Origin of the sequence: Pseudohaliea rubra DSM 19751 (assembly GCF_000764025.1) — a bacterium.
Taxonomy (GTDB): domain Bacteria; phylum Pseudomonadota; class Gammaproteobacteria; order Pseudomonadales; family Halieaceae; genus Pseudohaliea; species Pseudohaliea rubra.
Genome location: NZ_KN234762.1, coordinates 1 through 55,868, shown reverse-complemented (window position 1 = coordinate 55,868; position 55,868 = coordinate 1). Strand labels below are relative to the sequence as shown.

The window sequence follows — 55,868 nt, the reverse complement described above, 5'->3', positions numbered from 1 at the left end:
TCTGCTGGTTGCCCCCGGACAGTTCCCGCACCGGCTGACCGGTACCCGCGCAGCGCACAGCCAGCGCATCGCAGTAGCGCGCCGCGAGGGCGGTCTCCGCGGAGCGCTTGACCAGCCCCAGGGGCCCCTGCAGCGACCGGTAGCTGGCCAGGCTGATGTTTCGATCGATGCCCAGGGGAAGGAGGAGGCCCTGGTCCCGCCGGTCCTCGACCACCAGGCCGATGCCTGCCGCCATGGCGTCTGCGGGGCGCCGGAAACGCCGCGCCGTGGCGAAGCCGTCCGTGGCCAGGCGCAGCGACCCGCGGTCCGCCGGGTCGGCGCCGAAGATCGCGCGCAGCAGCTCCGTGCGGCCCGCGCCGATGAGCCCGGCGATACCCAGCACCTCCCCCGCATGCAGCGTGAAGCTCACGTCTGCGAAGGCCCCGTCCCGGCCCAGGCCCTCCACCCGGAGGAGCGGCGCGCCGGCCCGGCCGCTCGCGCCCCGCGCAGGCCGCTCGAGGGGCGCGCCGGCCATGAGTTCGACGATCCGGTCGCTGTCGAGGTCCGCTGCTGCTGCCGTGGCCACCAGCTCGCCGTCGCGGAGCACAGAGACCCGGTCGGCGATCTGGCAGATCTCGTCCATACGGTGAGAAATGTAGATGATGCCCGCGCCGGCCTCCCGCAGGCGCCGCAGCTCGCCGAAGAGCCGGTGAATCTGCGGATCCGTGAGGGAGGCCGTGGGCTCATCGAGGATCAGCAGTGCGGGCTCATCGGCGAGGGCGCGGGCGATCTCCAGCAGCTGCCGCTGACCGACCCCCAGGCGCGCTACCGGCAGGGACGGGTTGAGGCCGGCGAGGCCAACGCGGGCCAGTGCCTTTTCTGCCCGGGCCGCCAGGCGGCGCCGCGACAGCAGGCCCAGGCCGTTGCCCAGGCGCTGGAAACAGAGATTTTCCGCGATGCTCAGGGTAGGGAAGAGGTTGAGCTCCTGCATGACCATTCGCACCCCGAGGGCTTCCGCTTCGCGCAGGGAGCGCGGCCGGTGCGGTCGGCCGCCGAGGGTCAGGGCACCGGCATCGGCAGCCAGAAGCCCCGCGATGATGTTGCAAAGCGTGCTCTTGCCCGCACCGTTGCTGCCCATGAGGGCGTGGATCTCCCCCCGGCGTACCGTGAAGTCAATGCCGCGCAGCACCGGTGCGGCAAAGGCCTTGTGCAGGCCGCGCACCGAGAGCAGGGTCTCCATGGCGCGCCCGCTCAGAGCTGTGCCGCGGTGATCACATCGACGGGGGTTTTACGGTCCGCCGGGTCCGTGCCCTCCTCGAGTACCTGCAGGGCGTACTCGATACCGAAGACCGCGAGCTGGTGGCCATACTGCTCGGCGGTAGCAAACATGTCGCCGCCGGCAATGAGGCCCCGGGCGGCAGAGATATTGTCGAAGCCGACCACCGAGACCCCGCCCCGCCGGCCAGCCTGGCGCACGGCGGCCACAGCGCCCAGGGCCATGCTGTCGTTGGCGCAGAGCAGGGCGTCCAGCGCCGGGTTCTCGTTGAGGATGGCGGCGGCGACGGTGGCCGCCTTCGCCTGCTCCCAGTCCGCCGCCTGCTCCGTTACGACGGCTATGCCGGCCTCGGCCATGGCGTCGCGGAAACCCGCGGCGCGCTGCCGGGCGTTGAAGGCGCTGGGAATGCCGCCGATGATGGCGACTTCGTCCCCGGGCTCCAGCGTTTCCGCAAGGGCGAGGCCCACGCGGTAGGCCCCCTCACGGTTGTCCGGGCCTACGAAAGGGATGCGCAGGTCCATGGTGGCGAGGGCTTTCTCGTCGAAGCGGTTGTCGATGTTCACCACCACGATGCCCTGCTCCACGGCGCGCCGGGCGACCGGGAGCAGACCCTGCGAATCAGCCGGCGCGATAACGATCACATCCACCTGCGAGGCCATCATCTGCTCCACCAGTGCCACCTGCTGGGCGAGGTCGCTCTCGTTCTTGATGCCGTTGACGATGAGTTCGTAGCGGTCTGCGTGCTCGGCCTGGTGGGCCCGGGCGCCGGCCGCCATATTGATGAAGAATTCGTTGGCCAGGGACTTCATGATCAGGGCGACCCGGGGCTTCCCGGAGGACTCCGGCTGCGGTTCGCCCCCGTCCCCGCAGGCGATGAGGAACAGGGCACTCAGGCAGGCAGCGCCGGCGGCGCGCAGGCGGCGGGGCAGCGTCATGGTGTTCTCCCGGCTGTCGCAGTGGTGTGTTCTGGCGGAGCCGTGAGTAAAGCAAGTTCCCTCCGCCGGCGCAATCGGCAGTGGGTTCTGCTCTGCTATCCTTGCGCCCTTTTCCCGGTCGCCCTTTTCGGTTTGTCCCAGCTTTTTGAGGTTTGCTCATGCCGCCTGCGCCGCCCGTCGAAACACCGCCGTCGCAGCTTCGTGCCGTGGCGGCGACCGCGCTGCTCATTGCCTGCACGCTGCTGGGCCTGGCGGGTACAGACCTGGTGCTGCCCGCCGTGCCGGCGCTGCCGGCGGCGCTCGGCGGCAGCGCCGCGCAGGCGCAACTGGTGCTGGCGACCTTTGCCGCGGGCACCGGCGTGGGTCTGGTGCTCTTCGGTGAGATCGGCGCCCGCCACGATAACCGTCCGTTGCTTGTGCTGGCGCTGGTGCTCTACGGTGCCAGTTCCCTGGCCGCGGCGGCCGCGCCGACCCTGACCGCCCTCGTGCTGCTTCGTTTCCTGCAGGGGGTGGCGGCCGCCTGTGCCGCCGTAGTCGCGCCGGGCATGGTGCGCGCCCTTTTCAGCCCCCGCGGCGCTATGCGCGCAATCGGTTTTATCGGCAGCGTCGAGTCGCTGGCCCCGGCCCTTGCACCGATCATCGGCGTGTGGCTGCTGCAGTGGGGCGGCTGGCAGGCGTCGTTCCTGCTGACCGGCGTGCTCGCCCTCGCCCTGGCGGCGCTGGTGGCCCTGGCCGGACACATCCTGCCGGCGGTAGCGGCGCGGCGCAGCGGGCACAGCTACGTTGTGCTTCTCACCAACCCGGTCTTTCACCGCTACGCTCTCAGTCAGGGCTTCGCCCTTGGCAGCCTGCTGGTCTACGTCTTCGGTATGCCGGTGGTGCTTACCGGGTCCCTGGGCGGCACCCTGGCCGATTTCATCACCATGCAGCTCTTCGGCATTACCACGTTCATCATTGCCGCAAACGTGGCAAGCCGCCTGGTCGGGCGCTTCGGCGCCGAGCCGGTGATCCTGGGGGGTAGCCTGCTCTCCCTCGCCGGCCTCCTGGCGCTTCTCGCTTACGGCGTTGCCGGGGGCCGTGACATGGCCGTGGTGATCGGGCTCTTTCTACCTTTTAATGCAGGCTTCGGCCTGCGCGGACCGCCGGGCTTCTACTGCGCACTGCAGGCTTCGGGTGGGGACGACGCGCGGGCCTCCGCCCTGGTGCTGCTGTTTGTCATGGCGACCACCGCCGGCGGTACGGCCCTGGCCGCACCCCTCGTGACCAGGGGGCTGGCGCCCCTCGCGGCTGTCGCCTTTGCCCTGGGCGTGGTCGGCATCCTCTGTCTGGCGCTGCTGCCGCGGCTGCCGGGGGCGGGCACAGCGGAGGCCGGCGCCGGCGCGGGGGAGGGCGCTCGCTGAATGGCTGCCGCGCTGGCAAGTAATTTGCTAACGTTTATTGCTCAGGTAACGCGAGAGCATTGGACACAGTGCAGCTGACGGTTAACGGAGTACCCATCGACGCTACGGGCAGTGCGCCATCGCAGACCCTGCTGCGTTTTCTACGCACCCGCGCGGGCCTCCCGGGCACGAAGGAAGGCTGCGCTTCCGGCGACTGCGGCGCTTGCACGGTGCTGCTCGCCGGACCCGGCGAGGCGCCCCGGGCGGTCAACAGCTGCATCACGCTCCTCGGCAGCGTCGCCGGCGAGACGGTAGTGACCGTGGAGGGCCTCGCCGGCAGCGAGGGGCCGGGGCGGCACCCGGTGCAGGCCGCCATGGTCGACTGCCATGGCTCTCAGTGCGGGTTCTGCACGCCGGGCTTTGTCATGTCCCTGGCGGGGCTCTACGCCGCCGACGGTCGCGGCGATGACGCGATCCGTGAAGCCATTGCCGGCAACCTCTGCCGCTGCACCGGTTACCGCCCCATCCTCGAGGCTGGCCGGCGGATGTATGACTATCCCCCGGCCCCGGTCGTGCCCGAATGCGGTGCATTGGCCGCTGGGCTGAACCACAGTGGTGCACTGCCCGCCGGCTATCACCGGCCCCGGGATGAGGCGGCCCTGCAGAGGCTGCTTCGCGAGTACCCGAAGGCCTGGCTTGTGGCCGGCGGCACCGACGCTGTACTTGAGCTCACCCAGCGCTACGCAGCGCCGGATCCTGTGCTCGATCTGTCCGCCGTGGCAGAGCTCTGCACGATCGATGACGGGACCGACGCCCTGCGCCTCGGCGCCGCGGTACCCTACAGCAGGCTGGAGCAACTGTTCGCGACGCTGTCGCCGCCGCTGGTCGCCATGCTCGAGCGTCTCGGTTCGCGGCAGATCCGCAACCGCGGAACCCTGGGTGGCAACCTCGCCAATGGCTCGCCGATCGCCGATATGCCGCCGGTGCTCCTCGCCTGGGATGCCACCGTGGAGCTCGCCGGGGCCGACGGCGGCCGCCGCTCGATCCCGGTGGCTGCCTTCCATCGCGGCTACCGGGACACGGTGCTCGCGCCCGGCGAGTATGTGGCTGCAGTGACAATTCCCCGGGCCGCCCTGGCGCGGCCGCACCGAATCTTCAAGCTCAGCAAGCGCTTCGAGGACGACATTTCAACGGTACTGCTGGCCGTTTCCATGGAACGCGAGGGGGAGCGCCTGGGCGCGGCGCGCGTGGCCTACGGGGGCATGGCCGCCACGCCGCTGCGTGCGGCGGCCGTGGAGGAAATCCTGACCGGAGCGACCCTCGACGACGCCACTATCGAACGCGCCTGCGCTGCGGCGACAGCGGTCTTCACGCCCATCGACGACGTGCGCGCCAGCGCTGCTTACCGGCGCGCCATGGCGGCGGCGCTGCTGCGCCGTGCGCTGCGGGAATTGAGGGAGGGCGTTGATCTCGACATCGACGCTGTGGAGGCCCTTCATGCGTAAGCTGGCAGCGCAGGGACCGGTGCCGCCGGCGCGCGAGGGCGCGACGGATCCGGTTGGCCGGGGGCTGCCGCAGGACTCCGCCTGGCGCCATGTCGCCGGCACTGCAGTCTATGTGGATGACATGCCGACCTACCCGAACCAGCTCCACGTTGCTACCGGCCGCGCAACGGTAGCCCGGGGCCGGCTGACCCGCCTCGACCTGTCCCGGGTGCGTTCGGCGCCGGGCGTGGTGGATGTGGTCTGCGCGGCGGATATCCCCGGCAACGGCGATATCGCCCCGGTCTTCGACGGCGACCCGCTCCTCGCCGACGGCGAGTTGCTTTACCTCGGCCAGCCGGTCTTTGCCGTGGCGGCGACCAGCTTCGAGGCGGCGCAGCAGGCAGTGACGCTTGCGGAGATCGACTGCGAGCCTCTGGAAGCCATCGTGGCGCTCACCGCAGCCGTTGAGAGCGAATACTACGTGCTGCCACCTCACGAGTTCTGCCTGCGCGAGCCCGAGGCTGCGCTGCTGGCGGCGCCGCTGTCCCTGGGCGGTGAGTTGCACATGGCCGGGCAGGAACATTTCTATCTCGAGGGTCAGGTGGCGACCGCCGAACCCACGGAGGAGGGCGGGGTGCACGTGTACAGCTCCAGCCAGCATCCGAGCGAGGTGCAGAAGCTCGTGGCCGGTGTGCTCGGCCTGCCGATTCACGCGGTGCAGGCAGAAGTGCGGCGCATGGGCGGAGGCTTCGGCGGCAAGGAATCCCAGGCGGCGATGCCCGCGTGCCTCGCCGCGCTCTTCGCCGTGCGCACGCGTCGCCCGGTGCGCCACCGGCTGCCCCGGCGCGACGACATGGTGCAGACTGGCAAGCGCCATCCGTTCTGGAACCGCTACCGGGCCGGCTTCGATGAGCAGGGTCGGCTGCATGGCGTGACCATGCGTCTGGCCGGTGACTGCGGCTGCTCGCCGGATCTCTCCCAGGGCATCGTCGACCGCGCCATGTTCCACGCCGACAACGCCTACAACCTGCAGGCTGCACGTATCCAGGGGGTCTACTGCCGCACTGACAAGGTTTCGAATACCGCCTTTCGCGGCTTCGGTGGCCCCCAGGGGCTGATTACCGCCGAGGCCATGCTCGATGATGTGGCGCGCCGCGTCGGTCGCGATCCCCTCGACGTGCGCCTCGACAACCTCTACGCCGAGGGTGATCTCACCCCCTATGGCCAGCCCATCGAGGAGTCGGTGCTCCCTGACCTGATGCGGCAGCTGGCCGATGACTGTGACTACCGGGCCAGGCGGGAAGCCATTGCGCGCTTCAACGGGGAGAACAACGATGTGCGCCGGGGCCTGGCGCTGACGCCGGTGAAGTTCGGTATCTCCTTCACCGCGAAGCACCTGAACCAGGCCGGGGCGCTGGTGCACATCTATACGGACGGCAGCATCCACCTGAACCACGGCGGCACGGAGATGGGCCAGGGCCTGCACACGAAGGTGGCTCAGGTCGTTGCCCGGGCCCTGGGCGTGCGCTTCGAGCGTATCCTCGTGAGCGCTACACGCACTGACAAGGTGCCGAATACCTCGCCGACGGCGGCGTCCTCCGGGGCGGACATGAACGGCATGGCCGCCCTCAATGCCTGCAACCGCATCAAGCGCGGGCTCGTGGCCTTTGCTGCCGAGCATTTCGGCTGCGACGAGGGCGAGGTGGTGTTTGCCGACGACCGGGTGGGCGCCGGCGGTGATAGCCTGCCCTTCGAGGCGTTCATCAAGCTGGCTTACCTGGCGCGCGTGTCCCTGAGTGCCAACGGCTTCTACCGCACGCCGGTGATCGACTTCGACCGTGACGCCGCCTGGGGGCGCCCCTTCTACTACTTTGCCAACGGTGCCGCCTGCAGCCAGGTGCGCGTCAGCGCGCTTACCGGCGAGTACCGGGTGGAGCGGGTTGATATCCTCCACGACGTCGGCGACTCCCTGAACCCCGCCATCGACCTCGGGCAGATCGAGGGCGGTTTCGTGCAGGGGCTGGGCTGGCTGACCACCGAGGAACTGGCCTGGGACGACACGGGGCGCCTCGTCTCTGACAGCCCGGCAAACTACAAGATACCGACAGCCTTCGATCTGCCGGAGGCCTTCAACGTGCGTCTCTTCGATCGGGCCAACCACGCCGAGACCATCTACCGCTCGAAGGCCGTCGGGGAACCGCCGCTGATGCTCGCCGTCTCTAGCTGGTGCGCGCTGCGCGACGCCTGCGCGAGCTTCTGCGACTACCGCTTCAATCCGCGCCTGGATCCGCCGGCGACGCCCGAGCGGGTTTACTGGGCGATCGAGGAAGCGCGCGCCGGGGGCGATCGCTGATGGCCCTGCACGGCGGCAGCTGGGCGACGGCGGCGGCGGAGCGTGAGCGCTGCGGCGACGCCTACGTCCTGGCCACGGTGCTGAGCACCGCTGGCTCCACGCCGCGGGAAGCCGGCGCCAAGATGGTCATCACCGGTGAAGACACCTGGGCCAGCATCGGTGGCGGCCAGCTGGAATTTCTGGTGATTCAGCGGGCCCGGGCGCTGCTCAGCGCTGGCGCTACGGTGCAGCGGGTGGAGGGGATGCCCCTCGGGGCCGAGGCGCGCCAGTGCTGCGGCGGGAGCGTCAGCGTGCTTTTTGAGGTCATCCGGCCCGGCGTGGGAGATGTGGTCGTGTTCGGTGCCGGGCACGTGGCCCGCGCGCTGGTGCCCCTCCTGGCGGAGCTGGCCTTCCGGGTGCGCTGGGTCGACAACCGGCCCGAGCTGCTGGCCTCGCCCCCCGTGGGGGTGCACGGCGAGTGCCTGGCGGACCCCGTGGCGGCGGTGCCGACGCTGCCGGATGGCGCCGAGGTCCTCGTGCTCACCCACGATCATGAACTCGACTACCGCCTCGTTCACGCGCTCCTCAATGACTTCCGCTGGCGCAGGGTGGGGCTGATCGGCTCTCACACGAAGGCGGAGCGCTTCCGCACGCGCCTCGCCCGCGACGGTCTTGCGCCCGCACTGATCGAGCGCCTGGAATGTCCCGTGGGGTTGACGTCAATCCCCGGCAAGCGGCCCATGGCCGTCGCCATCGCCATCGCCGCCGGACTGCTCCAGCGCAGCGGGGAGGCCGACGAAGAAACGGGCGAGGCGCTGGACTGGCGCCAGCTGCGCCGCCTGCTGGAGCACGCGACCGAATGATGACCCTTCACGAGTTCAATGCGGCGCCGGTGGAAGACGCGCGCCGCCTCCTGGTACACGCCTGCCACTGCACGCCCTGGGTGGAGGCGATGCTCGCCGAGCGGCCCTTCGCCGACCGCGAGGCGCTGTACCGTGCGGCGGCCCGGCACTGGCAGCGTATGAACGAGGCGGCTATGCTCGAGGCCTTTCTGGGCCATGCGCGCATCGGCGATCTTGCGGCCCTGCGTGATCGCTTTGCCCCGGCGGCGAAGGAGCAGGGGCAGGTGGCGGAGGCTGAGGAGCCCGTGCTGGCGGAGCTCCTGTCCCTGAACCGCGCGTACGAGGCCCGGCACGGTTTCATGTTTATTGTCTGCGCCAGCGGCAAGTCGGCAGCGGCCATGCGCGACCTGCTGCGCGAGCGCCTGCCGAACGACCGCGCCACGGAGCTTGCCAACGCAGCCCGGGAGCAGGCGGCGATCACCCGCCTGCGCCTCGACGGCGCCCTTGCCAGCAAGGAGACACCCTGATGGCGGAAGCGGCCACCCTCAGCAGCCATGTGCTCGACCTCGGCCGGGGCCGGCCCGCGGCGGGCCTTGCTGTGCAGCTTTACGACGGCAGCGGCGCGGCGCTGGCCAGCGGCGTCACCGACGACGACGGCCGCGTGGCCCGCTGGAGCGCCGCGGCGACCCTGGCGCCGGGCGTCTACCGGCTGGTCTTTTCGACCGGTGCCTGGTTTGCCGCCCGGGGCGAAGACACGCTTTATCCGGAAGTGACCATCGCTTTCCGCATCGAGGGCGCCGAGCACTACCACATCCCGCTGCTGCTCTCGGCCTACGGTTACAGCACCTACCGTGGCAGCTGAGGCGGCGCGGCAGGCATTCCGCGGCCGCTTCCTGCATTGCCTGCCGGAGGGTGGTGGCGGCTATCGCGTGGAGTACCTGGAGGACGGCGTGCTCGTGGTTGAAGGTGCACGCATTGCTGCACTCGCCGCAGCTGGCGCAGCCGAGCTGCAGGGCCTGGACCTCGCGAGCTGTATCGATCTCGGGGGCGATCTTGTGGTGCCCGGCTTCGTCGACACGCACGTGCATGCGCCGCAGCTTGATGTCATGGGCTCCCATGGTGAGCAGCTTCTCGAATGGCTTGAGCGCTACACGTTTCCGGCGGAGGCGCGCTTTGCCGACGAGGCCTTCGCCCGCGTAGCCATGGCGGACTTTCTCGATGCGCTCCTTTGCCAGGGCACGACCAGCGCCATGGTCTATGCCACCAGCCATCACCACGCCACCGACGCGCTCTTTGCTGCCGCCGAGGCGCGCAGGCTCTGCCTGATCGCCGGCAAGGTACTGATGGATCGCAACGCCCCCGAGGCGCTGCGCGACAGCGCCGTGGGCGGCATCGCCGAGTCCCGGGAGCTGATCGAGCGCTGGCACGGCCGCGGGCGCCTTGCCTACGCCGTCACGCCGCGCTTTTCGATCACCTCATCGCCTGCCCAGCTGGCCGGTGCCGGGCAGCTCCTGCGCGACCACCCGGGCGTCTACCTGCAGACGCATCTGGCCGAGAACCCCCAGGAGGTGGCGGCGGTGCGCGAGCTGTTCCCCGAGGCGGCGCACTACCTCGACACCTACGATGCCCACGGCCTGTGCACGGAGCGCTCGGTGTTCGCTCACTGCCTGCACCTGGAGGCCGCCGAGATCCGCCGCCTGGCCGAGACCGGTGCCGCCGTTGCCTTCTGCCCCAGCTCGAACCTCTTCCTCGGCAGCGGCCTGTTCAACTGGCAGGCCTTCGCCGCTGCGGAGGTTCCGGTGACCATTGCGTCGGATGTCGGCGCCGGCACGGACCTGTCCATGCTCGGCACCCTCGTTGACGCCTACAAGGTTTGCCAGCTCGGGGGCCACGCGTTGCCGCCGCTGGAGGCTTTCTACGCGATCACCCTGGGTAACGCCCGCGCGCTGGGGCTGGAGGCTCGCATCGGCACCCTGGCCCCGGGCTCGGACGCCGATTTCCTGCGCCTGAACCCCCGGGACGTGCCGCTGCTGGCCGGGCGCGTAGCCGCCTGCCGGGACATCGCCGAGGAGTGGTTCGCCTACCAGATCCTCGGTGACGACCGCCTGGTGCGCGAAACCTGGGTTGCCGGGGAGTGTCGCAAGCGCGACGGTCGGCTGGCCGTGGGGAACTGACGTGGAAGCGACGCTGTGGGATTTCGCGGCGCTGCTGGTGCGCTGGGCACATCTGATCTTCGGCATTGCCTGGATCGGTGCCAGTTTCTACTTCATCTGGCTGGATAATTCCCTGCAGGCACCACCGGAGCACAAGGCTGAGGCCGGCGTTGCCGGCGACCTCTGGTCCTTCCACGGCGGCGGCATCTACGAAGTGAGCAAGTACCGGGGGGCGCCGCCGGCGATGCCCGAGCGGCTGCACTGGTTCTACTGGGAGGCCTACGCCACCTGGCTGTCCGGCTTCCTGCTGCTCTGCCTTGTCTACTACCTTCAGGCGCCCACACTGCTGGCGGGCGAGGGTACCTGGGTGTCCGGCCCGGGGGCGGCGGTGCTTGCAAGCCTGTTGTTTCTGGCAGCCGGCGCGGTGGTGTACGAGATGCTCCTGCGCAGCGCCCCCGGCGGGCGGCTGGCGCTCTTTGCGGGGCTCATGGTGGCCCTGACGGCCGGTGCCTGCTGGCTGGCCTTTGAACTCTTCGCCCCACGGGCCGCGGCCCTGCACGTGGGCATGCTCCTCGGGACCATTATGGCCGGCAATGTTTTTCTGGGGATCATCCCGGCGCAGCGTGCCTTCGTGCGCAGCCTGGAAAGTGGCGGCGAGCCGCCGCTGGCGGGGCTGGCGCAGGCCAAGCTGCGCTCGACGCACAACAACTATTTCACGCTGCCGGTGTTGCTGTGCATGATCAGCAATCACTATCCGGTGCTCTACGGCCACCGCGCCGCGCCGCTGGTGCTGTTTCTGCTGCTCGCGCTGGCGGCCTTCGCCCGCCACTTCTTCAACCTGCGACACCGGGGTATCGTGCGTCCGTCTATCCTCGTGCTTGCGTTCGCGGGTTTCCTGGCGGTGGCCGGCTGGCTGGCCTGGGACGGCAGCCGGGCGGTGGCGAGTGCCGGGCCTCGGCTCTCCGACGAGGAGGCGCTGGCGCTCGTGGAGACGCACTGCACGGTCTGCCACGCGCAGGCGCCCAGCTGGCCCGGTATGGCCGCCGCTCCGCTTGGGCTCGAGCTGGAGACCCTGGCCGCGATCGATGCGGCGGCAGCCCGTGCAGCGACCTCCCTTGGGACGAATTACATGCCGCTGGGTAACGTCACGGGTATGGCGGACGAGGAGCGTGCGGCGCTACTTGACTGGCTACGCGGACGTTAGCGTTCGCGCGGGGGAGAGGCGCTGTTCAGACGCCAGTCGTAGGTCAGGAAGCGCACCGGGAGGTCGCCGGCCTCGAGGGCCATGTGGTTAACGCGGCGCGGGCCGAGGGCGTCGGCGTAGAGCGCGAGGAAGGCGCCGAGGCTGTCGGCGCCGCGCCAGCCGGCGGTAAAGTCCTCCCGGTACCACTTGAATAGCGGCGAGACGGCCACGGCGTCGTCCGTGACCCGGTTGCGGCTCTCGTCGCCCAGGAAGCGCCGGGCCTGGTCTTCCAGCTGTTCCTCCAGCCGGTCGCCGAGGTAGGCCTCCCGGCGCAGCGCGGGGCAGCCGATGCTCGCGCAGTTCACCGCGAAGTGTATGCGCGGCTCGCCGTAGCGGCCGCTGCCGCGGATGAGCCCGTGCTCTACATCGTCCAGGGAGCGGCGCTCGCCGAGGAGGCGGAAGAAGCGCTTCTCCCAGGGTGTGCGCAGCCAGCCGCCGAGGTCCTTGATCGATTTGAGGTCCGGCCAGCCCGACAGCACCAGGACAATGGTGTAGCCGTTGTAGGCGTTGATCAGGAAGGCCAGCCGCTCGTCGGCGGACCAGCGGTCGAAGTCCGACCGCGTGACCGCCGAGAGACGGTCGAGGTAGCGGTTGAGAGCGAGCCGGTCCCGGGCGAAGCCGTCGTAATCCACGACGGTGCTCGCACCGTCGCCGGTCGGTCGCACGTGGGCCTCGAGGAGGGCCGTCCAGGGTGTGTGGTCCGGCGGGGCGGCCAGCACGGCGCCCGGTAGCGCGACGGCAAGGAGCAGGACGACAAGCAGCGAGCGCACCATGGCAGGCGTCTCAGCGGTCGTAGCAGTAGCGCATGTAGGTGATGCCCGGGCTCAGCACCAGGCGCCAGGCCAGGCCCACATCCTCGTCGTACGCCGGATCAAATTCCGCTACCGCCGCCGCCAGGGCGTTCACCCAGCGGGTGTAGAGGTCCGCGGGGATATCGTGCTGGGCGCGGCTGTGCACCGCCGCCAGGCGCCGCAGCTCCGGCGTGAGCACGCGATTGCGGTAGAAATCCACCAGTGTGAACAGGGAATCGTGCAGCATGGTTTTCTGCGCGCTCATGTCCGTATTGGAAAAGCGGTCGGCGATAGCCGGGTCCCGCCCCAGGAAAATCTCGTAAAAACGGGTGGTGAAAGCGGGGTTGAAGGCGCCGTCGCCAAGGATGCGGTGAAAGCTGGCGTCAAAAACGTCGCCGTAGTTGATGGTCGCGTTGCCCATGCCTGTATTCCCTGCCGCCGGCCGGGCGGGGAGGATATCACGGCGTCCGTTTCGGTGCTGTCACTTTCGGTCAATCGACCGGAGCGCTGGCGTCATTGTCCCGGCGCCGTCGCGGGGGGCAGAATGCAGGCTCTTGTATCGACCCCACGGGATGAGAACATGCCGAACGAAGCCTACATTTACGACGCCGTGCGTACCCCGCGGAGCAAGGGCAAGGCGAGTGGCACGCTGCACGAGGTCAAGCCCATCGACCTCGGCGCCGGCCTGCTCCGCGCCCTGCAGGCGCGTCACGAACTGGACACCGCCTACGTCGATGACGTGGTCATGGGCTGCGTCACGCCCATCGGCGAGCAGGGCAGCGACATCGCCAAGATGATCGCCATGAACGCCGACTGGGATGAGTCCGTGGCCGGCGTCCAGCTCGACCGTTTCTGTGCCTCGGGGCTTGAAGCCGTGAACATCGCGGCACAGAAGGTGGCCTCCGGCTGGGAGGACCTGGTGGTGGCCGGGGGCGTTGAGAGCATGTCCCGGGTGCCCATGGGCGCCAACGGCGGCCCCATGGGCGGTGATCCGGCTTTCGCCGCGAAGACCGGCTTTGTGCCCCAGGGTATCGGTGCCGATACCATCGCCACCCTCGAGGGCTGGCGCCGCGAAGATGTCGATGCTTTCGCCGTCGAGTCGCAGCGCCGCGCCGCCCACGCCCGGGACAGCGGCTGGTTCGATCGCTCCGTGGTGCCGGTGGTGGACGAAAACGGCCTCACCATCCTCGAGCGCGATGATTTTATCAAGCCGGGCACAACCCTGGAGGCCCTGGCCCAGCTCAACCCGTCCTTCGGGATGATGGGCGGCATGGGCTTCGACGACGTTATCCTGGCGAAGTACCCGACCCTGGATCGCGTTGACCACGTGCACACGCCGGGCAATTCCTCGGGCATTGTCGACGGTGCCAGTGCGGTGCTCATCGGCAGCGATAAGGCCGGTAAGGACCTGGGCCTTACGCCGCGGGCACGCATCGTCGCGACCGCTGTCCTCGCCACGGACCCCGTGATTATGCTCACGGGCCCCGGCCCGGCCGCGAAGAAGTGCCTGAAGAAAGCAGGCATGACCGCCGCCGACATCGACCTCTGGGAAATCAACGAGGCCTTCGCCTCTGTTGCGCTGCGCTACATGCGCGACCTCGATATCGACCACAGTGTCACCAATGTCAACGGCGGCGCCATCGCCATGGGTCACCCGCTGGGCGCCACCGGCGCCATGCTGGTGAGCATCATGCTCGATGAGCTGGAACGTCGCGACCTCAAGCGCGCCATGCTGTCCCTCTGCGTCGGCGGCGGCATGGGCATTTCCACCATCATCGAACGCGTCTGACACACCCCAGCCACCCGGGACAAGGATTCAAAGCATGAGCGTATTCCACTACGACAAGGACGCCGACGGTATCGTGACCGTCACCATGGATATGACCGGGCCGGTCAATGCCATGAACGATGAGTACCGCGAGGCCATGGGCGAGACCGTTGCCCGCCTCGAAGCGGAAGAGGGCCTGGCCGGCGTTGTCATTGCGTCGGCCAAAAAGGTCTTCTTCGCCGGCGGCGACCTCAACGAGCTGCTGGCGGTGACGCCGGCGGATGTCGAGCGGTTCAAGGGCGGTATCGACACGGTGAAGGACCAGCTGCGCCGCCTCGAGAGGCTGCCGGTGCCGGTAGTCGCGGCCATCAACGGCGCGGCCCTTGGCGGGGGCTTCGAACTTTGCCTCGCCTGCAATCATCGCATCGCCTGGGACGATAAGGGCGTGCAGCTCGGTCTGCCCGAAGTCACTCTGGGCCTGCTGCCCGGCGGCGGCGGCGTCGTTCGCCTGACCAAGCTCCTCGGTCTCGAGAAGGCGCTGCCCTACCTGCTGGAGGGCACCCGCATCGCCCCGGGCAAGGCCCTGGACGAGGGCATGATCCACGATCTGGTGCGCGAGAAGGATGAACTCGTGCCGGCGGCGAAGGCCTGGATCCTTGCCAATCGCGACAAGCCGGATACGGCGATGCAGCCCTGGGACCGCAAGGGCTTCCGTATTCCCGGCGGCGATGCGAACTCGCCGAAGGTCGCCCAGCTTATCCCGGTCGCGACCGCCATGTTGCGGCAGAAGACACGGGGCCTGCTCCCGGCACCGGAGAAGATCCTTGACGTGGCCGTGCAGTCGACCCGCCTCGACCTCGAAACCGCGCTGGTGGTGGAATCCCGTGGTCTGACTTACCTGGTCACCACACCCCAGGCCAAGAACATGATCAGTACGTTCTTTTTCGGGCTGAACAAGGTGAACGGCGGCGCCAGCCGCCCCGACGGTGTGCCGAAGACCAGCACCAGGAAGGTCGGCGTACTGGGCGCCGGCATGATGGGGCAGGGCATCGCCTACGTCTCCGCCATGGCCGGCATCGAGGTCGTGCTGAAGGACGTCTCTCGCGAGGCCGCCGAGAAGGGCAAGGCCTACGCCGAAAAGCTCCTCGACAAGCGCGTGGAGCGCGGCCGCATGACGCCGGAGAAGCGCAGCGAGGTGCTGGCGCTGATCACGCCCACGGCCGAGGACGCGGACCTCGCCGGCTGCGACCTCATCATCGAGGCGGTGTTCGAGAACATGGCCCTGAAGCACGAGATCACCCGCAGCAGCGAGCAGTACCTCGCCGAGGGCGGCGTCTGGGGCTCGAACACCTCCAGCCTGCCCATCACGCAGCTGGCCGAGGCCAGCGACAAGCCGGCGAACTTCATCGGCATCCACTTCTTCTCGCCGGTGGACAAGATGCCCCTGGTGGAAATCATCATGGGCGAGCAGACCTCCGACGAGGCGCTGGCAAAAGCCTTCGACTACACGCAGCAGATTCGCAAGACGCCGATCGTGGTCAACGACTCCCTCGGCTTCTTCACCTCGCGCACCTTCGGCACCTACCTGGACGAGGGCGTGCGGCTCCTCGCCGAGGGCATGCACCCGGTGCCCATCGACAACCTGGGCAAGGCCGTCGGCATGCCCGTCGGCCCGCTGCAGGTCTACGACGAGGTGAGCCTGGAGCTGACCCGGAAGGCTCAGCAGACCTGGGAGGAGATGGGTGTGCTCGACAAGTGGGGCGACGGCACCGTGACCCGCGGCGTGATCAATACGCTGGTGGAGGAGTACGGCCGCGGCGGCCGGCACCACGGCGGCGGCTTCTACGAGTACGCGGAGGACGGCAGCCGGGCCATCTGGCCGAAGCTTCTCGAGCTCTACTACAACCCGGAGGTCTGTGTGCCTGCTCAGGACGTCAAGGACCGGCTCCTGTTCCGCCAGGTGATCGAGTCGCTGAAGTGCCTCGAATCGGGCGTGCTGCGCTCCGAGGAGGACGGCAACATCGGCTCCATCATGGGTATCGGCGCGCCGCCCTGGACCGGTGGTTTCCTGCAGTTCGTGAAGACCTACGGTTACGGCCGCTTCGTCGCCCGCTGTGAGGAACTGGCGACTGCCTATGGCGAGCGCTTCGAGGCGCCGCAGATCGCCCGGGAGCGGGCTGCCGCGGAGACCCCGGCCGCCGCCTGAACGGACCCGGGCCGGTGGGGTCCGGACACTAAAGCGGCAGGGGAATGAACATCGACGACGCCGCGTGCACCGCCCGGGTGACGCGGCGGTCGCCGGCGTCCCCGGCGATGCGTGCCATCATGTCCTGCAGGGCGATGAGTTTGCCGAAGAGCCGCTCGAAGGAGAGGTTGTCCACGACGCCGCGGTATTCGCTGGTGACCAGGAAGGGGCGGCCGTCGGCATGGCGCGTGTGCCTCAGGCGCCAGAGCAGGATCTCGATGTTGCGTGCGCTGGCCCTCAGGGCCTCGGGCTCCAGCGGTTCGGAGAGGAGGTAAGTCTGCGTGTTGTAGCCGTAGGCCTGGCGCAGCATGCCGCCGAGGCCTGCGACCAGGGCGAAGACGCGGTCGCCGTCGAAAGCCGGGTTGAAGACCACCTCGAGGGCGACGATGCCCGTGCGCCCGCCCAGCTCCGGAAACACCAGCGCCCCCGGTGTGTCTCTGAGCAGCTGCAGGCGGCGCTCCACAGTCATGCCCGGTACCTTGCGCAGCTCCGCCGGATTGCGGGCGTAGAGCTTCTCTGCCAGCTCCTGCATCAGGCCCCGGGTTTCGTCAATGAACTCATCGGTGACCAGATCGATGTCGGACTTGGCGATGTTCCTGAATTCGTAGCCGCCGCAGCCCCCCAGAAGCAGCGCTACGAGCAGCAGAAGCGGGCTGATGCGGGGGCGCATGGCGTCCGGCGTCGCCAGCCGGCCTAGTCCGCTGCTTTGCTGCGGGCGTCGGCGGCCAGCTGCGCCAGTAGCTCAAAGGCCTGCTCGGGGTTTTCCCGTTTCAGCGTGAGGAGTCCCAGTTCCAGCTCGCCGCCCATGGCAATTTCCGGCGTCCCGGCCTCGAAGCCGGCGACGATCGCGCGCACACAGTCACCGACCGGCATGCCCCCGGCAATGTCCTCATCGTCCCTGCCCAGGGGTGTACCATCAGCTGTGAGGGCGTTGCGGGCGACCTTGGTCTGAATGAAGCCCGGCGTGATCGTGGTGACGGCGATGCCGTCGGCGGCCACCTCCGCGCGAAGGGCATCGAAGAAGCCCATCACCGCGTGCTTGGCGGCGCAGTAGCCCGTGCGCAGAGGCACGCCGGCCTTGCCGGCGACGCTCGAGGTAACCGCGATGTGGCCGCTGCCCTGGGCGAGCATGACCGGAAGCACCGCCTGGGTAAGGGCAATCTGGCCCAGCACGTTGATCTCCATCATCTGGCGGTAGACGGAAAAGTCCGTATCCACGCAGAAGGAACGCTGGGAGATACCGGCATTGTTCACCAGCAGGTCAATGCGACCGAAGTGTTCGACGGCCGCCCGGGTTTTCGCCGCCATGGTGTCGTAATCGATGATGTCGAGGGGAAGCACCAGGGCGTCGGGGGAGCCGTCGGCCAGGCAGGCATCGCGCACGCGCGCAAGCTCTGCCTCCTGGCGCGCCGACAGCACGAGCTTTGCGCCCTTCGCTGCGGCCTGTCGCGCGAGCTCCTCGCCGATTCCCGAGGAGGCGCCGGTGATCCATACCACTGCGCCGCTGAAGTTGAAACCCTTGTTCATACTTTTGTTCCCGGGCGGAATGAATGCAGGAAGCAAAGATAGCATGGTCGCGGGGTATCGGTGTGCCGCGCTGGACTCGGCGCTGCGGCGGCGGTAACTTCGCGATACTAACCGCGCTCAAGGAACCAGCCGATGCCGCAACCGACTCAGATTGCCGATTGCATGCGGCGCAAGCCGCTGACCATCCATCGCGACGCCAACCTCGTCCAGGCTATTGAAACCCTGGTGGAGTACAAGCTCACCGGGGTGACCGTGGTCGACGATCACGGCCGGCCGGTGGGTGTTCTCTCGGAACTCGACTGCATCGAGGCGGTGCTCGCCGCCATCTATAACGACGGTGATCCGGAAATGTCCTTCGTCCATGAGGCGATGACCGCTGACATCAATGACTGCCGGCCCGGAGACAACATTGTCGAAGTCGCTCAGGATATGCTGCGCACGAAGCAGCGCCGGCGCCCCGTGATCGAAGACGGCGAGCTGGTGGGGCAGGTCAGCTCCAGTAACATCCTCTGGGCGCTCATGGAGCACTCCCGCCGCAAGCTCATAAAGCGGCCGGCCTGAATAACCGGAAGGCGGAAAACGAAAAGAAACGCGGGGCCGCAAGGCCCCGAGGACCTCGGGCAGGAGCGCTAGCAAAAACTGCCCGACGGTTCCCGCTGTCCGAAGCACGTGCTCGCATGTCGGCGACCCATGTCGCCGCCGACACCCTGCGCGCGGACAGCCTTGAGAGGATGAGGAGCACGCCGCCCGCCCCGGGACGACCCTATGCTGAGCCTGTCCCGGACCCAATGGCTGGACGACGCTCCCTCATGGGGGTTTCACTCCACCCTTGCCTTGATGACGGATCGTCGCGGACTTTATTCCAGCAACCGCAGCTTTTCAGGTGAATCGCAGTTTTCCGCGGCGGATGCCGGCAGAGAGCTAGGGGGCGTCTTGCCAGTCGCTGGCGATAAGTGCCTGTTCCTCGCCGGCACCGAGGGCAATAGCGGCGGCGTTGCGGGCAATGAAGCCGGCGATCTTGTCGCTGTCGCTGTCGCCGGCGCCGGCGGGGCGATAGGCCTCGTCGCTGCCGAAGAAGGTGTCCCGGGCGACGACCTGCGTCTCCCAGCGTCCCGATGCCCGGCAGGCCACACCGCGCCAGTCCTGATCGTTGTCGCGGAGCAGGAACTCGCGACACCAGTTGCCGTTGCGATCGGGGAAGGTGAGTACCGGCTGCAGCGCGCGGCCGTCGGCCAGTGTGAGCCAGCTTTCGGCCCGGGACGGTTCCGAATCCAGTGCCTCGGCAAGGAGCGTATCGTCACCGGTGAGGGGCGACTGGCCGTCCTCCCCCGGCACCAGAAGCAGCGCCGCCGCCGCGATCAGCGAAGCGGCCAGCGCGGCCGGCCACGCCGCGCGGCGCGGGGGACGACGCAGCGCTACAACATTTGTGTCATCGCTGAGCAGGGCGGCGACATGCGCGGGAACGGTATCCGTGGCGGCTGAGCAAACGCTGGCCGCAATGCTGCTGTCGAGGCGACGGAGGCGTTCGAGGAGATCTGCGAGGTCCGGTTCCGCGGCAAGCCGCGCCTCCAGGGCCGTGAGCGCTCCTGTTTCCAGCTCGCCGTCGATGTACTGCGAGAGCAGTTCGTAGTCCCTGTCTGTCATGGTCGTTATCCCGTCGTGCCTGCCCTGGATTCAAAGGTCCCGGAGGGCGCTGTCCGTCAATAAGTTCTTTCGTGCCCGGGCGATGCGGCTCATGATCGTCCCCACGGGCACCTGCAGGATCTCCGCTGCCTCGGCGTAGCTCTTGCCGTCGATGGTTACCAGCATGAGGGCCAGGCGCTGATCCTCCGGTAGCCGGCCGAGGGCCTCGTTCACCGCCCGCAGATTGCGCTCGCCGCCGGCCTGGGCCTCCGCAGAGGGCGTCGTGTCATCTGTGCCTGCCTGTACCGCCGGCGTGTGGCGCTGGCGAACCTCCCGGGACCGCAGTTCGTCGATCCAGATATTCTTGCACACCCGGTAGACCCACTTGGCGGTGTGCGCGTCCTCGGGCATGCCTTTATCCAGCATGCGTTCCACCGTTGCCTGAAGAAGGTCATCGGCGTCGGCCACGGCCCCGGTCAGGGACAGGCAGAAGCGCCGAAGACCCTGAAGTTCGGCCATCAGGTCATTGCGCTGCCTGGCGTTGAGCGACGACATGCTTTCCCTGCTACACTCTGAGGACGGTTGGGTGCGCCAGTTTATTCCACCGGGTGGAATTTATCTGCCCCCCGGTCCGTCATCACAGCGCACCCCGGGCTCGACAGCCCCGCCGCAGGTACTAACCATGGATCGATGTCCGGAATTCTCTTTCTTCCCCGTACGCGCCCCGGCGTGCGCCAGTGCCCTGGCGCTTGCCTTCCTGCTCCTGCTGGCGCCGGCGCCGGTGCAGGCGCAGCTGCCCGTCGGCGGCTATCTCGGCGCCGAACCCGTCGAAGAGGACATCGAGGAACAGGTCGAGGAGCAAGTCGAGGAAGCCGTCGAGGAAGCTGTTGAGGACGAGGTGGCCACGGTGGTCGAGGACCAGGTCGAGCAGGTTACCGAGCAGAATATCCAGGAGAACATCGAGGAAGAGATTGAGGAGACCATCGAGCAGTCGGTGGACGACACGGTCGAGGAAAACATCGAGGAGAGCGTCGCCGAGGCCGTCGAGGAATCCGTTGAGGACGAGGTCGCCGCGACCGTCGAGGACTCGGTGCAGGATTCTGTTGAGGATAGCGTCGAAGCGTCCGTTGAAGAGGAAGTCGCCGCGAATGTCGAGGAGACCGTCGAAGCCTCGGTGGAAGAGTCTGTGGAGGCCTCGGTCGAGGAGACGGTAGAGGAGACGGTTGAGGAGACAGTTGAGCAATCGGTAGAGGAATCGGTAGAGGAGAGCGTCGCCGAGGTCGTCGAGGAGAGCGTTGAAGAGTCCGTCGCCGCCAATGTCGAGGATGAGGTGGAAGCGGGCGTTGAGGATGCCGTTGAGAGCGCTGTCGAGGAGGACGTCGAGGCCCGGGTCGTCGCCGCCATTGAAGAGCGCCTGGAGACGGAGATCGACGAGATCGTCGAGGACCTTGAAAGCCACCTCGAGGTCAATGAGGATCGCATTCTCAAGGAGCAGTGGCTGGTCATGGCCGAGCCCGCGGTTTTCGAGGAACTCGACAAGCAGGGGTATCTCTTCGACACGGTGACGGAGCTGCCGGGGCTCGGCCTGCGCCTGGCGGAGGTCGCCGCACCCTCCAGCTTCGACATCACCGAGATACGTCAGGGCGTCCTCGACGTGGTCGGCAAGGATCGCGCCGAGGTGGACCTCAATCACATCTACACGGCCGGTGCGCCGCTTGCCTCCCCGGGCGACGGTATGCTGCCGCGTGCGGCCATGCCGCCGCCGGCTGATCTCGACAGCCTCTCCCTGCGCGTCGGCATGATCGACAGCGACGTGGATTTGACCCACCCGGCACTGTCGACGTCGCAAATCAGTACGCGTTCCTTCGCCCGTCCCGGGGCGAAGATGCCCGCGGAGCACGGCACGGCCATTGCCTCGATCATCGTCGGCAATGCTGCGGATTATCAGGGCCTGGCGCCCAGCGCGGAAGTCTTCGCGGCGTCGGTTTTCGAGCTTGATGGGCGGCAGGGCGAGATCGCCAGCACCGTGAGCCTGATCCGCGCAGTGGACTGGCTCATGTCCTCCGGTGTGGATGTGATAAACATCAGCCTGGCCGGCCCGCCGAACCGTCTGCTTGAGACCGCCCTGGAGCGTGCCGCCGGGGATAACGTGGTGATCATGGCGGCGGCAGGCAATGGCGGTCCGGTCGCCCGGCCCATGTACCCCGCCGCCTACGGATCCGTGGTGGCGGTGACCGCCGTGGATGCGAGCCGGCAGGTGTTCCGCCTGGCTAACCGCGGTGCCTACCTGGCCCTCGCTGCGCCGGGGGTTGACCTGCGCCACGCCCGCCCGGGTGGCGGCTACGGCGCATCGTCGGGCACGTCCTTCGCCGTACCCTTCGCGGTGACGGCAGCAGCGCGACTGCGCCAGCTTCAGCCGGCGGAGAATATCGTTGATCTGCTCTATCGCAGCGCGCTGGATCTTGGCCCGCCCGGGCGGGACGACATCTATGGTTACGGCTTGCTGACGCTCACCAGCTCATGAACTACCAGCCGTAGCTTAGCCGCGCACCGACAATCGTCTGAATGAAGTCTGCCCGGGGCAGGTTGGATTGGTAATCCCCGTAGCTGGCGTAGGTCTGCAGCGCCAGGCGCCGGGTCAGCGGCACTTCCAGGTCCAGCTTCCAGCGCGAGCGATCATCTTCCCGGTCTTCGCCGATGCTTGGCGTTGGTGACAGGTAGCGGCGCGCTTCGAAGCGCCAGGCCAGCTCGACCTTGGCTTGCCGTTCGAGCAGGTCGAAGCGGCGTATGTAGCGCACCTTGAGGCCGTGGGAGCGGAAATCGAAGCGTGCAGCCGTGGCGTCCTCGTCGCGGTAACGGTAGCCGATATTCAGGTAGCTGCGCAGGCCGCGGTGGAAGTAATAGAGGTCCGCCTCGGCGGAATGGGTGGTGGCGTCCCGTGCCTCCCGCTCCTCGATGAGGCGCTCGGAGTACACATAGGCGCTGCGGGCGAACCATTTTTTTGCCAGGAAACCGGACACCGAAGGTGACAGCCGCATAAATTCCAGGAAGGGCTCGCCATCCAGGCGCGAGTTGATGTAATAGGCGGAAATGCCAGTGTTGGCCTTGCCGAGATCCGTTCCCAGGTCGGCGCCTAGGATGTGGGTCTGCCGGTCGACACGGGAGAAGCGCTCATAGCTTGCCTGGCTGAAATCGTAGTTGAGGTTCAGGTTGCTGCGCTCGCCGACGGGCTGCTTGACTCCCAGCTCCAGGTCGACGAGCCAGGCAGAGTCAGCCTCCCCGGAGCTCACGTCTACTTCGCTCACGGAGACGTTGGTGTCGTACTCGGCGCCGACACCGACCTCACCGCGCCACTCCCGGGCCCGGACCTCGCTTTCCTGCGCGCCAGCGCCCGCAGCCAGCGCGGCGAAAACGAGCAGGGAAAGGCATCGGGCGATGGGCATGCTGGCTTCGGTTCCTTCAGCCTCGGGTCAGGGCGCCGGGGCCCGCGCCCCGCAGCGGCGGCCGGAAGCCACGGGAAGACAATGGTAAACTCCGGGCCTCACAAATACTACGGAGACCGGGCCCATGGCCGAAGACAAGCACGAACAGCACCAGGCGTGCATGGAGCGCTTCATCGAACTTGCCAACACCATGAAAGATGAGGGTATCGGCGTCGATGTCGTGTCCTGGTCTCTTATGTCGGCGTCGGCGGTGCACGCTAGTTACACGGTGGCGGGGAACGAAGGCGGCCTTACGGCGTCCGGTATCGACAAGATTGCTGAGGCCTACAAGCAGAACCTTGCGCAGCTTCAGGCGCTGAAGCAGCGGCAGCAGTAGCCAGGTCCTCAGGCCTGCTCGAACTGCAGGTCACCGCTGGCGAGCTTTTGCGTGAGGCGCTGGATCTGCCGTTCGAAATAGGCCGGCTGCAACAGGGGGCGAAGCTTCTCCAGCGGCACCGGTGCGCTGAACAGGTAGCCTTGAATCACATCCGCGCCCTCGCGCTGGAAGAAGGCCAGTTCTCCAGGGCTCTCCACGCCCTCGACGACGATCTCCAGGTGCAGGCTCTTCGCCATGGCGATGATGCCGCGCACGAGCTCGGCATTGCGCTCGCCGCTGGCAAGGCCGAGCACGAAGCTGCGGTCGATTTTCAGTTCGTCCAGCACCAGCCGGGTGAGGTAGCTGAGGGACGAGTAACCGGTGCCGAAATCGTCGATGGACGTGCGCACGCCCAGTGCCTTCAGTTCCTCGACGATGCGCACGGCGCCTTCCTGGCTGCCGATCATGATGCCCTCGGTGAGCTCGAGCTCCAGAGCCTCCGGGGGCAGGCCCGTTTCCTTGAGGACGGTGTCGACGAGGTGCACAAAGCTCTCGGTGAACTGGAGCGCAGAAACATTGACCGAGACTTTTGGCAGCGGCAAGCCTTCTTCATGCAGGCTGGCGAGGTCCGAGCACGCCCGGCGCAGCACCCATTCACCGATCTCGTTGATGATGCCCAGCTCTTCGGCCAGGTCGATCCACTTGAAGGGCGGCACCATGCCGAAGTCCGGATGGTGCCAGCGCACCAGGGCCTCGGCGCCAACCACCGCGCCGCTGCGCGAGTCGACCTGGGGCTGGTAGTGGAGCAGCAGCTGCCCGAGATCCCGGGCTTTGCGCAGCTCCGTTTCCAGCTTGAGGCGCTCGAGGTTCGCTCCTTCCATGTCCTCCCGGTAGAACAGGTAGCGGTTCCGGCCCTGGCGCTTGGCATTGAACATGGCCGTGTCGGCGGCCCGTAGCAGCCCCTCCACGTCTTCGGCGTGCTCCGGAGAAACGGCGATGCCGATGGAGCAGGTGATGACCACCTCCTGGCCGTCCAGGGAAAAGGGCCGGGCGATGGCCTTGGCGAGCCGCGCCGCAACCCGGCTGGCGCTTTCGGCGTGGTCGAGCTGGTTGAGAACCACCGTGAACTCGTCGCCACCCATGCGGGACAGGTCCATGCGCGCCTCGTCATCGGCATTGCGGTGGATCACATCGGAGTCCCGAACGCAGCTGGCAAGACGGTCGCCGATCTCGCGCAGGAGTTCGTCGCCGGCGCGATGGCCCAGGGAATCGTTCACGCGCTTGAAGTTGTCAAGGTCGAGGAGCAGAAGGGCGACCTGCTGCTTGTTGCGGGCGGCGAGCTTGAGGAGCAGTGATAGCTGCTCCGTGAACAGACGGCGGTTCGGCAGGGAGGTCAGCGTGTCGAAGTAGGCCAGGTGCCGGAGGCGCTCCCGGGTCTCGCTGACCCGCTTCACCGCCTGGTCGAGTTCCTGCTGGCGTTCCGTGAGCTGCGCGTCGCGCTCATCCACCTTCATGCTCAGGAGCCGACGATCCGTGTGCATGCGTTGCTTCTCGCCCTCCATGCCGGCGATAACCGTGTTGAGGACGTTGGCGATATCGCCGATTTCCCCGCTGCCGCGGATCTTCAGCATGTGGGTCTGCTTGCCGGCGGCGATGTCGTCGGCGACGGCCGCCAGTTCGCCCAGGGGGCGGGTGATCCGGCGCGTAGTGAGCTGGGCGATCAGGGCGCAGAGGAGCACCACGGCGAGCCCGAAGCCTGCAGAGAGAGCGACCGCGGGGATAGTCCGGGCGAGCAGGGTCAGGCTGCTGATGCCAAGGTCTATGTAGCCGCTGACAAAGATACCGTTGACCTGGTCGGGGTTGGCCAGGGTCAGGGCAAAATCCTGCCGCGAGAGCCCCGGGGCGGTGGGGTTGACCAGTGAGGTGATGGGCAGCATCAGCTCGGCGACGGTCTCGCCGCGGGTAATCGCAGTCACCAGTTCAAAGCCGGGCGGAGCCACCGGGCTGTGATGGTTGAACAGCGACTGTTCAAGAGGAGATTGCTGCCCCCGGGCTTCGCTGAAGCGTGGTAGTACCGCGCCTTCCGCCCAGGGTCGATCGGCGCGGGCAATGATGTCGCCGACGCTGTCCCGGAGCACCGCATGGCGCAAGGCCGGCGAAAGCCCCAGGAACTGCTGCAAGGCGGCGGCAATCTCGGCGGGGTTGCGGAAGTAGAGGGTCAGTTGCAGGTGTGGCTGGCTCGAGACGGCGGTGGAGGCCTGGAGGACCAGCTGATCGCGCTGGTAGGCGTACTCGCGCTGACCGATGAAAAGGACAAGGATAATGCCGGCCGCCACCGCAAGGGCGGTGATCAGAAGATTGATCTTGCCGGAAATAGACAAGATCAGGGGCCCGCGCCTTGGGCGGGCTGCATTTGGCGCCTGGGCGCCGTCATGGCTGTCATCGTTACCCCCGATTCCCGGGAACAGTTTTTCAGGGTAATGCGTCTGGCGCGTTGTGCTGCTCCGGCGGCTTGCTCAAACCCCCTCGTGGTCCCTGCACGAGAACGTTGTCGGGGCATTGCGCCGGGGTGTGCCGCTATGGTGTTGTTTCAGGTTGCCCTTGGGTTTGTATCAGGCTGATAAGAAAGTAGCATGGAGGTTTTCGAGCGTCCAGCGCACCGGTTGCCTGCAGGGAGCGCCGGATGTGGGCGCGGCCCACGGCAGAACAGCCGGCGCCTGACTCGACGACGCTTGAGGCGCAGCTGCCCCGCTAGCGCCCCACGGCCGTGTAGGCAAAGCCGGCGGCTTCGATCAGTGCGCGCTCGTAGACGTTGCGCAGGTCGACGAAGACGTTGCCACGCATGTGCTCGCGGACGCGGGTAAGATCAAGGCCCCGGTACTGATTCCACTCCGTGAGCAGGACCAGCGCGTCGGCGTCTTCCAGGGCTTCCTCCATCGTCGCCGCGTAGCGCACCGTGTCCGGGAGCAGGCCGCGGGCTTCTTCCATGCCCTCGGGGTCGTGGGCGACAACCTCTGCGCCCTTGTCCGCCAGCGCCGGCAGAATGGCCAGGGAGGGCGCATCGCGCATGTCGTCTGTTTCCGGTTTGAAGGTCAGGCCCAGCACGGCAATACGCTTGTCTGCCTCGCTGCCGCCGAGGGCCTGGCGGATCTTCGCCACCATGCGCGCCTTCTGCGAGGCGTTCACTTCCACCGTCGCCTCGACGATGCGGCTCGACAGGCCGTGCTCCTGGGCGATGCGGATCAGGGCGAGGGTATCCTTGGGGAAGCAGGAGCCCCCGTAGCCTGGCCCCGCATGAAGAAACTTCGAGCCGATGCGCCCGTCCATACCCATGCCCTTGGCGACCAGGTTCACGTCCGCGCCGGTGGCTTCGCAGAGCTGGCTGACTTCGTTGATAAAGCTGATCTTCGTTGCCAGGAAGGCATTGGCGGCGTATTTGATAAGTTCGGCGCTCTCGAGATCCGTGACCAGGATCGGGGCCTCGATGAGGTTCAGCGGGCGGTAGAGCTCGCGCAGCCGCGCTTCGGCGCGCGCCGACTCGACGCCGAGGACCACCCGGTCCGGGCGCAGGAAGTCGCCGATGGCCGAGCCCTCGCGGAGGAACTCGGGGTTCGATGCCACATCGAAGGCTGCGTCAGCGTTGGCTTTGCGCACCAGGCGCTGGACTTCCCGGGCGGTGCCTACGGGCACGGTGGACTTGTCGACGATTACCGTATAGCCCTGCAGGTGGTTCGCCAGCTCCGTGGCCGCGGCATATACATACTTGAGGTCAGCGTGGCCGTCGCCGCGGCGCGTCGGCGTGCCGACGGCAATGAAGATGAGGTCTGCCTCGGCTACCGGGCCGGCAAGCTCGCTGCTGAAATGCAGTCGACCGCCGGCGACGTTGCGTGCCACGAGATCATCGAGGCCGGGCTCGTAGATGGGAATCTCGCCGCGCTTGAGGGCGTCGATGCGCTCGGGCTGCTTGTCGACGCAGGTAACGCGGGCGCCGAACTCGGCAAAGCAGGCGCCGCTGACGAGGCCGACGTAACCGGCACCGATCATGACTACGTTCATTTTCGGCTGTTTTCCTCTCGTTGTTCGTAATAGTCCCGGTACCAGGCGACGAAGCGCGCCATGCCCTCGGCGAGGGGTGTTGCGGGGCGGTAGCCGGTCCAGGCGCCGAGGGCGTCGATGTCGGCGCAGGTAGCGGTGACATCCCCCGGCTGCATGGGCTGGAAGTCCTTCACGGCTTCGCGGCCGAGCACGGCCTCGATGGTAGTGATGAATTCGAGCAGCCGCACCGGCTGGTTGTTGCCGATGTTGAAGACCCGGTAGGGCGCGCAGCTGCTGCCCGGGTCCGGTGCTGTGGGTGACCAGGCAGGGTCCGACACCGCCGGGCGATCCAGCACCCGCACTACGCCCTCAACGATATCGTCGATATAGGTAAAGTCCCGGGCCATCTCGCCACCGTTAAACACCTTGATGGGCCGGCCCTCGAGGATGGCGCGGGTGAACAGGAAATAGGCCATGTCCGGCCGGCCCCAGGGCCCGTAAACCGTGAAGAAGCGCAGCCCGGTGGTTGGCATGCCGTAAAGATGCGAGTAGCTGTGCGCCATGAGCTCGTTGGCTTTCTTGGTTGCGGCATAGAGAGACACGGGATGGTCGACGTTGTCGTGAACGGAGAAGGGCATGTGGGCATTGAGGCCGTAGACCGAGCTCGAAGAAGCGTACACGAGGTGCTCTACCGGATGCTGACGGCAGGCCTCAAGTACCGCGAGGAAGCCGTTGACGTTGCTGTGGGTGTAGGCGTGAGGGTTTTCCAGGGAGTAGCGCACGCCGGCCTGGGCTGCCAGATGGACCACCGCTTCGATTTCGCTCTTTGCCAGGAGCGTGCGCAGCGCCGCGGCGTCGGCGATATCCAGCTCGACGACTTCCAGCTTGCTCACGCCGGTGGCGGCCAGCGTTGCCAGCCGGTCACGCTTCAGCCGCACGTCGTAATAGTCGTTGAGGTTGTCGACGCCGAGGACGCTGTCACCCCGGGCCAGCAACGCCCGGGCGACATGGAAGCCGATGAAGCCGGCGACGCCGGTAACGAGAATCTTCATGACGCGCTGCGCTGTCTCCAGGGCCCGGCGGGATCAGCCGCTATGGTAGCAGCCGGTGGCCGCCCTGTGACGGGGGCGCGGGCGCCCCGTCGCGGCCCTGCCGGCGCTCAGTCTCGCGGTCCCTGGAGTACCCGCCGGGCCTGTGCATCCTGCTCCACGGCCGCCCGCTCGAACAGAACGGGTCGCCACTGCTTGGCCCGGTAGAGTGCCGTCTGGTCGCTGAACCAGGGTGAGGCCGGGTCGCCGGCCTGGCTGTAGGTGAGCAGAGCTTCGCCCACCGGTCCGGCATCCTCGAAGGCCAGGGTAAGAATGAAACTGCTGCCGTGAGTGATGGGATAGCCCGAAGCCGTCAGTAGCGGCGAGTCAGCCACCGGGGCCGTGTCGAGATCGCCATTGGGGTGCCCTAGATCGGACGGCTGCAGTGGCTCCCCGGGCTCCGCGGAAACCTGCAGGTTGGCCACGCCCTCGTGGCGATTGCCGCCGTGCACCGGGATGCGCTGGTCCCCGCGGTAGGCGGCCTGTGCCGCGCCGAGGGATGCATCAAGGGGAAGCCCCGCGTGCTCAAGGACCGAGATCGCCTCGGCCAGGTGTTCGAGGGCGATCGCCTCGTCTGCGAGCTGCGCCGGTGTAGCCACCGGTCGCGCTGCGTCGAAGGGCTCCGCGAAGAGACTCCCGGCGTCGAAGTGTTCCCGATAGTCGTAGCGCACCAGCCACTCGCGGAAGAGCACCGCGCCGCGACTGTCTTCGTCGTAGCGTCCGTCGAAGGCATCGATGACGTCGCAGGCTGCGGCCAGGTCGCGCGATCCGCCGTCCACGGTCAGCACCGGCGTTGCCCGGCAGGCATCCACCAGGCTGCCGCGCAGCAATTCCGCAGCCAGGCTGCGGTTGGAGAACAGGGCCTCCTGGACTTCCCGGCGGTTGAAGCGGCCATCATTGCCGGCGTAGTTATAGGGGCTGTCCGGGGCAAGCAGCTGCACGTTCATGCGGGTGCGCAGGCTGCGGGCGGTAGCCTCGGGTCCGTAGAGCGGAGAATAGCCGGTCAGCGGCGCCGCCGGCTGCGTGAGCCAGTAGCTGTCATTCGCGTTGAAGATGTAGTCGCGGCGTTCGAGTCGCGGCCGCCGGTCAAAGGGAACCGTGCCGCGGACCGGCGTGCCCGGGATATCGACCCAGGCGAAGCGGCTGTCGCTGCCGTCGAGGAGAATCATGCCGCGCTCGGCATAGAGGTTTGCCGCGCGGGGATCGCTCGCCAGGCGCTCGCGCCACAGGGCGATCGCCTCTTCGCTCAGGTTGCCCACGGTGGAGTTGTCCAGATAGAGGGCGCGGCCATCGGCACTCGCCGCCATGGTGTTTACCCAGGGCATGGCGTTCCAGCGCCGGTGGGCCTCGATGAAGGCATCGAGATCCGTGGCCAGGTTCATGGCGCGCCACTGGGAGAGAAGGTGAGTGTTCTCAGCGTTGGCGTCCCGGGCGGTGAAGGCCTGCGCGTCCGTCCAGGGCATGCCGGGCAGGGTGAGCATGGGACCCAGATGGCTGAACCAGAGGGTGCGCTCGACCTCGGTGATCATGCCGTCGTTCCCGAGCACGGGCACGCTGACCGTACGCGAGGTCATGGATCGCGGTTCGCCGTCGAGGAAATAGCGGGTGGGTTCCCCGGGCACGAGCTCGAGCTGGTAGAGCACCACCCGTTCGCTGTCGGATACGGTGTGGGACCAGGCGACACCGCGGTTGAAGCCGATGGCGACGCCCGGGGCGCCGAGGAGGTGAGCGCCGTAGACATCGAGCTTGCCGGGAATGGTCAGGTGCTTTTCCCAGAAGCGGTTGCCGCCGTACCAGGGGTAATGGGGGTTTGCCAGAAGCAGGCCGCGGCCGTTCTCCGTGCGCTCGCTGCCCAGGGCCCAGGCGTTGGAACCGAGGCCTGCAAGGGACATGGCGTCTGCGGCCTCGCGGACCAGCGCCGGCGCCACCGCGGCCGTGCTTGCCGCTTCCGGCGGTTGTGCGGCGGCCAGGGCACCGGCCATGCGCGGCAGCGTCTGCGCCAGCAGCACCATCCGCGCCATGAAGTCTTCCGGGGTGACGGCGCGCACCCAGGCTGCGCCGGCGCACCAGCTGCCCGGCGCATTGTCGCCCTGCTCGCGCAGGTACCGGTTGTAGCCGGCGCTGTAGCCCGTGAGCCAGTCGCGGTTGGTGGCGTCCTGGGCGGCGAAGGCGGCCTGCGCCTGCGCCGGTATCCCGAGTGCGCGCACGACACCGTCGGCCACCACATTGCGCTGTTCTTCACCGGGGCCGAAGTAGCGGGCGAGTTCGCCGCGGGCCTGCACCAGGCCGCGGGCGATCTGGCAGCCATGGTCCTCGGCCGCGGCGTACCCCTCGCCATAGCCGAGGCTGCCGAAATCGTCGGCGGTGATGTGGGCGACGCCGTGGCTGGTGCGGATCAGCTCCGCGCGGTAGGCGCTGTCATCGGCGGGGCCGCCCTGGCAGGCCGCGAGCACGAGGAAGCAGGCAGGGATAAGGCGGGTGGCAAAGCGGGGGGCAAGGCGAAGCGGGGCATGCATGGGCGGTGTCCTCTTTTTTATTCGGGACGCTAGCCTAGCACCGGATGCTGCTGCCCGCTCCCCCGACTTCCGATCCAGCCGTCCACCCGGCGTTTGAGCCGATGCGCAGCTAAGGTGCCGCCGGCGAGAAGAAAGCGTGGAGCGAGCGAGGCGGGGCAGCGGGTGATGGGCGGCAGACGCAGGAAAAGCGCCGGAGGGGAAGGGTGTTGTGCTGTCGTCTATGCGTAAGCGATTCGAGAGTAAGGGCGTGATTATGTCGCGCAGTGCGACCATGTATGCGACGCAAAAAGCCTCAAATGTGTGACTGGGGCGCAGGATTGTGATGAGGCGCCCAAATCTCTCAAGGCGCAGCCAATCCCCCTTGCACCGGGGAGGCCATGAGACGACCCTTAGGCCGCCGCAAAAGAGGAAAACCCATGGCATCGCGCCGTCACCAGCACTATCAGGCCAGGCTGCCAGCAAGCTTCCGCTGCGCGGGGCTGACGCTGCTCGAGCTGATGATCGCGGTCACGGTGCTTTCGGTGGTGCTGGCGATCACGGTGCCCTCCTTCCGCGACTACAGCGACAAGAAGGCGCTGCAGCGTGGCGCCGAGACCGTCGCCGGCTTTCTCGAGCGCGCCCGCGGCCATGCGCGCGCCGGCCAGGTGCCGGTTGCTGTGGCGGTCGGGGCCCAGTGCCTCGGGGCCCGCGTTGGCAGTGCCCCTTGCGATTGCAGCGACAGCGCTGCCAGTTGCACGCTTACGGAAGCGGGCACGGCGGTACAGGCTCTCCTGGCGCCTGCGGAGCTCGGTACTCTCAGTCTTGAAGCGGCCGGTGACGGCCTGGTTTTTCAGCAGCCGCGGGGCGCGGTCGTTGCCCCGGCGGGTGGTACGCTCGCGTCGAGCATGACCCTGGCCGCGGGTCGCTGGACCCTGCGCGTGGATCTGAGCGGCCTGGGCGCGGTGCAGCTCTGCCTGCCCGCCGATGCGCCGGTGATCGGCGGCTACGGACGCTGCCTGTCATGACTCGGCGCCGTCCCCCTTTCCAGCGCGCCCAGCGCGGTCTCACGCTCGTCGAGCTCCTGGTCGGTCTTGGCGTCAGCATGGTTGTGCTCGCCGGCGTGCTCTCGATCATGGTGCGCATCGGTGTCGAGGGGGGGCAGACCCTGCAGACCGCGCGCCTCGGCAACGAGCTGCGGGAAGTGCTGGATTTCACCGCACGGGATCTGCAGCGCGCAGGCTACGTCGCCTGGGACCAGCGCTGCGGTCTCGGCGCCGGTGGCAGTGCATCGCTGGCGGTGGATGAGTTCTATAAGTGTGCCGTGCCGGCTATGGACGAGTTCGGCCAGGTTGAGCTCTTTGCCTATGATCCCCGGGATGCCACGGCGAGCCCCGTGGCCTGCAGCAGCGGCTGCAGCTGCATCCTCTATCGTTACGACCTGAACGGCGATGGCCTGTTCGGCAGCGGTAATTTCGAGGCCTTCGGGTTGCGCCGCAATGGCGAACGCCTGGAGCTGCGCGCAGAGGGCAGTGGCCACGCCTGCGACAGCGGCACCTGGGTGCCCGTGCACGGGGCCGACCTGGCCATCACCAATCTGTCTTTCGATCTTGCCTACGCCACGGCGCCGGGCGCTGGCAGCTATGCCGGGGCCTTCGCCCTGGCCAGCAGCGCCGGCGACTGGAGCCCGGGGAGCACCGCGAACAGCTGCAACCCGACGCCGACGGATACGGCAAACCCGATTCCCGCGACCACTGGCGACCAGGTGTGCCTCTGGCGCCGCAGCGTCGCTATCTCCCTCGCCGCCCGCCTTCCCGGTGATGAGGCGGTGACCGCTGCGCTCACAACCCGCGTGCGCCTTGCCAATGATTTCTTCGACGGTATCGACAATGACAGCTGATCGCATTCCTCACCGCGGAGCGCGTCGTCAGGGCGGGGCTGCCGTACTGACCATGACGCTTATCCTGCTGGGTCTGGCCACCTTTGGGGCCCTGGCCGTGGCCAGCGGCACGCTTTCCAGTCATCGCGGTGCCGGCACAGACCAGCGCGGGAAAGAGGTGTATGCAGTCGCCACCGGGGGTCTCAACCATGCGCTGGCCTGGTTCGAGGAGCATGCGGGCAGCCTTGCCTTCAGTGATGATGACGCGGGAGGGGTGTGGCGCAGTGCCGGTGCCGGTACTACGAGCCCGGTGACGGCGACGGCTTACGTTGACAAAAGCCTGGGTACAGACGCGTATGACCTCGCCATCGAGTACGAGCTGCTGTCGACGCTCAGCGCTACCGATCCGTCCGACCCTCTTCTGGTACGCGCCCGTGCCACGGGCCGCGCCGAAGGTGACAGCCACGTACAGCGGACCGTGAGCGTCGATCTGCTGTTGACGAGGAAAAGCGTGTTTTCACCCCTGTTTGCCGCTGCTATTGATAGCTTCTCCGCGCCTGCCGTGCTGGTTGAGGATGGCCTCAGTGGCATTACCGGCACCCCCGAAGCCTACCCGCTGGTGGACGACGGCATTGCCATCGGGATCACCCGCGGCGGTACCGCCGACGTGGCCACGGGCAACCTGTCCCTCGAAGACGGCGGCAAGGTCGGTGCGCTCAGCGGTACCCCGAGCCTCAGCGAGGCTGTCTTTGGCCTGTCGCCGAGCGGCTATGACGGCGACGGCAACCCTGTGGGTGCCAACGCCGCGGAGCAGATGCTGCGCGCCCTGGCCGAGCGCCATCCTGACGCGGTGAAGGTTGTGGACAGCAGCGCCAACTGGCACCAATCGCTCGGTAGCGCCGATGAGCCGGTCATTGTCTTTTTCACCGAGGAGGCCGGCTGTCCGAAGATCAACGGCAACACCACCATTCACGGCCTCGTTTACTTCGAGACGCGGGATTGCCAGGCGAACGGCTGGGGCAAGGCAACGATCTACGGTTCGGTTGCCTTCGCCGGTGCACCGACGAAACTGAGCGCAAATACCGAGTTTCATGCACGGCAGCTGGACTTCAGCTACCTCGCTGAGGCTGAGGGTGGCGGTAACCGCTTCGCTTTAGGGCTCGCCAAGGCGGAACTGGTGCGCATCCCCGGCAGCTGGAGGGACTTCTGATGGTGCGTAGGTTGGCGAAGCGTAGCCCCGGGCATCGTGCGCAGGCAGGCCTGACCCTGGTTGAAGCCCTGATCGCTTTTGCGGTCCTCGCCATCGGTCTTTTGTCGCTGGTGGGCTTTCACGGCGCCAGCCAGCGAGAGCTTGCCCTGGCCCGTGCCCGCGCCGAGGCCTCGGCCCTCGCTGAGCAGAAGCTGCACGAGCTGCAGTCCTTTGTCGATGTCGGTGATATTCCCCTGAACGACCCCGGTACCGATGCGGTTGCGGGGGTCACTGCCTTCACCCGGCGCTGGGAGATCGAGCGTCCGGCCGACGGCGCTTTCGGCGACGCGCCGGCCTCGGTGCTGCTGGCGGAAGTCACCGTCGACTGGACCGACTCCCTGGGCCAGGAGCAATCCGTTGTGGTGGCATCGGAGCTGCTGGAGACGAGCCCGACCCAGGATGCCGAGCGCCTGCTCGCCGCCCTCGGGGCCACCGGCGCGGCCTGGAGTACGGCGAGCTGGGAGGTCGATGAGGAGTCCGAGGACGATTGCTCCGGAGATGACAGCAGCTGCGCAAGTAGCAGTGAGAGCGACAGCGACAGCGAATCCGGTGACGATTGCTCCGAGGAGGACTGCGACATCGACGGGTACCGCAATGGGACCCGCTACACGGTGTCCGGCAACCTCGACGGCGACCGGAGCGAGGTTGATGGTATCGAAGGCGATGGCATCAGCTGTAGTTTTTCGGGCGGCAGGCGCAGCTACAGCTGCGAGACATCTCCGGTGGCCGCGGGGGGCACCTGGTCGGGGGAGTTGGCCTTTGATCTGCGCGGCGGCAGGCGCCTTTGCAATGATGAGTTCGGCGTCGTGATCCGCGACCGGGATACCCTGGTAATCGATGGGATCTCAGAGGACGCTACCGTCGATCTCTCCGTGAGTCGGTCCTGTCCGCGCAAACTGATCATCGAGGGATCCTTGACCGGCGAGGTTGGGCGAGTACGGACCGATCGTCCTATTCGGGTGAGGGAGCAGGACCCAGGCTCCGCCAACATGAACTGCGAGTTTGTGGGATCAAGTGGTTTCCGCTGTGAGTCCAATGCGTTCAGCAGCAACCAAAAATGGGAGGGTCTGCTTGTATTCGCGGTGAAGGGCGGCCGGAGGCTTTGCCCGAATGGCGGTTCTCTCGATTACGAGATGTATGATCGCCGTTTTATCGAGGTCGGTGACGTCGGCAGTAGTGGCACTATCCAGCTCCGGGTGGCGCGGCGTTGCGGCGACGATGATTGATCGCCGGCCGCGCGGGTCTGGCGCTGCCCAGCGCGCCGTAGCGGGCTTTTCCCTCATGGAACTCATGATCGCCCTGGTCGTCGCCGGCATTCTGCTCACCATCGCCCTGCCGTCCTTCCAGCAGGCGCAGCGCAAGGGCCGGCGGGCCGATGCGGTGGATGGGTTGCTCTCGATCCAGCTCGCCCAGGAGCGCTGGCGTGCCAGCCACGCGAACTTCAGTACGGACCCGGCCGAGCTCGACATCGGCGGAAGCCCCTCCGGTGATAACTGCCGGCTGACCCCGCAAGCTTACTATGAGCTGTGCCTCGGCGAGGACCCGGGCGGTGCCTCGCTCGCCGTGGCTTACGAGGTTGTCGCCACCGCCCGCGGTGCCCAGGTGGGCGATACGGCCTGTGCCACGCTCCGGCTCCGGGTCACGCCCACGGCGCCCCGCGGCCTGCGCTTGCCCGCTGAGTGCTGGCCCTGAACACGGCGCTGCCCGGGGTCTTCCTCCGGCGCTGCTGAAGTCGCCCCGGGGCTCGCTGCTCCGCACGCCTCTCGACTACAATGATCGCCCTCGCGGGCCGGCGCGCCCTCGCCCGTTCACCCTTGAAGGAGCGCAGATGGACCCGCTGACCCAGGGCTTCGCCGGTGCGGCCCTGCCGCAGGCCGCCGTACGGCGCACCGGGGCGGCAACCGCCGGGCTCCTGGGCTTCCTGGCCGGTATGGCGCCGGATCTCGATGTGCTCATCCGCTCCAGCGAAGACCCGCTTCTGTTTCTCGAGTATCACCGGCAGTTCACCCATTCGCTGGTGATCATCCCCTTCGGCGGGGCGCTTTGCGCGCTGCTCCTGCACCCGCTCCTTGGCCGACGCCGGGGCCTTACGCCACTCACCACCTGGCTCTGCTGCACCCTCGGCTACGCGACCCATGCGCTCCTCGACGCCTGCACGACCTACGGCACCCAGCTTTTCTGGCCCTTCTCCGATGTGCGCGTCGCCTGGAATGTGGTCTCTATCATCGACCCGCTTTTTTCCCTGCCACTGGCGCTGGCGGTGGGCCTTGCCGCCCGGACCGGGCGGCGGGGCTTCGCGGTCGCCGGCCTCTGCTGGGCGCTCGCCTACCTGGGCCTCGGGGTGCTGCAGCGGGAGCAGGCCCGCGCCCTGGGGGAGGCGCTGGCGCGGGAGCGCGGCCATGCGCCGGTCGAGGTGGTGGCCAAGCCCGGCTTTGCCAACATTCTCGTCTGGAAGACGGTCTATCGCGCCGAGGGACGTTTCTTCGTCGACGCCATGCGCACCGGCTGGGCGCCCCTGCAGTGCCCCGGTGAGTCCCTTGCGGTCCTCGACCGTGCCCGGGACCTGCCCTGGCTCGACCCGGCCTCGCAGCAGGCCCGGGATGTGGAGCGCTTCCGCTGGTTCAGCGCCGGTTATGTGGCCCTGGCCGCGCCGGGCTCGGACCGGGTCATCGACATCCGCTATTCGCTGGTGCCCAACGAGATCGACGCGCTCTGGAGCCTGCAGCTCAACCGGGCGGCGGAACCGGCAGCCCATGGCGCCTACAGGGTACACCGGGGCGATAGCCAGGCAGCGCTGCCGCGGCTCTGGCATCTGCTGTGGGCGGCAGACTGTTGAACGCCCGCCGGCCTCCTTGCTTTATACTCGACTTTCTTTTGAACTGACCGACCCCTTCTGGAACCGAATCGCCATGGACGACGACAAGAGCCGCCAGGCTGCCCGCGAGGCAGCGCTGCGTTACCACCGCTATCCAAAGCCCGGGAAGCTTGAGATCCGGGCCACCAAGCCGCTGGCCAACGGCCAGGACCTGGCCCGCGCCTATTCTCCCGGCGTTGCCGAGGCCTGTCTGGAGATCCGCGCCGATCCGAGCCACGCGGCCGATTACACCGCCCGCGGTAACCTCGTGGCCGTGGTGACCAATGGCAGCGCCGTGCTCGGCCTCGGCAACATCGGTGCCCTGGCGTCGAAGCCGGTCATGGAGGGCAAGGCGGTGCTGTTCAAGAAGTTCGCCAATATCGACTGCTTCGATATTGAGTTGAACGAGGCCGATCCGGAGCGTCTTGCCGACATCATCTGCGCCATGGAGCCCTCTTTCGGTGCCGTGAACCTCGAGGACATCAAGGCGCCGGACTGTTTCGTGGTTGAAAAGATCTGCCGCGAGCGCATGAACATCCCGGTCTTCCACGACGATCAGCACGGGACCGCCATCGTGGTCGGTGCCGCTGCCACCAACGCGCTGCGTATCGCCGGCAAGCGCTTCGAGGACATCAAGGTGGTCTCCACCGGCGGTGGCGCTGCGGGCATTGCCTGCCTGAACATGCTCCTGAAGCTCGGCGTGCGCCGGGAGAACATCTGGCTGGTGGATCTGCACGGCGTGGTGCACGAAGGCCGCAGCGAAGACATGAATCCGCAGAAGGCTGCCTTTGCCCAGCCGACAGCGGCGCGCACGCTCCTCGAGGTGATCGAGGGCGCCGACCTGTTCCTGGGTCTGTCCGGCCCCGGCGTGCTGACCGGGGACGTGGTCGCGCGCATGGCCGAACGGCCGATTATCTTTGCCCTGGCCAACCCGGTCCCCGAGATCATGCCCGACGAGGTGCGCGCGGTGGCGCCGGACGCCATTATCGCCACCGGTCGCTCGGATTACCCGAACCAGGTCAACAACGTGCTCTGCTTCCCGTTTATCTTCCGCGGCGCCCTTGATGTGGGCGCCACGGAAATAAACGACGCCATGCAGCTTGCCTGCATCGACGGTATTGCGGCCATGGCGCGGGCGACCACCAGCGCCGAGGCCGCCGCCGCCTACCAGGGGGAGCAGCTGGTTTTTGGGGCGGACTATCTCATCCCCAAGCCCTTTGATCCGCGGCTCATGGGCGTCGTCGCCACCGCCGTGGCCCGCGCAGCCATGGAGTCCGGCGTCGCGACGCGCCCCCTGGATGACTTCGAAAGCTACAAGACCCGTCTCGACAGCTCCGTATTCCGCTCCGCAATGCTTATGCGCCCCGTGTTTTCCGCGGCGGCCCAGTCGCAACGGCGTATCGTCTTCGCGGAAGGGGAGGACGAGCGGGTGCTGCGCGCGGCCCAGTCCATCACCGAGGAGATGACCGACCGACCGATTCTTATCGGCCGTCCGGAAGTGATCCTTAGCGGCTGCGAGCGCGCCGGGCTGACCATGCGTCCCGGCGAAGATTTTGATATTGTCGATCCGGCGAAGGACAAGCGTTACCGCACCTACTGGGAGACCTACCTGTCCCTCATGGCGCGTCGGGGTGTGACGCCGGACCTGGCGAAGGTGATCATGCGCACAAACACTTCAGCCATTGCCGCGATCATGGTGCACCTCGATCATGCGGACTGCATGATCTGCGGGACCTTCGGCCAGTATCTCTGGCATCTCAACTACATCCGCCAGGTGCTTGCCCGCGACGGCCGCCACGCGGTCGGCGCACTGTCGCTGATGATCATGGAAGATGAGCCCCTGTTTATCGCTGACACCCATGTGCACCCGGAACCGACGCCGGAGGAGATCTGCGAAACGGTGATCGCCGCCGCGCGGCACGTGCGCCGCTTCGGCCTCAAGCCGAATGTCGCCCTCTGTTCCCACTCGCAGTTCGGCAACCTCGACATCGATACCGGTCGACGCATGCGTGCCGCCATGGAGCTCCTGGCGCTGCGCGAGCCGGACTTCGACTACGAGGGGGAGATGCACACCGATGCGGCCCTGGACCCGGAGCTGCGCAGCCGGATTTTCCCGCACTCGCGGCTGAAGGGGCCTGCCAATGTGCTCGTTTTTGCCAACGGCGATGCGGCATCCGGGGTGCGCAATATCCTCAAGATGCGCGCCGGTGCGCTGGAGGTGGGGCCCATCCTCATGGGCATGGACAACACGGCACATATCGTTACGCCGTCCATTACCGCCCGGGGGCTGCTGAATATCTCCGCCCTCGCCGGGACGGACGTGTCCCACTACGCGTGAGTTGAAGTGGGAACGGGAAGCCTGCGGTGAGCGGAGCGACAGCGGCCATCGAGGAACTCGGGGACGCCCTGGGCCGCGCCCGCGCGGTGCTCTTCGTGACCGGCGCCGGTGTCTCCCTGGCGTCGGGTATCGATACCTTCCGCGGTCCGGAGCCGGGCGCCGTTTGGAAAAACGACATCATGGAGAAGGCCACGCTCGGCCATTTCCGCCGCGATCCGGCGGATGCCTGGGCCTGGTACCTGGCCCGCTTCGAGCGGGTAACCGGGGCCGAGCCCAACCCGGCGCATCATGCCCTCGTCGCCCTGGAGGATGCGCTGGAGGCCCGCGGCGCGAGCAGCCTGCTGGTCACGCAGAACATCGATGGCCTGCACCACCGCGCCGGCTCCCGCGCCCTGGTGGAGATTCACGGCAAGGCGCGCAAGGTGCGTTGTGCGTCGCCGCGCTGCCCCGAGGGGGCCTTCGGCACCCTGGACTTCGAGGCGCCCGCCTTCGAGGCCTTCCGCGGTGCCGGCTCCCCTGAGCAGCTGCCGCGCTGTCCGCACTGCGGCGACGGCCTGCTGCGCCCCCACGTGCTCTGGTTTGACGAGCACTACCAGAGCCACCCGGACTATGGCTTCGAGCGCGTGCTGGCCTATCTCCCCACCGCCGACCTCGTGCTCTTCGTGGGGACGTCCTTTTCCGTCGGCATTACCGACTGGATCGTCGAGGACTCGCGCGCAGCGGGGCGGGGCTGCTGGTCCATCGACCCGTCCGGGGAGGCACCCGCAGGGGTCCGGTCGATCTCCGGGCATGCCGAAGAGCTGTTGCCTGCGCTCGCGCAGGGACCGGAATAAAATCGCCCGGCGGCGAGGAGGGCGGCTTGAAAAAGCGCAGTGGTCGGAAAGCAGGTGTCCCTCGCCCTGCACGGGTCCCGCTGCGGAGATGGTACCGGAGACCGGACTCGAACCGGTAAGCCTTTGCGGGCGGGGGATTTTGAATCCCCTGTGTCTACCAATTCCACCACTCCGGCGCGGACGGGGAAGGCGCGGGATTATAGCAACGGAGCGCGCGGGCGCAACGAACGTTGTTTGATCTCCTGCTCGCAGGATCTTCCCGTGCAGGTGCTTAACCTGACGGGCCTTTCCCGGTATGCTCCGCATCCCATCCGAGTAACGCCCCCCGGGGCCACGAACGCGAAAGGAAAACGCCATGGGCATGAAGCTGATCAAGAAGACCGCCGAGTACCGCATCTACCAGCGCCGCGACGAGCGCTACGCCGTTGAGAGTGCCCATGGCAAGCCGGTGAACGGCGACGAGAAGGTCGCCATTCTGCTGGCCGAGGGCCTGGTGACGGCACCGGCCGTGAAGCAGCCCGAGCCGGAGGCCGCCGCGGAAGAAGCTGCGGCTGACGAGGGCGCTGAGGCGGCCGAGGAAGCGCCCGCCGAAGACAGCGCTGAGTAAGCGGTGTTCCGGGGCCTGCGGGCCCCGCTCCATGCAGCGCTCCGACTTCACTTACGACCTGCCGGAGGAACTCATCGCGCAGAGGCCGCTTGCGGATCGCGCGGCGAGTCGCCTCCTGTGCCTTGATGGCGCCCGCGGCGTCATCGCGCACCGGCAGTTCCGTGACCTGCCCTCGCTGCTTTCGCCCGATGACCTGCTGGTGTTCAACAACACCCGCGTGCTGCCGGCCCGCCTCTGGGGCCGGAAAGGCACCGGCGGTCGCGTGGAGGTGCTGGTGGAGCGCCTGCGCGGTGACGACGAGGCCCTGGTGCACCTGCGCGCGAGCAAGCCCTCGGCACCGGGTACCGTCATTTACCTCGCCGCGGACCCGGACGCAGAACCGGGCGACGAGTGCCTCGAGGTACTCGGCCGTGAGGACGACCTTTACCGCGTTGCGGCGCCCGGCAAGCCGGTGACCCGCCTCCTTGCCGAGCTGGGCCACATGCCCCTGCCGCCCTATATCGAGCGCGCCGACGACGCTGCCGACCGCGAGCGCTACCAGACGGTGTATGCGAGCCGTGACGGCTCTGTGGCGGCGCCGACGGCGGGCCTGCATTTTGATGACGCGCTGTTTTCGGCCCTCGCCGGGCGCGGCATCGCGCGCACGGAAGTGACGCTTCATGTGGGCGCCGGCACCTTCCAGCCGGTGCGCGCCGACGCGATCGAAGACCACGTGATGCACGCGGAGTACCTCGAGGTGGGGGAGGCCGCCTGTGCCGCCATCGCTGCCGCCCGCGCCCGCGGGGGCCGCGTGGTGGCGGTGGGGACGACGGCGGTGCGCAGCCTCGAGACGGCCGCGGCCGACGGTGGGCTTGCCCCCTACCGTGGCGACACCCGCCTGTTCATCTACCCGGGCTACCGCTTCCGCTGCGTCGACGCCATGGTCACCAACTTTCACCTGCCCGAGTCGACGCTGCTCATGCTCGTCAGCGCCTTTGCCGGCCGCGAGGCGGTGCTCGCCGCCTACGAGGCCGCTGTGGCGGAGCGCTACCGCTTCTTCAGCTATGGCGATGCCATGTTCCTGACGCCCTGCGCGGGCGCCCGGGAGCCCGCGTGAGAGAGGCCTGCCACCTGCGCTTCGAGCGCCTGGGGTCCGATGGCGCGGCGCGTCGCGGGCGGCTGCACTTTCCCCGTGGCACCGTGGAAACACCGGCCTTCATGCCTGTGGGCACTTACGGCACGGTGAAGGGCATGCTACCGCGGGACGTCGCTGCGACCGGCGCCGAAATCATCCTCGGTAATACCTTTCATCTCTGGCTGCGCCCGGGCACGGAGATCATCGCGGCCCACGGCGACCTGCACGACTTCATGGGCTGGGAAGGACCGATCCTTACGGACTCCGGTGGCTTCCAGGTGTTCAGCCTCGGCGCCATGCGCAAGATCACCGAGGCCGGGGTGTCTTTCCGCTCGCCCGTCAATGGCGACAAGGTCTTTCTCGACCCGGAGACGTCGATGGCGGTGCAGCGGGCCCTCGGCAGCGACGTGGTGATGATCTTCGACGACTGCACGCCGTACCCGGCGGCCCGCGATGAGGCCGCCGCGTCCATGCAGCTGTCCCTGCGCTGGGCGAAGCGCAGCCGCGACGCCCACGGCGACAGCCCGGCGGCGCTCTTCGGCATCGTCCAGGGCGGTATGTACCCGGACCTGCGCCGCGAGTCCCTCGCCGGCCTCGAGGCCATCGGCTTCGACGGCTATGCCATCGGCGGCCTGTCTGTCGGTGAACCGAAGGACGAGATGCTGGCAGTCCTTTCCGATCTCGCTCCGGCACTGCCTGCCGAGACGCCGCGCTATCTCATGGGCGTGGGCACGCCGGGGGATCTAATCGAAGGGGTGCGCCGCGGCATCGACATGTTCGACTGCGTCATGCCCACCCGCAACGCGCGCAACGGCAACCTGTTCACCTCCGTGGGCCAGGTGAAGCTCCGCAACGCGCGCCACCGGGCCGACACGGGGCCGCTGGACCCGAACTGCGACTGCTACACCTGCGCCAACTTCTCCCGCGCCTACCTGCACCACCTGGAGCGCTGCAACGAGCTTCTCGGCTCGCAGCTCAATACCCTGCACAACATCCATTACTACCAGCGCCACATGCAGGGCATCCGCGCCGCCATCGAGCGCGGTGAACTGGATGCCTTCGCCCACGCGTACTACGCAGCGCAGGAGGAGTGACCGTGTACAAGCTCTGTTTCTATGTGCCCGCCACCCATCTCGAGGTTGTGAAGGAAGCGGTCTTCGCCACCGGCGCCGGGCGCATCGGCGACTACGACAGCTGCTGCTGGCAGGTGGCCGGCCAGGGCCAGTTCCGGCCCCTGGCGGGGAGCCAGCCCTTCATCGGCAGCCACGGGGCCATCGAGCAGGTGGAGGAATACCGCGTGGAGCTGGTGTGTGCCGACCAGGTGGTGCGCGCGGCGGTGGCCGCGCTGTACGAGGCGCACCCCTATGAAGAGCCGGCCTGGGACCTGGTGGCCCTGGCCAATGACGATCTCGACGTGCTCTGACCGGCGCGCGTTGAAAGGCAAGGAGTAAGTCCATGCAGTATCGCCTCGGTGACAGCAGCCCCCGGCTCCTCGGTGACGGCCACTACATCGCCCCCAACGCCGCCGTGATCGGTCGCGTGACCCTTCACGCCAACGCCAGCGTCTGGTTTTCCTGCGTGCTGCGCGGTGACGTTGAGGCTATCGAGATCGGTGAGGGCAGCAACATCCAGGACGGGACGGTGATTCACGCGGACCCGGGCTTTCCCGTGCAGGTGGGGGCGAAGGTGACCGTTGGCCATAACGCCATGCTGCACGGCTGCCACATCGGCGACGGCAGCCTTATTGGCATCGGCGCCGTGGTGTTGAACGGAGCCCGCATCGGCCGAAGCTGCCTCGTGGGCGCTGGTGCGCTGGTCACGGAGGGCATGGATATCCCCGACGGCTGCCTGGTCCTCGGCTCGCCGGCCAAGGTGAAGAGAACGCTGTCCCCTGAGCAGCAGCTGGCCCTCGCCCACAACGCCGACCATTACGTCGGTAACGCAAAACACTTTTTGGAAGACCTGGAGGCCCTGCTATGAGTGACCTGGGAGAGCCCGCATCCCCCTGCATCTCGGTCTGTGCGCTGGATGCCAACGATATCTGTATGGGCTGCTATCGCAGCGCTCAGGAGATCACCGATTGGTGGATGGCGAGCGCGAAGGAAAAGCAGGACATCCTCGCCCGCTGCGAGGAGCGGCGTCAGGCCGACAGTCCGATCCGCCTCCTCTAGCGGGCCCTTACGGCAGGCGCACCCCTGCAGGAGGCGCGTTGTCGCGCCGGGTGTCGCCGGAGGCGGTCGCGGCGAGGACGCCGCGCTCACAGCAGCGGGCAGGCCCTTCGCGGGGTGGTCCTCGCTAGGCTGTCTCTGGCCGGGCGCGCACCGTGCGTACAATGTTGCCGCCGAGCTCGAGGATCTCCAGCCGGTAGCGGGCCACCGTGAGGCCCACGGCGCCCTCGGGGAAGGATTCCAGGTACTCCAGCACCAGCCCGCTCAGGGTCTTCGGGCCGTCCGTGGGCAGTTCCCAGTCCAGCGCCCGATTGATGTCACGGACGCTGGTGGTGCCGGTGATCAGGTAGCTGCCGTCGCGCTGCGGGAAGATTTCGTCATCGGTATCGGAGAGGTTGGAGGTGAACTCGCCGACGATTTCCTCGAGGATATCAGCCAGGGCTACGAGGCCCACCACGTCCCCGTATTCGTCTACCACGATGCCCAGGCGGCGCTTCTGCTTCTGGAAGTTGAGCAGCTGCGTGTGCAGTGGCGTGCTTTCGGGGATGAAGTAGGGCTTGTCCATCTCGCGCTCGAGCGCTGCGCGGTCGAGGCGCCCGTCCGAGAGCACACGGCCGGCGTTGCGCAGGTGCAGCACGCCGGTGACGCTGTTGATGTCATCGCGCCACACGGGCAGGAGCGTGTGCGTGCTGTTCTGGATGGCCGCCAGGATGCTGTCGTCGTCATCATCGAGGTCGATGCCATAGACCTCCGTGCGCGGCACCATGATGTCGTCCACGGTGATCGCCTCGAGATCCAGGATATTCACCAGCATGCCCCGGTGGCGCTGGGGTATCAGGGCGCCGGCCTCGGTGACGATGGTGCGCAGCTCCTCGGTGGAAACATGCTCGTCGCCGCCCCGGCTCGGGTCCACGCCGAGGAGGCGCAGCAGCCCGTTGGTCACCGTGTTCACGGTCAGCACTAGCGGGTAGAGCACCTTGAGCAGCGGCAGCAGGATGACGCTGGCGGGAAAGGCTACGCGCTCCGGGTGCAGCGCGGCGATGGTCTTGGGGGTGATCTCGGCAAAAATGAGGATCACCAGCGTCAGCAGGAACGTGGCAATCACGATGCCCGCGTCGCCGTAGAGGCGGATGGCGATGACCGTGGCAATGGCCGAAGCGGCGATGTTCACCAGATTGTTACCGATGAGGATCAGGCCGATAAGCCGGTCCGGGCGGTCGAGGAGTTCGCTGGCGCGCCGGGCGCCGCGATGATTCTGGCTGCGCAGGTGTTTCAGGCGATAGCGGTTCAGGGTCATCATGCCCGTCTCCGAGCCGGAGAAAAAACCGGAGAGGAGGATAAGGGCAGCGAGAACGGAGAAGAGGAGACCCAGCGGTGCCTCGTTCAAGGGTGGTGTTGACTCCGGATTACCATCGAAAAAGTATCTTGAAGAAAAATGCCGGGGGCAGCAACCCGGCCTGCGGACCTACTCGACGCCCAGGATCAGTTCGAGCACGAGCTTCGAGCCGAAGAAAGCGAGAATCAGGAACAGGAAGCCGGCCAGCGTGAAGCGCACGGCTGTCTGCGCGCGCCAGCCGAGCTGATAGCGGCCCCAGAGCAGCACCGAGAATACCACCCAGGCGACCATGGAGAGCACCGTCTTGTGTACCAGGTGCTGTGCGAACATGTTCTCCATGAAGATCATGCCGCTGCCGATAGCCACTGTGAGGGCGATCACGCCGATCCAGATCAGCTCGAAGAGCATGCTCTCCATCAACTGCAGCGGCGGCAGGGAGCGGGCGATACCGTGCATGTTGCGCTGGCGCAGCTGCCGGTCCTGCACGGCCACCAGCGCCGCCTGGGCGGCGGCCAGCGTCAGAATCGAGTAGGCGAGGATCGAGCTGCCGATATGCAGCAGGATGCCGGGCGAGAGGCTGCTGCGCGCATGGGCTGTTTCCGGTCCCAGGGTCGCTACCACCATGGCCAGGGCGGAAAGGGGAAAAAGGCCGATAAGCAGGTTCTGCAGAGGGCGCTTGAGGAGCGCGGCCACGCAGGCGATGTTTACCGCCAGAAAAGACAGGGACAGGGCCCGGTAAAAGCCAACGGCCATGCCCTGTCCGCTGTTCAGTGCGTCCCAGGTTACCAGGGCGTGGCCGATGAGTGCTGCCACGGCCATACCCATCACCGGCTTCGACAGACGCTGCCGTCGCTGGGCCATGTGGGTCAGCTGCAGGCCGGCCGCCGCCAGATAGAGGAGGGCGGCGACAACGGCGATAAAGGCGATGGGCATCAAGGTTGGGACGGCAACCGGGGTCACGTATACTCGCGCCTTTGTACCGATTTGTCCCGGTACAATCAATAGACATTATCAGCAGCCAGTAGCGCCCATCGACTGCGCCGGCGCGGCGCCCATGGATTTACAGCATGTTCGAGAGCCTTTCAGACCGCCTCACCCAGAGCCTCCGCAGCATTACCGGCAAGGCCCGGCTGACGGAGGACAACATCCAGGGCACGCTCCGGGAGGTGCGCATGGCGCTCCTCGAGGCCGATGTTGCTCTGCCGGTGGTCAAGCAGTTCGTGGAATCCGTCAAGGCGCGAGCCCTGGGTCAGGAGGTCATGGCGAGCCTGAGCCCGGGCCAGGCTTTCCTCAAGATTGTCCAGGCGGAGCTCGAGCAGGTCATGGGGGGCGTCAATGAGGGGCTGGACCTCGCCACCCGGCCGCCGGCGGTGATCCTCCTCGCGGGTCTGCAGGGGGCGGGCAAGACCACCTCCGCCGCCAAGCTCGCGCGGCTGCTCAAGGAGCGCGACCGGAAAAAAGTGATGATGGTGAGTGCGGATGTCTACCGCCCTGCAGCTATCCGCCAGCTCGAAACCCTCGCCGGCGAGGTCGGGGTGGACTTTTTCCCCAGCGACGAGACCCAGAAGCCCGTGGCGATCGCCCGGGCTGCCCTCGAGAAGGCCCGCATCAGCTTTGCCGATGTGCTCATCGTTGACACCGCCGGGCGGCTGGCGGTCGACGAGGCCATGATGGCCGAGATTGCCGAGCTTGAGCGCGAGCTCACGCCGGCGGAGACCCTGTTCGTGGTCGATGCCATGACCGGCCAGGACGCCGCCAACACCGCCAAGGCCTTCGGCGATGCCTTGCCGCTCACCGGTGTGATCCTCACCAAGGTCGATGCCGACACCCGCGGCGGTGCTGCGCTCTCCGTGCGCTCGGTGACGGGCAAGCCGATCAAGTTCCTCGGTGTCGGTGAGAAGACCGCGGCCCTGGATCCTTTCCACCCGGACCGGCTGGCTTCGCGCATCCTGGGCATGGGCGACATTCTGTCACTCATCGAGGAGGCCGAGCAGAAGGTCGACAAGGCCAAGGCCGAGAAGCTCGCGCAGAAGGTCAAGAAGGGCAAGCGCTTTGATCTCGAGGATTTTCGTGACCAGCTCCAGCAGATGAACAACATGGGCGGTATGGCGGCCATGCTCGACAAGATGCCTGGCATGGGCAACATGGCCCAGGCTGCCCAGCAGGCCGTCGACCCGAAGCTCTTTGCGCGCATGGAGGCAATGATCAGCTCCATGACCCCGAAGGAGCGCCGCAACCCGGACCTCATCCAGGGTAGCCGGAAGCGGCGCATTACCCGGGGTTCGGGCACGCAGGTGCAGGATCTGAACCGTCTGCTGAAGCAGCACAAGCAGATGCAGAAAATGATGAAGAAGATGAAGGGCGGCGGCATGCAGAAGATGATGCGCGGCCTCGGTGGCATGATGGGGCCCGGTGGCGGCGGGCCCGGTGGGCCGGGCGGTGGCGGCATGCCGTTCCGCTAGGCGGCCTTCTTCCCGGTGGGAGGTGCGGCCCTGCGCCGAAAGGGTGGGCGGCTGCGCCACGGGCCGTCGCGGCGAGGGCGCCGCTATCACAGCCGCCCTTTTTCGCCCGGGGCGCTGATATTTTCCTAACACCGCGCCAGTGTTGAAAAATCCCGCTGCAGGGGGCTTTTCACGAGCAGGTGATTTCCGTATGATACGCGACCTTTCCGGCAGCGGGCTGGCCCGCGCTGTCGAGTAGCTGTGGGCCCGCCGGCAGGTTTTCCGGTGTTACCGCGACGTTCAAGGGACATACAAGCTGATGGTAACAATTCGACTTTCCAGATCGGGCGCCAAGAAGCGTCCGTTCTACCACGTGACGGTCACCGACCGCCGCAATGCGCGCGACGGCCGCTTCATCGAACGCGTGGGTTTCTATAATCCCGTGGCTCGAGGCCAGGAAGAGCGCCTTCGCATCGATCGCGAACGCATTGCTTACTGGCAGGGCCAGGGCGCGCAGCTTTCCGAGCGTGTGGCCAAGCTGCTTGCGCAGAAGCCGGCTGATGATGCCGCGGCCAGCGCCGCTGCCTGAGGGCCTGCTGACGGTCGGTCGCATTACCGGCTGCTACGGAATCAAGGGTTGGCTGCGGGTGCACCCGTACACCGACCGGGCAGAGAGCCTGCTCGACTTCCCGGCCTGGTGGCTGGGCAGCGCAGAGGAGCCCAGGCCGGTGGTGATTGATGCCGGTCGTCGTCAGGGCAGAGGGCTCGTGGTGCACCTGCGCGGCATCGATGACCGAAACGCCGCGGAGGCGCTGCGGGGGGCTGAGTTCCTCGTGCGCAAAGCCGCCCTGCCGCCCCTTGAGCACGGTGAGTATTACTGGCACCAGCTGGAAGGCCTTGAGGTCTGGTGCCTGGGCGAGGAGGGCGAGCAGCTGCTCGGCCGCGTTGCCTACCTGCTCGAAACCGGGGCCAACGATGTGCTTGTGGTCCGCGGCAGTCCCGGCAGTATCGACGACCGGGAGCGCCTGTTGCCCTATCTGCCGGGCGACGTGGTAAAGCAGATAGATCTGGAAGCGGGGCGCCTGACCGTAGACTGGTACCCGGAGGCCTGAGCGGCCTCGGCGCCGTGGGGAGGGAACGGTGCACATTGCGGTGGTAACCCTGTTTCCGGGGATGTTCGAGGCGGTCACCGGCTACGGTGTGACCGGCCGGGCGGCGACCCAGGGTGGCCTTGTGGTGACGACGGTGGATCCGCGGGACTTCACCGGGGACCGCCACCGCACGGTGGACGACCGGCCTTACGGCGGCGGCCCCGGGATGCTCATGAAGATAGACCCGCTGCGGCAGGCCCTGGGCGCCGCCCGGGAGCAGGCGGGCGCGCCGGCGCGGGTCGTTTACCTGTCCCCGCAGGGGCGGCGTCTGGACCACGGTCGGGTGAAGGCGCTGGCGGCGGAGCCGTCGCTGGTGCTGCTGGCGGGACGCTACGAGGGGGTGGATGAACGCCTCCTCGAGAGTGAGGTGGACGAAGAGCTGTCCATCGGTGATTACGTGCTGAGCGGCGGCGAGCTGCCGGCCATGGTGGTGATCGATGCCGTGGCGCGGCTGTTGCCGGGAACGCTCGGTCATGCGGACTCCGCGGCGGAGGACTCCTTCGCGGCGGGCCTGCTGGATTACCCGCAGTACACGCGGCCCGAGATCTTCGAGGGCCGGCGGGTGCCGGAGCTTCTGCTCAGCGGCGACCACGAACGGGTCCGCCGCTGGCGCCTGAAGCAGGCGCTGGGCCGGACCCGGGAGCGCCGCCCGGACCTGCTCGCAGGGCGGGACCTGGGTCCGGAGGAGGAACAACTGCTGGCGGAGTATTGCCGCGAGCATGGGATAGACAACTGATTTTGACAACTGACAGGGCCGCAAGGTCCGGGAACGATTCAAGGAGTGCCCCATGAGCACCAATTCCATTATCTCCCAGCTCGACGCCGAGCAGATGGACAAGGACCTGCCGGAGTTCAATCCCGGTGATACGGTTGTGGTTCAGGTCAAGGTGAAAGAGGGCAGCCGGGAACGCCTGCAGGCTTTCGAAGGCGTGGTCATCGGCAAGCGCAACCGCGGCCTCAACTCCGCCTTCACGGTGCGCAAGGTCTCCCATGGTATCGGTGTCGAGCGGACCTTCCAGACCTACAGCAGGCTCCTGGACAGCATCGCAGTGAAGCGTCGCGGCGACGTGCGCCAGGCCAAGCTGTACTACCTTCGCGAACGTTCCGGCAGGTCCGCGCGCATCAAGGAAAAGCTGTCCTCCTGAGGACCGGCTTTCGCCCCGCGCGGTGGCGGTTTAAGCTGCCGCGCATGGACACTTACGCGGATACCCATCCCGAAATCGAGCGTTACATCGACGCGCTCTGGATCGAGAAGGGGCTCGCGGATCATACCCTTGACGCCTATCGGCGCGATCTGCGCCAGTTCGATGCTTTCCTCGGCCGTGAACTCCGCGGCAGCCTGCTCGGGGCTAACCGCGAACAGCTGCAGCGCTATCTCGGTGCGCGCCTCGCGGCCGGCCAGTCCCCGCGTTCGACGGCCCGGGTGATGTCCTGCCTGCGCGGCTTCTACCGCTATCAGCTCCGCGAGGGGCGCCTGACGGTCGACCCGACGCTCGACGTGGAGAGCCCGCGCCTCGGCCGGCCGCTGCCCAAGTCGCTCTCCGAGGCCGACGTGGGCAGGCTCCTCGCCGCGCCGGATCTCGATGACCCCCTGGGTTTTCGCGACCGCACGATGCTTGAACTCCTCTACGCCTGTGGCCTGCGTGTGTCAGAGCTCACGGCGCTACAGCTGTCGCAGGTCAGCCTCAATCAGGGGGTGCTGCGGGTTTTTGGCAAGGGCAGCAAGGAGCGGCTGGTGCCCATGGGGGAGCCGGCACTGCGCATGCTGCAGCGCTACCTCGCCGGCCCCCGCGCGGAACTGCTCCGCGGCATGCCCTGCGACGCGGTCTTTCCGAGCCGCCGTGGACGCCAGATGACTCGCCAGACCTTCTGGTATCGTATTAAAATGCATGCGCGCACTGCGGGTATCAGCAAACCGCTCTCGCCGCACACGCTGCGGCACGCCTTCGCAACGCACCTGCTGAACCATGGAGCCGACCTGCGGGTCGTGCAACTGTTGTTGGGCCACAGTGATCTGACCACGACGCAGATCTACACCCATGTGGCCCGCCAGCGTATGCAGGACCTGCATGCTGAGCACCACCCGCGGGGCTGAGCCGCCCTCGGGTTGAACCCGGCGCACGGCCCGCGGTCAACCGGGGGAGGGCGCCGACGTGGCGCCGACGACGATAAGGTACAGTCCATGACAGTTTCCCGATGCATCACTGCTTTTTTCTTCGCCCTGCTCGTGCTCTCGGGCCCCGCTCGCGCAGCTGATGCGGTAACCGGCGACGCCCTGGAAGCGCTCCGGGCTGCCCTGGAGGCGCCCGGGGGCCTGAAGGTCGAGTCCGCCCGGCAGTCCCCGGTGCCGGGCCTGCTGGAGGTCAGGCTCGCCGATGGTCCCATCGTCTACGCCACGCCCGATGGCGACTTTTTTGTCCTAGGCGACCTCTACGCCGTGGGCGCGGCGGGCTACGTGAACCTCGCTGAGCAGCGCCGTAATGGTGAGCGCCGGGAGGCCATCGCCGCGGTCGATGAACAGGACATGATCGTGTTCCCGGCGGAGGGCGATACCCGGGCCAGCATCACCGTATTTACGGACGTCACCTGCTTTTACTGCCAGAAACTGCACAACGAAGTGCCCGAGCTGAACCGTCGCGGCATCGAGGTACGCTACCTCGCATATCCCCGCGCCGGGGTCGGCTCCGAGGGTTTCCGCCTGCTGGCGACGGCCTGGTGTTCCGGGGATCGGCAGCGCACGCTTACGCGCCTCAAGGCGGGGGAGGACGTCGAACCGCTGGTCTGCCCCGGCAACCCCGTAGCCGACGAGTACGCTCTCGGTCAGGATCTCGGTGTGCGCGGCACGCCGGCCATTATCATGCCGGACGGACAGATGGTCCCCGGCTACCGCCCCGTCGACGACCTCGTCGCCGCCCTGGGACTGGACTAGACTCGTGGAAGAACAATTTCAGCGCATCCAGCGCCTGCCCCCGTATGTCTTCTCGATCATCGGCGATCTGAAGCAGCAGGCCCGCGCCCGCGGCGATGACATCATCGACTTCGGCATGGGCAACCCGGACCAGCCCACGCCGGAGCACATCGTGCAGAAGCTGGTGGAGACAGCGCGCCGTGGCGACACCCACCGCTACTCCCAGAGTCGCGGTATCCCGCGGCTGCGCAAGGCGATCTGCGATTGGTACGCGCGCCGCTACGGCGTCACCCTGGATCCGGAGAGCGAAGCCATCGTGACCCTCGGCTCGAAGGAGGGTCTGGCCCACCTCGCCCTGGCGACCACGGGCCCCGGCGATGCGATCCTGGTGCCGAACCCCTCCTACCCGATCCACCCCTACGGCTTTGTGATCTCCGGTGCCGATATCCGTCATGTGCCCATGGCGGACGACGCGACCTTCTTCGAGGAGCTCGAGAGCGCCATCCGCAACAGCTGGCCGCGGCCGAAGATGCTGGTGCTGAACTTCCCCTCCAACCCCACTGCCCACTGCGTCGAGCTCGACTTTTTCGAGAAAGTCATCGCCGTGGCCCGGGAGCATGGCATCTGGGTGGTGCAGGATCTGGCCTACGCCGATCTATGCTTCGATGGCTATCAGGCACCCTCGATCCTCCAGGTGCCGGAGGCGCGGGAGGTTGCGGTGGAGTTCTTCTCCATGTCCAAGAGCTACAACATGCCCGGCTGGCGCGTCGGCTTCTGCTGTGGCAACAAAACGCTCGTGGGCGCTCTGGCGCGTATGAAGTCCTATCTTGATTACGGTATGTTCACCCCCGTGCAGGTGGCCGCCATCGCTGCCCTCGAGGGCGACCAGAGCTGCGTCGACGAGATCCGCGCCATGTACCAGGCGCGCCGTGATGTGCTCTGCGCCGGCCTTAATGCCGCGGGCTGGCCTGTGGAGCCGCCGAAGGCCACCATGTTTGTCTGGGCCCGTATCCCCGAGCCCTACCAGGCCATGGGCTCGCTGGAGTTCAGCAAGAAGCTCCTCGAGGAAGCGAAGGTGGCGGTGTCGCCGGGCGTGGGCTTCGGCGAGTATGGCGAGGGCTATGTGCGCTTCGGCCTGATCGAGAACGAACACCGCACGCGCCAGGCGCTGCGCAATATCAAGCGCATGCTGCGCGCGGAGCAGGGAGTGACACAGTGACGGCTATTCGGATCGGGCTCTGCGGCATTGGCACTGTCGGCGGCGGCGTGCTGGAACTTCTCGGCCGCAACGGAGAGGTGCTCGCCGGTCGCGCCGGTGCACCGCTGGAAATCGTTCACGTGGGCGCGCGTCGCGACCGCGAAGGAGTCGCTACCGGCAGTGCGACCGTAAGCCGGGACGTACTCGCCGTGGCCGCCGACCCGGCCGTTGATATCCTGGTCGAGGCCATCGGCGGGACCGAAGATGCCCACGAGCTGGTGAGCCGTGCCTTGAAGGCAGGCAAGCACGTGGTCACGGCCAATAAGGCACTTATTGCCGAACACGGCAACGAGTTGCTCGCGCTGGCCGAGGCGCAGGGCGTCAGCCTGCGCTTCGAGGCAGCCGTTGCCGGCGGCATCCCGATCATCAAGGCCCTGCGCGAGGGGCTTGCCGCGAACCGGGTGTCCTGGCTCGCCGGTATCATCAATGGCACCGGCAACTTCATCCTCACGGGAATGGCTGAGGAAGAGCGGGAGTTTGCCGACGTGCTGGCGGAGGCTCAGGCGCTGGGTTACGCCGAGGCGGACCCGACCTTTGACGTCGAGGGCATCGACGCCGCCCATAAACTGGTGATCCTCGCCGCGATCGCTTTTAACACCTCTCTGCGCTTCGATGCGGTCTATACCGAGGGCATCAGTGCCCTGACGCCGGAAGATCTGGCCTATGCTGACGAGCTCGGTTACGTGGTGAAGCACCTGGGCGTCGCCCGGGAGACCGGCGATGGCCTCGAGCTGCGCGTGCATCCGACGCTGCTGCCGAAGGAGCTGCTCCTGGCCAAGGTCGCCGGGGTCAAGAATGCCGTCCTCGTGGAGGGCGACGCCGTGGGTCCGACCCTGTATTACGGCGCCGGTGCCGGCGGTGGCGCCACGGCCTCGGCGGTGATGGCGGATGTCATTGACCTGGCCCGGGAGCTGTCCCGGGGGCAGCGCTGCCCGCTGCCGTCCCTGGGGCTGCCCATGGGCGAGCTGCGGGAGCTGCCGATCCTGCCCATGGGCGAGGTGCGCACGGCGTGGTACCTGCGCCTGGAAGCGGCGGACCGGCCCGGGGTCATGTCCCAGGTCTCCCGTATCCTCGGCGACCAGGGCATCAGCATCGAGGCCCTGATCCAGAAAGCGCCGCAGTCGGGGCAGACCCGGGTGCCCGTGGTCGTGGTGACCAATGTCGCCAGCCAGGGCAACCTCGAGCGCGCTGTGCTGGCCATCGAAGCCCTGGAGAGTATTGCCGGGCCGGTGACGCGGATCCGTATCGAGTCTCTGGACGGGTAGGGGGCGCCATGCGTTATCTCAGCACCCGCGGCGCCGCGCCGGCTCTGTCCTTCGAGGACGTGCTGCTCGCCGGTCTGGCCAGTGACGGTGGCCTCTATGTGCCCGAGACACTGCCGCGTTTCTCCCGCGACGAGATCACGGCGCTGCGCGGTCTGTCCTACCCTGCCCTGGCCGAGCGGGTGATCGCGCCCTTCATTGCCGGTGCCGTGCCTGAGGACGACCTGCGTACGATCCTTGAGGACTGCTACGCCGTGTTCCGCCACGGCGCCGTGGCGCCGCTGGTGCAGCTCGGCCCGAACCAGTGGGTCATGGAGCTTTTCCACGGTCCGACGCTGGCCTTCAAGGACTTCGCTCTGCAGCTCCTGGGCCGCCTCCTCGACTATATCCTGGAGCGCCGCGGCGAGAAGGTCGTGATCATGGGCGCCACCTCCGGCGATACGGGCTCGGCGGCCATCGAGGGCTGCCGGCGCTGCGAGAACGTCGATATTTTTATCCTGCACCCGCACGGGCGCGTCTCCGAGGTGCAGCGGCGGCAGATGACCACCGTCCCCGGCGAGGGCATTCACAACCTTGCCGTGGAGGGCAACTTCGACGACTGCCAGGCCATGGTGAAGGCCAGCTTCGGCGCTCAGGGCTTCCTGCCGGACGGCCGGCGCCTGGTGGCGGTAAACTCCATCAACTGGGCGCGGATCATGGCCCAGGTGGTGTACTACTTCCATGCGGCTCTGGCTCTCGGCGGGCCGGACCGCCCGGTGGCTTTCTCCGTGCCGACGGGCAACTTCGGTGACATCTTTGCCGGTTACCTGGCCCGGGGCATGGGTCTGCCGGTGTCGCAGCTGGTGATTGCCACCAACCGCAACGATGTGCTGCACCGGGTGCTTACCAGCGGCCTCTATGACCGCCAGCCGCTGGAAGCCAGCCTGTCCCCGAGCATGGACATCACCGTATCCAGCAATTTCGAGCGTCTCCTCTTCGATCTCTATGGCCGCGATGGTGAGACCGTCGCCGGGCTCATGCGCGCCTTCGACGACGGCCAGGTCCAGCTCTCCCGGAACGCCCTGGCCGATGCGCGTGCACTTTTCAGCAGTCATCGGGTGGACGATGACGGCACCTGCGCCGAGATCGCCGGCACCTGGGCTGCCAGCGAATACCTCCTGGACCCGCACACCGCCATCGGGCTCGCTGCCGCCCGGGCCGCAAGCCGGGACCCGGCGGTGCCCATGGTCACCCTGGCCACGGCGCACCCGGCCAAGTTCCCGGATGCCGTGCGCCGCGCCGGTGTCGAGCGGGAACCGGCGCTGCCGGCGCACCTGGCGGATCTCTACGACCGCGAGGAGCGCTATACGGTGCTGCCGAACGATCTTGCCGCCGTGCAGACCTTCATGGCGGACAACCTCCGCGCCTGAGGCGCAGGGCATGCGCGCCGCTGACAAGCAGCTCCGGCGCCGGCCTGTCCCCGCCGCCGAGCCCCTGGCGG

At 67.4% G+C, this 55,868-nt stretch carries 52 protein-coding genes and 1 tRNA gene (1 of these 53 running past the window's edge); 37 read left to right on the top strand and 16 right to left on the bottom strand.

Annotated features, from left to right (window positions below; translation table 11 throughout):
* Together HRUBRA_RS08315 and HRUBRA_RS08310 are read right to left on the bottom strand one after the other, a co-directional pair.
* A protein-coding gene (locus HRUBRA_RS08315; RefSeq protein WP_201771562.1) for a sugar ABC transporter ATP-binding protein crosses the window boundary here: on the bottom strand, positions 1-1,219 show its 5' portion. Its footprint begins 314 nt before the window's first position; the window shows 1,219 of its 1,533 coding nt (coding positions 1-1,219); its start codon is at positions 1,217-1,219; its stop codon lies off the left edge, out of view.
* 11 nt (positions 1,220-1,230) lie between these two features.
* Entirely contained in the window at positions 1,231-2,190 is a 960-nt protein-coding gene (locus tag HRUBRA_RS08310; protein ID WP_084592542.1) for a sugar ABC transporter substrate-binding protein, read from the bottom strand.
* A gap of 158 nt (positions 2,191-2,348) precedes the next feature.
* Between HRUBRA_RS08310 and HRUBRA_RS08305 the strand changes: the two genes are divergently transcribed.
* The 8 genes from HRUBRA_RS08305 (at position 2,349) to HRUBRA_RS08270 (ending at position 11,584) form a co-directional block, all read left to right on the top strand.
* Positions 2,349-3,590, top strand: coding sequence for an MFS transporter (locus HRUBRA_RS08305; RefSeq protein WP_052094546.1), 1,242 nt, complete (start codon positions 2,349-2,351; stop codon positions 3,588-3,590).
* Between the two features lie 68 nt (positions 3,591-3,658).
* Positions 3,659-5,074: a xanthine dehydrogenase small subunit gene (locus HRUBRA_RS08300; RefSeq protein ID WP_084592544.1), complete on the top strand. Its 1,416-nt coding sequence runs from the start codon at positions 3,659-3,661 to the stop codon at positions 5,072-5,074.
* Positions 5,067-7,406 (top strand): xanthine dehydrogenase molybdopterin binding subunit, encoded by a 2,340-nt coding sequence (gene xdhB / locus HRUBRA_RS08295; protein ID WP_035516235.1) that lies wholly within the window; start codon positions 5,067-5,069, stop codon positions 7,404-7,406. Before HRUBRA_RS08300 ends, xdhB begins: the two co-directional genes overlap by 8 nt.
* A complete protein-coding gene (gene xdhC, locus HRUBRA_RS08290; RefSeq protein ID WP_035516234.1) occupies positions 7,406-8,248 on the top strand; it encodes a xanthine dehydrogenase accessory protein XdhC in 843 nt (280 codons plus the stop codon). Before xdhB ends, xdhC begins: the two co-directional genes overlap by 1 nt.
* Positions 8,245-8,754: a 2-oxo-4-hydroxy-4-carboxy-5-ureidoimidazoline decarboxylase gene (gene uraD / locus HRUBRA_RS08285; RefSeq protein WP_236629820.1), complete on the top strand. Its 510-nt coding sequence runs from the start codon at positions 8,245-8,247 to the stop codon at positions 8,752-8,754. The genes xdhC and uraD overlap by 4 nt, the downstream gene beginning before the upstream one ends.
* Positions 8,754-9,089 (top strand): hydroxyisourate hydrolase, encoded by a 336-nt coding sequence (uraH, locus tag HRUBRA_RS08280; protein WP_035516233.1) that lies wholly within the window; start codon positions 8,754-8,756, stop codon positions 9,087-9,089. The genes uraD and uraH overlap by 1 nt, the downstream gene beginning before the upstream one ends.
* Positions 9,079-10,401, top strand: a complete 1,323-nt coding sequence (guaD, locus tag HRUBRA_RS08275; protein ID WP_035516232.1) for a guanine deaminase — start codon at positions 9,079-9,081, stop codon at positions 10,399-10,401. The genes uraH and guaD overlap by 11 nt, the downstream gene beginning before the upstream one ends.
* Before the next feature lies 1 nt (position 10,402).
* Entirely contained in the window at positions 10,403-11,584 is a 1,182-nt protein-coding gene (locus tag HRUBRA_RS08270) for a urate hydroxylase PuuD (RefSeq protein WP_035516231.1), read from the top strand.
* Here the strand turns inward: HRUBRA_RS08270 and HRUBRA_RS08265 are convergent.
* Positions 11,581-12,396 carry a DUF547 domain-containing protein gene (locus tag HRUBRA_RS08265; RefSeq protein ID WP_035516229.1) on the bottom strand — a complete coding sequence of 272 codons (816 nt, stop codon included), beginning with the start codon at positions 12,394-12,396 and terminating at the stop codon, positions 11,581-11,583. The genes HRUBRA_RS08270 and HRUBRA_RS08265 overlap by 4 nt on opposite strands.
* Before the next feature lie 10 nt (positions 12,397-12,406).
* Positions 12,407-12,835: a globin family protein gene (locus tag HRUBRA_RS08260; RefSeq protein WP_052094544.1), complete on the bottom strand. Its 429-nt coding sequence runs from the start codon at positions 12,833-12,835 to the stop codon at positions 12,407-12,409.
* 159 nt (positions 12,836-12,994) lie between these two features.
* Here HRUBRA_RS08260 and HRUBRA_RS08255 point away from each other — a divergent pair, with 159 nt between their 5' ends.
* The gene (locus HRUBRA_RS08255; RefSeq protein ID WP_035516227.1) at positions 12,995-14,203 is read left to right on the top strand and encodes an acetyl-CoA C-acetyltransferase; all 1,209 of its coding nucleotides are present in this window, start codon (positions 12,995-12,997) and stop codon (positions 14,201-14,203) included.
* A gap of 34 nt (positions 14,204-14,237) precedes the next feature.
* Entirely contained in the window at positions 14,238-16,388 is a 2,151-nt protein-coding gene (locus tag HRUBRA_RS08250) for a 3-hydroxyacyl-CoA dehydrogenase NAD-binding domain-containing protein (RefSeq protein ID WP_035516226.1), read from the top strand.
* 28 nt (positions 16,389-16,416) lie between these two features.
* Here HRUBRA_RS08250 and HRUBRA_RS08245 read toward each other — a convergent pair whose 3' ends face one another.
* Complete coding sequence (locus tag HRUBRA_RS08245; RefSeq protein ID WP_052094543.1) at positions 16,417-17,097, bottom strand: hypothetical protein; 681 nt, start codon at positions 17,095-17,097, stop codon at positions 16,417-16,419.
* Positions 17,098-17,120: 23 nt separating this feature from the next.
* Complete coding sequence (locus HRUBRA_RS08240) at positions 17,121-17,954, bottom strand: SDR family oxidoreductase (protein ID WP_035516224.1); 834 nt, start codon at positions 17,952-17,954, stop codon at positions 17,121-17,123.
* A 132-nt stretch (positions 17,955-18,086) separates the two neighbouring features.
* Here HRUBRA_RS08240 and HRUBRA_RS08235 point away from each other — a divergent pair, with 132 nt between their 5' ends.
* Positions 18,087-18,515 carry a CBS domain-containing protein gene (locus HRUBRA_RS08235; RefSeq protein WP_236629819.1) on the top strand — a complete coding sequence of 143 codons (429 nt, stop codon included), beginning with the start codon at positions 18,087-18,089 and terminating at the stop codon, positions 18,513-18,515.
* Positions 18,516-18,875: 360 nt separating this feature from the next.
* On the opposite strand, the gene HRUBRA_RS08230 is transcribed toward HRUBRA_RS08235, so the two are convergent.
* The gene (locus tag HRUBRA_RS08230; protein WP_035516223.1) at positions 18,876-19,598 is read right to left on the bottom strand and encodes an anti-sigma factor family protein; all 723 of its coding nucleotides are present in this window, start codon (positions 19,596-19,598) and stop codon (positions 18,876-18,878) included.
* A 30-nt stretch (positions 19,599-19,628) separates the two neighbouring features.
* Positions 19,629-20,132, bottom strand: a complete 504-nt coding sequence (locus HRUBRA_RS08225) for an RNA polymerase sigma factor (RefSeq protein WP_052094542.1) — start codon at positions 20,130-20,132, stop codon at positions 19,629-19,631.
* A 127-nt stretch (positions 20,133-20,259) separates the two neighbouring features.
* Between HRUBRA_RS08225 and HRUBRA_RS08220 the strand changes: the two genes are divergently transcribed.
* Positions 20,260-22,101, top strand: a complete 1,842-nt coding sequence (locus tag HRUBRA_RS08220) for a S8 family serine peptidase (protein ID WP_084592541.1) — start codon at positions 20,260-20,262, stop codon at positions 22,099-22,101.
* A 1-nt stretch (position 22,102) separates the two neighbouring features.
* Here the strand turns inward: HRUBRA_RS08220 and HRUBRA_RS08215 are convergent, their stop codons facing one another.
* Positions 22,103-23,020: a surface lipoprotein assembly modifier gene (locus tag HRUBRA_RS08215; RefSeq protein ID WP_052094541.1), complete on the bottom strand. Its 918-nt coding sequence runs from the start codon at positions 23,018-23,020 to the stop codon at positions 22,103-22,105.
* A gap of 124 nt (positions 23,021-23,144) precedes the next feature.
* Here HRUBRA_RS08215 and HRUBRA_RS08210 point away from each other — a divergent pair, with 124 nt between their 5' ends.
* The gene (locus HRUBRA_RS08210; RefSeq protein WP_035516222.1) at positions 23,145-23,396 is read left to right on the top strand and encodes a hypothetical protein; all 252 of its coding nucleotides are present in this window, start codon (positions 23,145-23,147) and stop codon (positions 23,394-23,396) included.
* 8 nt (positions 23,397-23,404) lie between these two features.
* Here HRUBRA_RS08210 and HRUBRA_RS14700 read toward each other — a convergent pair whose 3' ends face one another.
* The 4 genes from HRUBRA_RS14700 to HRUBRA_RS08190 all read right to left on the bottom strand — a co-directional run bounded on the left by HRUBRA_RS14700 (position 23,405) and on the right by HRUBRA_RS08190 (position 31,014).
* Positions 23,405-25,756, bottom strand: a complete 2,352-nt coding sequence (locus HRUBRA_RS14700; protein WP_052094540.1) for a putative bifunctional diguanylate cyclase/phosphodiesterase — start codon at positions 25,754-25,756, stop codon at positions 23,405-23,407.
* Positions 25,757-26,126: 370 nt separating this feature from the next.
* Positions 26,127-27,431, bottom strand: coding sequence for a UDP-glucose dehydrogenase family protein (locus tag HRUBRA_RS08200; protein ID WP_035516220.1), 1,305 nt, complete (start codon positions 27,429-27,431; stop codon positions 26,127-26,129).
* A complete protein-coding gene (locus HRUBRA_RS08195; RefSeq protein ID WP_035516218.1) occupies positions 27,428-28,462 on the bottom strand; it encodes an NAD-dependent epimerase in 1,035 nt (344 codons plus the stop codon). Before HRUBRA_RS08195 ends, HRUBRA_RS08200 begins: the two co-directional genes overlap by 4 nt.
* Before the next feature lie 107 nt (positions 28,463-28,569).
* Entirely contained in the window at positions 28,570-31,014 is a 2,445-nt protein-coding gene (locus HRUBRA_RS08190) for an acylase (protein ID WP_052094539.1), read from the bottom strand.
* 416 nt (positions 31,015-31,430) lie between these two features.
* Between HRUBRA_RS08190 and HRUBRA_RS08185 the strand changes: the two genes are divergently transcribed.
* The 8 genes from HRUBRA_RS08185 to HRUBRA_RS08150 all read left to right on the top strand — a co-directional run bounded on the left by HRUBRA_RS08185 (position 31,431) and on the right by HRUBRA_RS08150 (position 40,143).
* Complete coding sequence (locus HRUBRA_RS08185) at positions 31,431-32,018, top strand: prepilin-type N-terminal cleavage/methylation domain-containing protein (RefSeq protein WP_035516217.1); 588 nt, start codon at positions 31,431-31,433, stop codon at positions 32,016-32,018.
* Complete coding sequence (locus HRUBRA_RS08180; RefSeq protein ID WP_035516216.1) at positions 32,015-32,890, top strand: prepilin-type N-terminal cleavage/methylation domain-containing protein; 876 nt, start codon at positions 32,015-32,017, stop codon at positions 32,888-32,890. The genes HRUBRA_RS08185 and HRUBRA_RS08180 overlap by 4 nt, the downstream gene beginning before the upstream one ends.
* On the top strand, positions 32,880-34,079 hold the full coding sequence (locus HRUBRA_RS08175) for a hypothetical protein (protein ID WP_144244425.1): 1,200 nt from the start codon (positions 32,880-32,882) through the stop codon (positions 34,077-34,079). The genes HRUBRA_RS08180 and HRUBRA_RS08175 overlap by 11 nt, the downstream gene beginning before the upstream one ends.
* 11 nt (positions 34,080-34,090) lie before the next feature.
* Positions 34,091-35,344, top strand: a complete 1,254-nt coding sequence (locus tag HRUBRA_RS08170) for a type IV pilus modification PilV family protein (RefSeq protein ID WP_035516214.1) — start codon at positions 34,091-34,093, stop codon at positions 35,342-35,344.
* A complete protein-coding gene (locus HRUBRA_RS08165) occupies positions 35,229-35,810 on the top strand; it encodes a type IV pilin protein (RefSeq protein WP_407681013.1) in 582 nt (193 codons plus the stop codon). The genes HRUBRA_RS08170 and HRUBRA_RS08165 overlap by 116 nt, the downstream gene beginning before the upstream one ends.
* Before the next feature lie 136 nt (positions 35,811-35,946).
* Positions 35,947-36,954, top strand: a complete 1,008-nt coding sequence (locus HRUBRA_RS08160) for a metal-dependent hydrolase (protein ID WP_035516212.1) — start codon at positions 35,947-35,949, stop codon at positions 36,952-36,954.
* 73 nt (positions 36,955-37,027) lie between these two features.
* Positions 37,028-39,310, top strand: coding sequence for an NADP-dependent malic enzyme (locus HRUBRA_RS08155; protein WP_035516211.1), 2,283 nt, complete (start codon positions 37,028-37,030; stop codon positions 39,308-39,310).
* A 26-nt stretch (positions 39,311-39,336) separates the two neighbouring features.
* Complete coding sequence (locus HRUBRA_RS08150) at positions 39,337-40,143, top strand: SIR2 family NAD-dependent protein deacylase (RefSeq protein WP_052094538.1); 807 nt, start codon at positions 39,337-39,339, stop codon at positions 40,141-40,143.
* Positions 40,144-40,232: 89 nt separating this feature from the next.
* Here the strand turns inward: HRUBRA_RS08150 and HRUBRA_RS08145 are convergent.
* Positions 40,233-40,319: transfer RNA gene (locus HRUBRA_RS08145), tRNA-Leu, on the bottom strand.
* 179 nt (positions 40,320-40,498) lie between these two features.
* Here HRUBRA_RS08145 and HRUBRA_RS08140 point away from each other — a divergent pair.
* Genes HRUBRA_RS08140 through HRUBRA_RS08115 form a run of 6 tightly spaced genes read left to right on the top strand, consistent with a single transcriptional unit; the run spans position 40,499 to position 44,035 of the window.
* On the top strand, positions 40,499-40,750 hold the full coding sequence (locus tag HRUBRA_RS08140; RefSeq protein ID WP_236629818.1) for a hypothetical protein: 252 nt from the start codon (positions 40,499-40,501) through the stop codon (positions 40,748-40,750).
* A 31-nt stretch (positions 40,751-40,781) separates the two neighbouring features.
* Entirely contained in the window at positions 40,782-41,846 is a 1,065-nt protein-coding gene (gene queA, locus HRUBRA_RS08135; protein WP_035516210.1) for a tRNA preQ1(34) S-adenosylmethionine ribosyltransferase-isomerase QueA, read from the top strand.
* A gap of 14 nt (positions 41,847-41,860) precedes the next feature.
* Entirely contained in the window at positions 41,861-42,958 is a 1,098-nt protein-coding gene (gene tgt / locus HRUBRA_RS08130; protein WP_035516243.1) for a tRNA guanosine(34) transglycosylase Tgt, read from the top strand.
* A 2-nt stretch (positions 42,959-42,960) separates the two neighbouring features.
* Positions 42,961-43,287, top strand: a complete 327-nt coding sequence (locus HRUBRA_RS08125) for a YqfO family protein (RefSeq protein ID WP_035516208.1) — start codon at positions 42,961-42,963, stop codon at positions 43,285-43,287.
* A 32-nt stretch (positions 43,288-43,319) separates the two neighbouring features.
* Positions 43,320-43,844: a gamma carbonic anhydrase family protein gene (locus tag HRUBRA_RS08120; protein WP_035516207.1), complete on the top strand. Its 525-nt coding sequence runs from the start codon at positions 43,320-43,322 to the stop codon at positions 43,842-43,844.
* Complete coding sequence (locus HRUBRA_RS08115) at positions 43,841-44,035, top strand: DUF1289 domain-containing protein (protein WP_035516206.1); 195 nt, start codon at positions 43,841-43,843, stop codon at positions 44,033-44,035. Before HRUBRA_RS08120 ends, HRUBRA_RS08115 begins: the two co-directional genes overlap by 4 nt.
* Positions 44,036-44,159: 124 nt before the next feature.
* Here HRUBRA_RS08115 and HRUBRA_RS08110 read toward each other — a convergent pair whose 3' ends face one another.
* Positions 44,160-45,419: an HlyC/CorC family transporter gene (locus tag HRUBRA_RS08110; protein ID WP_035516205.1), complete on the bottom strand. Its 1,260-nt coding sequence runs from the start codon at positions 45,417-45,419 to the stop codon at positions 44,160-44,162.
* A 78-nt stretch (positions 45,420-45,497) separates the two neighbouring features.
* The gene (locus HRUBRA_RS08105; RefSeq protein ID WP_236629817.1) at positions 45,498-46,328 is read right to left on the bottom strand and encodes a cytochrome C assembly family protein; all 831 of its coding nucleotides are present in this window, start codon (positions 46,326-46,328) and stop codon (positions 45,498-45,500) included.
* Between the two features lie 107 nt (positions 46,329-46,435).
* Here HRUBRA_RS08105 and ffh point away from each other — a divergent pair, with 107 nt between their 5' ends.
* From ffh to thrC, 10 genes are all read left to right on the top strand, one after another.
* Positions 46,436-47,830, top strand: coding sequence for a signal recognition particle protein (ffh, locus tag HRUBRA_RS08100; protein ID WP_035516204.1), 1,395 nt, complete (start codon positions 46,436-46,438; stop codon positions 47,828-47,830).
* A gap of 298 nt (positions 47,831-48,128) precedes the next feature.
* Positions 48,129-48,398: a 30S ribosomal protein S16 gene (gene rpsP, locus HRUBRA_RS08095; protein ID WP_035516203.1), complete on the top strand. Its 270-nt coding sequence runs from the start codon at positions 48,129-48,131 to the stop codon at positions 48,396-48,398.
* A complete protein-coding gene (gene rimM / locus HRUBRA_RS08090) occupies positions 48,370-48,921 on the top strand; it encodes a ribosome maturation factor RimM (protein WP_144244424.1) in 552 nt (183 codons plus the stop codon). Before rpsP ends, rimM begins: the two co-directional genes overlap by 29 nt.
* 28 nt (positions 48,922-48,949) lie before the next feature.
* Positions 48,950-49,696, top strand: coding sequence for a tRNA (guanosine(37)-N1)-methyltransferase TrmD (trmD, locus tag HRUBRA_RS08085; protein WP_035516201.1), 747 nt, complete (start codon positions 48,950-48,952; stop codon positions 49,694-49,696).
* Positions 49,697-49,748: 52 nt separating this feature from the next.
* On the top strand, positions 49,749-50,105 hold the full coding sequence (gene rplS, locus HRUBRA_RS08080) for a 50S ribosomal protein L19 (protein WP_035516199.1): 357 nt from the start codon (positions 49,749-49,751) through the stop codon (positions 50,103-50,105).
* Between the two features lie 44 nt (positions 50,106-50,149).
* Positions 50,150-51,055 (top strand): site-specific tyrosine recombinase XerD, encoded by a 906-nt coding sequence (xerD, locus tag HRUBRA_RS08075; protein ID WP_035516198.1) that lies wholly within the window; start codon positions 50,150-50,152, stop codon positions 51,053-51,055.
* A gap of 87 nt (positions 51,056-51,142) precedes the next feature.
* The gene (locus HRUBRA_RS08070) at positions 51,143-51,889 is read left to right on the top strand and encodes a DsbC family protein (RefSeq protein WP_035516197.1); all 747 of its coding nucleotides are present in this window, start codon (positions 51,143-51,145) and stop codon (positions 51,887-51,889) included.
* Between the two features lie 4 nt (positions 51,890-51,893).
* On the top strand, positions 51,894-53,087 hold the full coding sequence (gene alaC / locus HRUBRA_RS08065; RefSeq protein WP_035516196.1) for an alanine transaminase: 1,194 nt from the start codon (positions 51,894-51,896) through the stop codon (positions 53,085-53,087).
* Positions 53,084-54,391: a homoserine dehydrogenase gene (locus tag HRUBRA_RS08060; protein ID WP_035516194.1), complete on the top strand. Its 1,308-nt coding sequence runs from the start codon at positions 53,084-53,086 to the stop codon at positions 54,389-54,391. The genes alaC and HRUBRA_RS08060 overlap by 4 nt, the downstream gene beginning before the upstream one ends.
* A gap of 8 nt (positions 54,392-54,399) precedes the next feature.
* On the top strand, positions 54,400-55,797 hold the full coding sequence (gene thrC, locus HRUBRA_RS08055) for a threonine synthase (protein WP_035516192.1): 1,398 nt from the start codon (positions 54,400-54,402) through the stop codon (positions 55,795-55,797).
* Positions 55,798-55,868 lie beyond the last annotated feature (71 nt).

Excerpts from the sequence above, each read along its gene's own strand:
- HRUBRA_RS08310 (WP_084592542.1), bottom strand. The coding sequence starts at position 2,190 with ATGACGCTGCCCCGCCGCCTGCGCGCCGCCGGCGCTGCCTGCCTGAGT.
- HRUBRA_RS08305 (WP_052094546.1), top strand. The coding sequence starts at position 2,349 with ATGCCGCCTGCGCCGCCCGTCGAAACACCGCCGTCGCAGCTTCGTGCC.
- xdhB (WP_035516235.1), top strand. The coding sequence starts at position 5,067 with ATGCGTAAGCTGGCAGCGCAGGGACCGGTGCCGCCGGCGCGCGAGGGC.
- xdhC (WP_035516234.1), top strand. The coding sequence starts at position 7,406 with ATGGCCCTGCACGGCGGCAGCTGGGCGACGGCGGCGGCGGAGCGTGAG.
- uraD (WP_236629820.1), top strand. The coding sequence starts at position 8,245 with ATGATGACCCTTCACGAGTTCAATGCGGCGCCGGTGGAAGACGCGCGC.
- uraH (WP_035516233.1), top strand. The coding sequence starts at position 8,754 with ATGGCGGAAGCGGCCACCCTCAGCAGCCATGTGCTCGACCTCGGCCGG.
- HRUBRA_RS08265 (WP_035516229.1), bottom strand. The coding sequence starts at position 12,396 with ATGGTGCGCTCGCTGCTTGTCGTCCTGCTCCTTGCCGTCGCGCTACCG.
- HRUBRA_RS08260 (WP_052094544.1), bottom strand. The coding sequence starts at position 12,835 with ATGGGCAACGCGACCATCAACTACGGCGACGTTTTTGACGCCAGCTTT.
- HRUBRA_RS08255 (WP_035516227.1), top strand. The coding sequence starts at position 12,995 with ATGCCGAACGAAGCCTACATTTACGACGCCGTGCGTACCCCGCGGAGC.
- HRUBRA_RS08250 (WP_035516226.1), top strand. The coding sequence starts at position 14,238 with ATGAGCGTATTCCACTACGACAAGGACGCCGACGGTATCGTGACCGTC.
- HRUBRA_RS08245 (WP_052094543.1), bottom strand. The coding sequence starts at position 17,097 with ATGCGCCCCCGCATCAGCCCGCTTCTGCTGCTCGTAGCGCTGCTTCTG.
- HRUBRA_RS08240 (WP_035516224.1), bottom strand. The coding sequence starts at position 17,954 with ATGAACAAGGGTTTCAACTTCAGCGGCGCAGTGGTATGGATCACCGGC.
- HRUBRA_RS08235 (WP_236629819.1), top strand. The coding sequence starts at position 18,087 with ATGCCGCAACCGACTCAGATTGCCGATTGCATGCGGCGCAAGCCGCTG.
- HRUBRA_RS08230 (WP_035516223.1), bottom strand. The coding sequence starts at position 19,598 with ATGACAGACAGGGACTACGAACTGCTCTCGCAGTACATCGACGGCGAG.
- HRUBRA_RS08225 (WP_052094542.1), bottom strand. The coding sequence starts at position 20,132 with ATGTCGTCGCTCAACGCCAGGCAGCGCAATGACCTGATGGCCGAACTT.
- HRUBRA_RS08220 (WP_084592541.1), top strand. The coding sequence starts at position 20,260 with ATGGATCGATGTCCGGAATTCTCTTTCTTCCCCGTACGCGCCCCGGCG.
- HRUBRA_RS08215 (WP_052094541.1), bottom strand. The coding sequence starts at position 23,020 with ATGCCCATCGCCCGATGCCTTTCCCTGCTCGTTTTCGCCGCGCTGGCT.
- HRUBRA_RS08210 (WP_035516222.1), top strand. The coding sequence starts at position 23,145 with ATGGCCGAAGACAAGCACGAACAGCACCAGGCGTGCATGGAGCGCTTC.
- HRUBRA_RS08200 (WP_035516220.1), bottom strand. The coding sequence starts at position 27,431 with ATGAACGTAGTCATGATCGGTGCCGGTTACGTCGGCCTCGTCAGCGGC.
- HRUBRA_RS08195 (WP_035516218.1), bottom strand. The coding sequence starts at position 28,462 with ATGAAGATTCTCGTTACCGGCGTCGCCGGCTTCATCGGCTTCCATGTC.
- HRUBRA_RS08190 (WP_052094539.1), bottom strand. The coding sequence starts at position 31,014 with ATGCATGCCCCGCTTCGCCTTGCCCCCCGCTTTGCCACCCGCCTTATC.
- HRUBRA_RS08185 (WP_035516217.1), top strand. The coding sequence starts at position 31,431 with ATGGCATCGCGCCGTCACCAGCACTATCAGGCCAGGCTGCCAGCAAGC.
- HRUBRA_RS08180 (WP_035516216.1), top strand. The coding sequence starts at position 32,015 with ATGACTCGGCGCCGTCCCCCTTTCCAGCGCGCCCAGCGCGGTCTCACG.
- HRUBRA_RS08175 (WP_144244425.1), top strand. The coding sequence starts at position 32,880 with ATGACAGCTGATCGCATTCCTCACCGCGGAGCGCGTCGTCAGGGCGGG.
- HRUBRA_RS08165 (WP_407681013.1), top strand. The coding sequence starts at position 35,229 with ATGGCGGTTCTCTCGATTACGAGATGTATGATCGCCGTTTTATCGAGG.
- HRUBRA_RS08160 (WP_035516212.1), top strand. The coding sequence starts at position 35,947 with ATGGACCCGCTGACCCAGGGCTTCGCCGGTGCGGCCCTGCCGCAGGCC.
- HRUBRA_RS08155 (WP_035516211.1), top strand. The coding sequence starts at position 37,028 with ATGGACGACGACAAGAGCCGCCAGGCTGCCCGCGAGGCAGCGCTGCGT.
- HRUBRA_RS08140 (WP_236629818.1), top strand. The coding sequence starts at position 40,499 with ATGGGCATGAAGCTGATCAAGAAGACCGCCGAGTACCGCATCTACCAG.
- queA (WP_035516210.1), top strand. The coding sequence starts at position 40,782 with ATGCAGCGCTCCGACTTCACTTACGACCTGCCGGAGGAACTCATCGCG.
- HRUBRA_RS08120 (WP_035516207.1), top strand. The coding sequence starts at position 43,320 with ATGCAGTATCGCCTCGGTGACAGCAGCCCCCGGCTCCTCGGTGACGGC.
- HRUBRA_RS08115 (WP_035516206.1), top strand. The coding sequence starts at position 43,841 with ATGAGTGACCTGGGAGAGCCCGCATCCCCCTGCATCTCGGTCTGTGCG.
- ffh (WP_035516204.1), top strand. The coding sequence starts at position 46,436 with ATGTTCGAGAGCCTTTCAGACCGCCTCACCCAGAGCCTCCGCAGCATT.
- rpsP (WP_035516203.1), top strand. The coding sequence starts at position 48,129 with ATGGTAACAATTCGACTTTCCAGATCGGGCGCCAAGAAGCGTCCGTTC.
- rimM (WP_144244424.1), top strand. The coding sequence starts at position 48,370 with ATGATGCCGCGGCCAGCGCCGCTGCCTGAGGGCCTGCTGACGGTCGGT.
- rplS (WP_035516199.1), top strand. The coding sequence starts at position 49,749 with ATGAGCACCAATTCCATTATCTCCCAGCTCGACGCCGAGCAGATGGAC.
- xerD (WP_035516198.1), top strand. The coding sequence starts at position 50,150 with ATGGACACTTACGCGGATACCCATCCCGAAATCGAGCGTTACATCGAC.
- HRUBRA_RS08070 (WP_035516197.1), top strand. The coding sequence starts at position 51,143 with ATGACAGTTTCCCGATGCATCACTGCTTTTTTCTTCGCCCTGCTCGTG.
- thrC (WP_035516192.1), top strand. The coding sequence starts at position 54,400 with ATGCGTTATCTCAGCACCCGCGGCGCCGCGCCGGCTCTGTCCTTCGAG.